Origin of the sequence: Verrucomicrobium sp. BvORR106, from assembly GCF_000739655.1 — a bacterium.
Taxonomy (GTDB): domain Bacteria; phylum Verrucomicrobiota; class Verrucomicrobiia; order Verrucomicrobiales; family Verrucomicrobiaceae; genus Verrucomicrobium.
In genome coordinates this window covers 1-57,250 of sequence record NZ_BATR01000066.1, presented here as the reverse complement: position 1 = coordinate 57,250, position 57,250 = coordinate 1, and the positions used below count along the sequence as shown (strand labels likewise).

Annotated in this window: 52 protein-coding genes and 1 pseudogene; 28 read left to right on the top strand and 25 right to left on the bottom strand. The window is 61.9% G+C overall.

All coding sequences use genetic code 11. The features are described 5' to 3' along the window. The first annotated feature begins 66 nt into the window (after positions 1–66). The 4 genes from BV106_RS10320 to BV106_RS10305 all read left to right on the top strand — a co-directional run bounded on the left by BV106_RS10320 (position 67) and on the right by BV106_RS10305 (position 4,793). Positions 67–2,121, top strand: a complete 2,055-nt coding sequence (locus tag BV106_RS10320; RefSeq protein WP_051945601.1) for an SUMF1/EgtB/PvdO family nonheme iron enzyme — start codon at positions 67–69, stop codon at positions 2,119–2,121. Positions 2,122–2,294: 173 nt separating this feature from the next. Continuing rightward, on the top strand, positions 2,295–2,756 hold the full coding sequence (locus tag BV106_RS10315) for an ester cyclase (protein WP_051945600.1): 462 nt from the start codon (positions 2,295–2,297) through the stop codon (positions 2,754–2,756). 122 nt (positions 2,757–2,878) lie between these two features. After that, positions 2,879–3,781 (top strand): methylenetetrahydrofolate reductase [NAD(P)H], encoded by a 903-nt coding sequence (gene metF / locus BV106_RS10310; RefSeq protein ID WP_038164144.1) that lies wholly within the window; start codon positions 2,879–2,881, stop codon positions 3,779–3,781. Between the two features lie 109 nt (positions 3,782–3,890). Beyond that, entirely contained in the window at positions 3,891–4,793 is a 903-nt protein-coding gene (locus BV106_RS10305) for an ROK family protein (protein WP_038164142.1), read from the top strand. A gap of 773 nt (positions 4,794–5,566) precedes the next feature. Here BV106_RS10305 and BV106_RS10300 read toward each other — a convergent pair. The 5 genes from BV106_RS10300 to recO form a co-directional block, all read right to left on the bottom strand. Beyond that, positions 5,567–6,412, bottom strand: a complete 846-nt coding sequence (locus BV106_RS10300) for a UDP-2,3-diacylglucosamine diphosphatase (RefSeq protein ID WP_038164140.1) — start codon at positions 6,410–6,412, stop codon at positions 5,567–5,569. A gap of 77 nt (positions 6,413–6,489) precedes the next feature. Continuing rightward, positions 6,490–7,644: a glycosyltransferase family 1 protein gene (locus tag BV106_RS10295; RefSeq protein WP_051945598.1), complete on the bottom strand. Its 1,155-nt coding sequence runs from the start codon at positions 7,642–7,644 to the stop codon at positions 6,490–6,492. Positions 7,645–7,769: 125 nt separating this feature from the next. Continuing rightward, the gene (locus BV106_RS10290) at positions 7,770–8,546 is read right to left on the bottom strand and encodes a phosphodiester glycosidase family protein (RefSeq protein ID WP_265595517.1); all 777 of its coding nucleotides are present in this window, start codon (positions 8,544–8,546) and stop codon (positions 7,770–7,772) included. A gap of 37 nt (positions 8,547–8,583) precedes the next feature. Then, complete coding sequence (locus BV106_RS35390) at positions 8,584–9,468, bottom strand: tetratricopeptide repeat protein (RefSeq protein WP_051945593.1); 885 nt, start codon at positions 9,466–9,468, stop codon at positions 8,584–8,586. Positions 9,469–9,530: 62 nt separating this feature from the next. Then, positions 9,531–10,109 (bottom strand): DNA repair protein RecO, encoded by a 579-nt coding sequence (gene recO / locus BV106_RS10280; protein WP_038164137.1) that lies wholly within the window; start codon positions 10,107–10,109, stop codon positions 9,531–9,533. A 159-nt stretch (positions 10,110–10,268) separates the two neighbouring features. On the opposite strand from recO, the gene BV106_RS35385 reads away from it, so the two are divergent. From BV106_RS35385 to BV106_RS10235, 8 genes are all read left to right on the top strand, one after another. Beyond that, positions 10,269–10,679, top strand: a complete 411-nt coding sequence (locus tag BV106_RS35385; RefSeq protein WP_051945591.1) for a cupin domain-containing protein — start codon at positions 10,269–10,271, stop codon at positions 10,677–10,679. A 70-nt stretch (positions 10,680–10,749) separates the two neighbouring features. After that, positions 10,750–11,875, top strand: a protein-coding gene (gene prfB / locus BV106_RS10270) for a peptide chain release factor 2 (RefSeq protein WP_265595522.1) whose coding sequence is annotated in 2 segments (ribosomal slippage) — positions 10,750–10,812 and positions 10,814–11,875 — 1,125 coding nt in all. Because the reading frame shifts where the segments join, the coding sequence is not laid out codon by codon here. Positions 11,876–12,032: 157 nt separating this feature from the next. Next, the gene (locus tag BV106_RS10265) at positions 12,033–12,662 is read left to right on the top strand and encodes a hypothetical protein (RefSeq protein WP_038164135.1); all 630 of its coding nucleotides are present in this window, start codon (positions 12,033–12,035) and stop codon (positions 12,660–12,662) included. 406 nt (positions 12,663–13,068) lie between these two features. Further along, positions 13,069–13,755 carry a tRNA (guanosine(37)-N1)-methyltransferase TrmD gene (gene trmD / locus BV106_RS10260; RefSeq protein WP_038164133.1) on the top strand — a complete coding sequence of 229 codons (687 nt, stop codon included), beginning with the start codon at positions 13,069–13,071 and terminating at the stop codon, positions 13,753–13,755. A 43-nt stretch (positions 13,756–13,798) separates the two neighbouring features. Beyond that, positions 13,799–14,053: a hypothetical protein gene (locus tag BV106_RS10255; RefSeq protein ID WP_038164131.1), complete on the top strand. Its 255-nt coding sequence runs from the start codon at positions 13,799–13,801 to the stop codon at positions 14,051–14,053. Positions 14,054–14,071: 18 nt separating this feature from the next. Beyond that, entirely contained in the window at positions 14,072–14,449 is a 378-nt protein-coding gene (locus BV106_RS10250) for a VOC family protein (RefSeq protein WP_038164129.1), read from the top strand. Positions 14,450–14,679: 230 nt separating this feature from the next. Beyond that, entirely contained in the window at positions 14,680–15,237 is a 558-nt protein-coding gene (locus tag BV106_RS35380) for a hypothetical protein (RefSeq protein ID WP_051945588.1), read from the top strand. A gap of 76 nt (positions 15,238–15,313) precedes the next feature. Then, complete coding sequence (locus BV106_RS10235) at positions 15,314–16,567, top strand: glycoside hydrolase family 71/99-like protein (RefSeq protein WP_038164184.1); 1,254 nt, start codon at positions 15,314–15,316, stop codon at positions 16,565–16,567. Positions 16,568–16,937: 370 nt separating this feature from the next. On the opposite strand, the gene BV106_RS10230 is transcribed toward BV106_RS10235, so the two are convergent. The 14 genes from BV106_RS10230 to BV106_RS10170 all read right to left on the bottom strand — a co-directional run bounded on the left by BV106_RS10230 (position 16,938) and on the right by BV106_RS10170 (position 30,714). Further along, positions 16,938–17,468: a hypothetical protein gene (locus tag BV106_RS10230; protein WP_038164125.1), complete on the bottom strand. Its 531-nt coding sequence runs from the start codon at positions 17,466–17,468 to the stop codon at positions 16,938–16,940. A gap of 15 nt (positions 17,469–17,483) precedes the next feature. Beyond that, on the bottom strand, positions 17,484–17,972 hold the full coding sequence (locus tag BV106_RS10225; protein ID WP_038164123.1) for a hypothetical protein: 489 nt from the start codon (positions 17,970–17,972) through the stop codon (positions 17,484–17,486). Next, the gene (locus BV106_RS38280; RefSeq protein ID WP_038164121.1) at positions 17,969–18,466 is read right to left on the bottom strand and encodes a DUF1877 family protein; all 498 of its coding nucleotides are present in this window, start codon (positions 18,464–18,466) and stop codon (positions 17,969–17,971) included. The genes BV106_RS10225 and BV106_RS38280 overlap by 4 nt, the downstream gene beginning before the upstream one ends. A gap of 410 nt (positions 18,467–18,876) precedes the next feature. After that, the gene (locus BV106_RS10215; RefSeq protein ID WP_265595516.1) at positions 18,877–19,398 is read right to left on the bottom strand and encodes a cupin domain-containing protein; all 522 of its coding nucleotides are present in this window, start codon (positions 19,396–19,398) and stop codon (positions 18,877–18,879) included. 447 nt (positions 19,399–19,845) lie between these two features. After that, complete coding sequence (locus BV106_RS10210; protein ID WP_265595515.1) at positions 19,846–20,493, bottom strand: hypothetical protein; 648 nt, start codon at positions 20,491–20,493, stop codon at positions 19,846–19,848. Positions 20,494–20,580: 87 nt separating this feature from the next. After that, a complete protein-coding gene (locus BV106_RS10205) occupies positions 20,581–21,273 on the bottom strand; it encodes a hypothetical protein (protein ID WP_038164117.1) in 693 nt (230 codons plus the stop codon). A 154-nt stretch (positions 21,274–21,427) separates the two neighbouring features. After that, entirely contained in the window at positions 21,428–21,787 is a 360-nt protein-coding gene (locus tag BV106_RS38275; RefSeq protein WP_265595514.1) for a hypothetical protein, read from the bottom strand. Positions 21,788–22,089: 302 nt separating this feature from the next. Further along, entirely contained in the window at positions 22,090–23,100 is a 1,011-nt protein-coding gene (locus BV106_RS10200; RefSeq protein WP_038164115.1) for a zinc-binding alcohol dehydrogenase family protein, read from the bottom strand. Positions 23,101–23,147: 47 nt separating this feature from the next. Beyond that, on the bottom strand, positions 23,148–23,903 hold the full coding sequence (locus tag BV106_RS10195) for an SDR family oxidoreductase (protein ID WP_038164113.1): 756 nt from the start codon (positions 23,901–23,903) through the stop codon (positions 23,148–23,150). Between the two features lie 478 nt (positions 23,904–24,381). After that, positions 24,382–26,898, bottom strand: a complete 2,517-nt coding sequence (locus tag BV106_RS10190; RefSeq protein ID WP_265595521.1) for an ATP-dependent Clp protease ATP-binding subunit — start codon at positions 26,896–26,898, stop codon at positions 24,382–24,384. Then, entirely contained in the window at positions 26,891–28,009 is a 1,119-nt protein-coding gene (locus tag BV106_RS10185) for a protein arginine kinase (protein ID WP_038164111.1), read from the bottom strand. Before BV106_RS10185 ends, BV106_RS10190 begins: the two co-directional genes overlap by 8 nt. Positions 28,010–28,215: 206 nt before the next feature. Then, positions 28,216–28,797 (bottom strand): UvrB/UvrC motif-containing protein, encoded by a 582-nt coding sequence (locus tag BV106_RS10180; protein ID WP_038164108.1) that lies wholly within the window; start codon positions 28,795–28,797, stop codon positions 28,216–28,218. A gap of 87 nt (positions 28,798–28,884) precedes the next feature. Beyond that, entirely contained in the window at positions 28,885–29,775 is an 891-nt protein-coding gene (gene ilvE / locus BV106_RS10175; RefSeq protein WP_038164106.1) for a branched-chain-amino-acid transaminase, read from the bottom strand. A gap of 267 nt (positions 29,776–30,042) precedes the next feature. After that, entirely contained in the window at positions 30,043–30,714 is a 672-nt protein-coding gene (locus tag BV106_RS10170; RefSeq protein ID WP_038164104.1) for an ABC transporter ATP-binding protein, read from the bottom strand. 273 nt (positions 30,715–30,987) lie between these two features. Between BV106_RS10170 and BV106_RS10165 the strand changes: the two genes are divergently transcribed. From BV106_RS10165 to BV106_RS10155, 3 genes are all read left to right on the top strand, one after another. Beyond that, the gene (locus BV106_RS10165; RefSeq protein ID WP_051945583.1) at positions 30,988–31,374 is read left to right on the top strand and encodes a cupin domain-containing protein; all 387 of its coding nucleotides are present in this window, start codon (positions 30,988–30,990) and stop codon (positions 31,372–31,374) included. Between the two features lie 144 nt (positions 31,375–31,518). Beyond that, the gene (locus BV106_RS10160) at positions 31,519–32,721 is read left to right on the top strand and encodes a redoxin family protein (protein ID WP_038164102.1); all 1,203 of its coding nucleotides are present in this window, start codon (positions 31,519–31,521) and stop codon (positions 32,719–32,721) included. Positions 32,722–32,735: 14 nt separating this feature from the next. Beyond that, on the top strand, positions 32,736–33,434 hold the full coding sequence (locus BV106_RS10155) for a hypothetical protein (RefSeq protein ID WP_051945581.1): 699 nt from the start codon (positions 32,736–32,738) through the stop codon (positions 33,432–33,434). A 292-nt stretch (positions 33,435–33,726) separates the two neighbouring features. Here the strand turns inward: BV106_RS10155 and BV106_RS37210 are convergent, their stop codons facing one another. The 3 genes from BV106_RS37210 to BV106_RS38270 all read right to left on the bottom strand — a co-directional run bounded on the left by BV106_RS37210 (position 33,727) and on the right by BV106_RS38270 (position 35,768). Next, the gene (locus BV106_RS37210; protein WP_265595513.1) at positions 33,727–34,011 is read right to left on the bottom strand and encodes a hypothetical protein; all 285 of its coding nucleotides are present in this window, start codon (positions 34,009–34,011) and stop codon (positions 33,727–33,729) included. Positions 34,012–34,201: 190 nt separating this feature from the next. Beyond that, a complete protein-coding gene (gene proC / locus BV106_RS10150; protein WP_038164100.1) occupies positions 34,202–35,005 on the bottom strand; it encodes a pyrroline-5-carboxylate reductase in 804 nt (267 codons plus the stop codon). 58 nt (positions 35,006–35,063) lie between these two features. After that, positions 35,064–35,768 carry a hypothetical protein gene (locus BV106_RS38270; protein ID WP_265595512.1) on the bottom strand — a complete coding sequence of 235 codons (705 nt, stop codon included), beginning with the start codon at positions 35,766–35,768 and terminating at the stop codon, positions 35,064–35,066. Positions 35,769–36,015: 247 nt separating this feature from the next. Between BV106_RS38270 and BV106_RS10140 the strand changes: the two genes are divergently transcribed. The 4 genes from BV106_RS10140 to sufD are packed head-to-tail and all read left to right on the top strand — an operon-like array spanning position 36,016 to position 40,104. Further along, positions 36,016–36,465 (top strand): transcriptional repressor, encoded by a 450-nt coding sequence (locus BV106_RS10140; protein WP_051945580.1) that lies wholly within the window; start codon positions 36,016–36,018, stop codon positions 36,463–36,465. A gap of 57 nt (positions 36,466–36,522) precedes the next feature. Beyond that, on the top strand, positions 36,523–37,263 hold the full coding sequence (gene sufC / locus BV106_RS10135; RefSeq protein ID WP_038164096.1) for a Fe-S cluster assembly ATPase SufC: 741 nt from the start codon (positions 36,523–36,525) through the stop codon (positions 37,261–37,263). A 23-nt stretch (positions 37,264–37,286) separates the two neighbouring features. Then, positions 37,287–38,702: a Fe-S cluster assembly protein SufB gene (sufB, locus tag BV106_RS10130; protein ID WP_038164094.1), complete on the top strand. Its 1,416-nt coding sequence runs from the start codon at positions 37,287–37,289 to the stop codon at positions 38,700–38,702. 49 nt (positions 38,703–38,751) lie between these two features. Continuing rightward, positions 38,752–40,104 carry a Fe-S cluster assembly protein SufD gene (sufD, locus tag BV106_RS10125; RefSeq protein WP_051945578.1) on the top strand — a complete coding sequence of 451 codons (1,353 nt, stop codon included), beginning with the start codon at positions 38,752–38,754 and terminating at the stop codon, positions 40,102–40,104. A gap of 112 nt (positions 40,105–40,216) precedes the next feature. Here the strand turns inward: sufD and BV106_RS10120 are convergent, their stop codons facing one another. Then, a complete protein-coding gene (locus BV106_RS10120) occupies positions 40,217–41,374 on the bottom strand; it encodes a GTP-binding protein (protein WP_063767926.1) in 1,158 nt (385 codons plus the stop codon). Positions 41,375–41,623: 249 nt separating this feature from the next. Between BV106_RS10120 and BV106_RS10115 the strand changes: the two genes are divergently transcribed. The 4 genes from BV106_RS10115 (at position 41,624) to malQ (ending at position 45,809) form a co-directional block, all read left to right on the top strand. Next, positions 41,624–42,862 carry an MFS transporter gene (locus BV106_RS10115; RefSeq protein WP_038164092.1) on the top strand — a complete coding sequence of 413 codons (1,239 nt, stop codon included), beginning with the start codon at positions 41,624–41,626 and terminating at the stop codon, positions 42,860–42,862. A 114-nt stretch (positions 42,863–42,976) separates the two neighbouring features. Then, positions 42,977–43,384: a hypothetical protein gene (locus BV106_RS10110; RefSeq protein WP_038164090.1), complete on the top strand. Its 408-nt coding sequence runs from the start codon at positions 42,977–42,979 to the stop codon at positions 43,382–43,384. Between the two features lie 81 nt (positions 43,385–43,465). After that, positions 43,466–44,185: a type 1 glutamine amidotransferase gene (locus BV106_RS10105; protein WP_038164088.1), complete on the top strand. Its 720-nt coding sequence runs from the start codon at positions 43,466–43,468 to the stop codon at positions 44,183–44,185. 88 nt (positions 44,186–44,273) lie between these two features. Continuing rightward, positions 44,274–45,809, top strand: coding sequence for a 4-alpha-glucanotransferase (gene malQ, locus BV106_RS10100; protein WP_038164086.1), 1,536 nt, complete (start codon positions 44,274–44,276; stop codon positions 45,807–45,809). A gap of 479 nt (positions 45,810–46,288) precedes the next feature. On the opposite strand, the gene tnpA is transcribed toward malQ, so the two are convergent. Then, positions 46,289–46,735 (bottom strand): IS200/IS605 family transposase, encoded by a 447-nt coding sequence (gene tnpA / locus BV106_RS10095; protein ID WP_038164168.1) that lies wholly within the window; start codon positions 46,733–46,735, stop codon positions 46,289–46,291. Between the two features lie 730 nt (positions 46,736–47,465). Here tnpA and BV106_RS10090 point away from each other — a divergent pair. Genes BV106_RS10090 through BV106_RS10070 form a run of 5 tightly spaced genes read left to right on the top strand, consistent with a single transcriptional unit; the run spans position 47,466 to position 55,669 of the window. After that, positions 47,466–48,101 (top strand): hypothetical protein, encoded by a 636-nt coding sequence (locus tag BV106_RS10090; protein WP_038164084.1) that lies wholly within the window; start codon positions 47,466–47,468, stop codon positions 48,099–48,101. Positions 48,102–48,136: 35 nt separating this feature from the next. Then, a complete protein-coding gene (locus BV106_RS10085) occupies positions 48,137–49,318 on the top strand; it encodes an AAA family ATPase (RefSeq protein ID WP_038164082.1) in 1,182 nt (393 codons plus the stop codon). A 47-nt stretch (positions 49,319–49,365) separates the two neighbouring features. Beyond that, positions 49,366–50,139, top strand: a complete 774-nt coding sequence (locus BV106_RS10080) for a hypothetical protein (RefSeq protein ID WP_038164080.1) — start codon at positions 49,366–49,368, stop codon at positions 50,137–50,139. Then, the gene (locus tag BV106_RS10075) at positions 50,136–52,829 is read left to right on the top strand and encodes a hypothetical protein (protein WP_038164078.1); all 2,694 of its coding nucleotides are present in this window, start codon (positions 50,136–50,138) and stop codon (positions 52,827–52,829) included. The genes BV106_RS10080 and BV106_RS10075 overlap by 4 nt, the downstream gene beginning before the upstream one ends. Beyond that, positions 52,826–55,669: a hypothetical protein gene (locus BV106_RS10070; protein ID WP_038164076.1), complete on the top strand. Its 2,844-nt coding sequence runs from the start codon at positions 52,826–52,828 to the stop codon at positions 55,667–55,669. The genes BV106_RS10075 and BV106_RS10070 overlap by 4 nt, the downstream gene beginning before the upstream one ends. A gap of 853 nt (positions 55,670–56,522) precedes the next feature. On the opposite strand, the pseudogene BV106_RS10065 reads toward BV106_RS10070, so the two are convergent. Continuing rightward, a pseudogene (locus BV106_RS10065) lies at positions 56,523–57,250 on the bottom strand (translational GTPase TypA); the annotation flags it as partial.

Genomic DNA, 57,250 nt, shown 5'->3' with positions numbered 1-57,250 from the left:
AGCATCTTCGACGTATTGCGTAAGTCCCAACATACCCTCCCTCAAGCGCACCATCCCGCTCTCCCCATGCTCTCCCGCCAACTCTTGATTCAATTTCCGTTGGCCCTGCTTCTCGCCGCAGCCTCGAGCCCAGCTTTTTCGCAAGGTGACGCCCCCACCCTCACCAACGCCGTCGGCATGACGCTCGTGCGCATCCAGCCGGGCACCTTCACCATGGGCCAGGACGGACCGCCCTCCGACTACCGGCTCTCCAAGCACCCGGAGAAGTTTGACGATGCGGACTGGGACGAAAAGCCGGCCCATCAGGTCACGCTTTCCCAGCCTTTCTTCATGGGAGCCACGGAGGTCACGATCGGCCAGTACCGCCAGAGCAATCCGGACTTCCGCAGGGGCCAGCCGGACGATGACGCCGTGACCGCCATCACCTGGCACCAGGCGGTGAAGTACTGCGAGTGGCTGACCCAGAAGGAGGGGCGCACCTACCGCCTGCCCACCGAGGCGGAGTGGGAATACGCCTGCCGCGCAGGCACCACCACCTTGTTTTCCACGGGCGACGCCCTGCCGGACAACTTTCAGCCCTGGACCGGAACCACCGGGCACGTTCCCCTGGCACGACCCGACGGTACCCTGCCTCCCCCTTACCGTCAGGAGGCCAAGGTCAGCCTCCGTGTGGCGCAGTCTCCCGCCAATGCCTGGGGCCTGTATGACATGCACAGCAATGTGGCCGAGTGGTGCAGCGACTGGTACGGCCCCTATGAAGCCGGTGCCCAGACCGATCCCGTCGGCCGGTCCGACGGCGACTTCCGCGTCATTCGGGGTGGATATCACTCCAACTTCGCCCGCTATCTCCGCAGTGCCAACCGTGCCGCCTGGCTCCCGGAGTCACGCCACAGCCGCACCGGGTTCCGTGTCGTGCTCGCCGACGCGCCCAAGAGTCAACCGCTGCCACCTGCCCCCGCCCCGCAGCACGCCCGGGAGGTGAAGCACGGGTCCATGAAAATCGAAAAGGGCCCCCAGCACCTCCCCCATTTCTCCGGTCCCAAGCCCTACGTGAAGATCGAGCCCGGCTCCTTCGGCCCCCTTTTCTTCACGCACAATCACAGCCCCTCCATCACCGAGTGTCCCAACGGCGATCTGCTCGCCGTATGGTACTCCTGCGCAGAGGAACCCGGCGCGGAACTCAACAACCTGGCCAGCCGTCTGCGCCACGGTGCCACGGAGTGGGAACCCGCCTCGCCCTTCTGGGATGGCCCGGACATCAACGACCACGCGCCCAAGGTCTGGCGGGACGGCCAGTCCACGCTCTACCATTTTGTAAAAGGTCGCGATGAAAACCTGTTCCGCACCTCCACCGACAACGGCGCGACCTGGACCAAGGCCCGCCTCATCCAGCCTGCGGGAGAGTACGGCAATCAGGTGCTGCGCCTTGCCGATGGCACCCTGGTTCTTGGAAATGACACGCGCCAGTGCAGCCTCGTGTACAGCCGCGACCACGGGGCCACCTGGACCTACAACGACGTGAAGCAGCAGGCCAGCGACTTCCGGCCCGGAGGCCAGGGCTTCCGCTACCCCGGCATCCACGCCCCCATGGTGCAGCTCAAGGACGGCCGCATCATGGCTGTGAGCCGCAACGACCAGGAGGCGGACCAGGCAAAGTTTGACCACAAGACCCCGGCCAGCTTCACCAGTGACCTGGGCAAGACATGGACCTATGAAACTACCGAATTCCCCGCCATCAGCACCGTGCAGCGCGCGGCCATGATCCGGCTTCAGGAGGGCGGCATTCTGCTGTGCAGCTTTACCGACCAGTGGCGCGACTGGAAGAACCGCAAGGGCATGAAGTTCCATACCGCCGACGGCAGGGAATTCACCGGCTACGGGATGTTTGCCGCCGTGTCTTACGACGAGGGTAAAACCTGGCCGGTGAAGCGATTGGTCACGCCCGGCGGCGCGACACGGTCCATCAACGCCATTGATCGCGTCATGGTGGAGGTCAGCGACACCCTGGCCGAGCCCTGCGGCTACCTGACGGTGACCCAGACACGGGACGGGAACATCCAGCTCCTCACCAGCAAGAATCACTACGCGTTCAACCTGGCTTGGCTGGAGGGGCGGAAGTGAGAGCCACCGGCCCAAGTTCAATGCCGGCTAGTCCCCCGCTCAGGAGGGTTAAAGACCCCGCCTCATCCCCCTGCCCATGAGGTCCCTCCCTGAACAACGGCAGGCCACGTTTGGCAGATCCCATCAGACAAAAAGGCTTGGTTTATTCCAAGGAACGCCCTAGCATGCCCCCCATGTCACCGCGAGACCTTGCCCTTCGCTGGTTCCACGAAGTGTGGAATGAACGCAACCCCGACGCGATTCGGGAGATGCTGGCCCCGGATGCCATCGGCCATACCGAAGGGGGCGAGATGGTGGGGCCTGAGGCCTTCATTGAACTCTTCCACCGCCCCTTCCTCACGGCGTTCCCGGACGTCGAGGTGAAGGTGAATGCCGTGATCGAGTCTGGCGCCGAAGTGGCCGTACGCTGGACAGCCCGCTGCACCCATACGGGCGACGCCTTCGGGATCGGCGCCACCGGGCGCAAACTGACCTTCAACGGCGTCAGCTGGTTCACGGTCCAGGATGATCTCTTTGTCGAGGGCTGGGATCACTGGAACTTTAGCGGGTTCATGCAGGCCCTCTCCAGCGGCACTGGCACGGCCAGCATTTTGGTGGAGAATGCCCCTGACTCCGAGCCCAGCAACGTGGCCTGAGTTCCGATTGCCCCGATCCAGGCTTCTGAGGTCAATTTGTGTTCACACCCTGAGGCGTGATTCTCCTGAAGCCAGGGTTGCAACTTCCTCTGGGGCGGAGTTGAGTGCCCTTCTCAAGCATCATGCATATTCGCGACATCTTCGCCCAACGCCGCCCGACGTTCTCGTTTGAGTTCTTCCCGCCCAAGACCGCCGAGACCTCTCAGGCGCTCTACGAAACCATCAGTGAGTTGGAAGCTTTCAAGCCGGACTTCGTGAGCGTGACCTACGGCGCAGGCGGAACCACGCGCGAGTTGACCCATGATCTGGTGGTGCGCATCAAGCAGACCACCTCCCTCGACCCCATCCCTCACCTCACCTGTGTGTGCCACAGTGAGGAGGACATCGGCAGCATCCTGCAGCGCTATGCCGAAGCCGGCGTGAGCAACATCCTCGCCCTCGGCGGGGATCCTCCGCGCGGTCTGGCCAACTACGAAAAATCCAAGGACGCCTTCCAGCAGGCCTCCGATCTGGTGCGCTTCATCCGCAACTTCTCCGGCCATCCTGACAATCGCGGCTTTGGCATCGGTGTGGCCGGCTTCCCTGAGGGCCACCCCACCACCCCCAACCGCCTTCTCGAGATGGATTACCTCAAGGCCAAGGTGGATGCCGGCGCAGACTACATCTGCACCCAGCTCTTTTTCGACAATCGCGATTTCCTCGATTTCCGCGATCGCTGCCACCTCGCTGGCATCAATGTCCCCATCATCGCAGGCATCATGCCCATCAGCAGCGCCTCCGGCATGAAGCGCATGGCCGAGCTGGCCGCGGGGGCCCGGTTCCCCGCCAAGCTGCTGAAGGCCATCTCCCGCTGCAATGGCGATGAAGCCGCCGTGGAACGCGTGGGCATTCACTACGCCACCGAGCAGTGCGCTGATCTTCTGGACCATCAGGTTGACGGCTTCCACTTCTACACGCTCAACAAGAGCCGTGCGACGCGGGAGATCTACGCCAGCCTGGGCCTGAAAGACTCCCGGTCGCTCTGAATCGGTCTGAATCGAAAGATTCAAACCGACCCGGACCGGCGTTCCGATCTCCTGCAAGTCACCGGCTTGCCTAGAACCCCACTGCAACTCCCCTGCCCCCAAGTCCCGCATGAAGTCTGATCTGATCGCCGCCATCGAAGCCGGAGGAACCAAGTTCAATTGTGCCGTAGGAACGGGGCCCGACGACATCCGCATGCGCACGCGCATCGAGACGACGGACCCGACGGAAACGCTGCGTGAGGTCTTCGCGTTCCTGGACCAGGCCTCCAAGCAGGTGGGGAAGTTCAGCGCCATTGGCGTGGGGTCGTTTGGCCCCGTGGACCTCAATCGCAGCAGTGACACCTACGGCTACATCACCACCACGCCCAAGCCCGGCTGGAAGTACACCGATCTCCTGGGCTCCCTGGGAGAGATCTTCCACGTCCCCGTCGGCTTCGACACCGATGTGAACGCCGCTGCGCTGGGCGAGTACACTTGGGGCCATGGCCGCGCCTGCGAGCCCCTCATCTACATCACCGTTGGCACCGGGATCGGCGGCGGCGTGCTCATCAACGGCAAGCCGCTGCACGGCGCGTTGCACCCGGAGATCGGTCACCTCCTCATTCCCGCCATCATGTCGGATGCGCCCGAGCCCGACGGCATCTGCCCCTATCATGGGAGCTGCCTCGAAGGCCTCATCAGCGGCCCCGCCATCGCTGCCCGCTGGGGATTCCCGGCCGAGACTTATGCCCCCGATCATGCCTGCTGGGGCGAGTTCTCCACCCTCATGGCCCTGGGCCTTTCCAATCTCATCCTCACCCTCTCACCGCAACGCATCATCCTCGGCGGCGGCGTCATGCACCAGTACCACCTCTTCCCCATGATCCGGGAGGAAGTGCAGCGCCTGCTGAATGGCTACATCCAGACCCGCGAGTTGATCGAGGATATCGAAAGCTACATCACCTCCCCTGGTTTGGGCGATGATTCAGGATTGCTCGGTGCCATGGCACTGGGCATCGGGGCGCTGAAGTAGGGACTGGACGCAAGCGGTTTATTTCCGCCAACCCGGCCTTCGGTTTCCGAGGCCGGGCAAGATCCGCAGCGACCGAAGATTCTCCAACACCTGGCGACGAAGTCGCTGTGGAGTGCGTGCGTGAAGCGCCGCTTTCGGGACACCTTGTGAGGTTCGAGCCCCTCACAAGTGACAGCGGAGCCCATTCCTCCGCCCGCGCCACATCGTAACCAGCCCGACACAGGACTCCCCAAAAGCGGCAATCCTTGCCGCACTCCCAAAATCCTGCTGCGCAGGATCAGGCGGAGAAAGCCGATGGGAATGACACGAGCATCGGCCTGAGAAACCGCCAAAACATGCGACTGAAGTTCCCGGCAAGATGCCGGGAACAGCACGCAGGATGCGTGCGCTCCCCAAGCATCCAAGCCACAACGCTTCACAGTCATTGAGAACCGCACGCTTCCAGCGTACCCCCGATGCCGAAGGCATCACAGAAGGTAGCCGGGGGTCGAAGGAGCGTAGCGACTGACACCCCCGGTTACCTCAAAAAATCCCCCCGACCCTGAAGGGGTCGCAGAATCGTCCGCTCCACCTCACACTCCCACGCCACCTCATCAGACGCTCGACTGAGCGGGGCTAGGAACCCCGCCTCCTTTACCGGCTCAGACTCTTCCCCACCAAACCTTCGTGCCTTTGTGCCTTCGTGTGAGAAAAATTCCCCCACCCCAGACCTCAGGTCTTGTGTCTTGTGTCTTGTGTCTTCCAGTCTTCTGTCTCCCCCCGAAGGCGGGCTCTCACACCGCCGTCCCGGACAACGACAACTCCGCATCCTCCTCCAGCTCCGGCGCGGTCGGGGTGTTCAGCAACAGGCCCTTCGGCTCGCGGTTGGCCCTGCGGCACCAGTCTTCATAGGTGATCACCTCGAACGTCCTGTCCAGGTGCTCCACCACGGCGGTCATGGATTCCACCCAGTCCCCGGAGTTCAAATAGTGCACGTCCCCCACCTGCTTGTCCGCCGGGGTGTGGATGTGGCCGCAGATGATGCCCTTGCAACCCTTGCTGTGGGCCAGCTGCTGGAGTTGTTCCTCGTACTTGCCCACGAAGCTCACCGCACCCTTCACCTTGGCCTTCACCCATTTGGCGAACGAGAACGGCTCCTTGCCACGCCAGTGGCGGTAGGCGTTGTAGGCACGATTCAGCTTAAGCAACGTGTTATAACCCACCGCACCCACCTCGGCCATCCACTTGTGGTTCGTGGTCACGTGGTCAAAGCCATCCCCATGCACCACCAGGTACTTCCCGTGCGGCGACTCGTGCACGTGATCAAACACGATGCTGAAGTTGTCCAGCGCGATGGGCAGGAAGCGCTCCAGCACATCATCATGGTTGCCGCGCGTGTAGATGACTTCCACGTTCTCCTTCTCCATCTTCCGCAGCACAGTGCGGACGAAGTGCGTGTGCGCCTTGGTCCACTTACCATCGCGTTGCAGCGCCCAGGCGTCGATGATGTCGCCGTTGAGCACCAGTTTCTCGCAGATCGAGTTCCTCAGAAAATGACTCACCTGGGCTGCCTTGCACTCCTGAACCCCCAAGTGGACATCTGAGATGAAGATGGTCTTGAAGCGTAGTTTTCGTTTCATGATGGGTCGGCCGAAGCCTGTTGCGTAATGTGTCGGGTGTTGTGTGGTGGGGGCTTGGGGGAAAGAGGAAACAAATGTCAAACACGCACCTCAGCGCCGCTCAAGGCCGCCGCCGGTATCGTGCCGAGTAGTTCCTGCTCGAACTGTTCGATGATGGAGTTCCAGGAAAGTCTCAAGGCGGTGGCATGGGCCGCATCGCGGATGCCGACGTCGCTCCAGTGCTGCAGGGCCAGCTCGGTCGCCGCCAGAAAAGCCGCCTCATCCTTCTCCGGTGCCACATAGCCATTCACGCCATGCCGCACAAACTGACGCGCAGCCGCATAGTCGTAGCTCACCGTCACCAGGCGGCTCGCCAGAGCCTCCGTCAGCACGTTGCCAAAGGTCTCTGAAAGGCTGGGAAAGACAAACAGATCCGCACTGGCGTAGTGGCGGGCCAGGTCCTCACCCGTGCGTGCCCCGGCGTGGATGAACTCCGGGTGCTGCTGCTTCAGCCACGCGGCCTTGGGCCCATCCCCCACGAACACCGCCCGCGCCTTGGGCTGGATTTGCTGAATCCTTTGAAACGCTCTCACCGCCAGCGGCAGATTCTTCTCCGCCGCGATGCGACCGACGAACAAGGCCACCGGCGTATCCTCCTCCGCCCCCCAGGAGCGCCGCAGCTCGGCGTCCCGGCGTTCAGGGTTGAAGAGATCCGTGTCCACCCCACGACCCAGCACGCCCACGTTCTTGATGCCCAGGCCGCGCAACTGCTCAGCAGTGCTCTCAGAAGGGGTCAGCGTCCGCGCGGTGCGATTGTGGATCCACTGGAGGTACCACATGGCCGCCCGCTTGATGAAGGGCAGGCGATAGTCGTCCGAGTAGCTGTGGAAATTCGTGTGAAAGCCGGAGACCACCCGCTTGGCACACTGGTGGGCGGCGCGGATGGCATTGCACCCCATGAGGGTCTCCACCGCCACATAGATGCCGTCCGGCTTGAAGTCGCCGATCCTCCGGCTGAAGAACCGTCGCGTGGCCAGCCCCATGCGGATGCCAGCATACCCGGGCACCGGCAGGGAGTTGATCGCCTTCACCTCTACCCCGTGGCTCAGGTTCTCACCGCCCGCCCCTTCCGTGGTCGTCAGCACAGAGACCTGATGACCGCGTCGGGCAAGACCGCGGGCCAAGGTTTGGAGCGTCCGTGCCACACCGTTGATGTCCGGTGGGAACGTGTCTGAGATGATCATGAATTTCATCAGGCAGGGCCTTTCTCAGAGTATTCCTGAATTCCCGCGGCAAAATCCGCAGGTGGTGACTTTTCCGTCACCCACACCTTCCTTCATTCTTTTGACATCACATGGGGAAACTTTGCCCCTCTGCGTCATTTCCAGAGCACAAACATGCCCGCGAAAGTATTGGGTGTCACCTTGGCTCCGGCAGGCGGATGGGACAGCACATCGGAGATGTCGCCATCCAGAAAGAGGGCATCCTTGCACCCCAAGTGCAGGTAAAAGCTGGCCAACTGGTGGAAGGTGACCCGCCCCTTCTCCCGATCTTCGCGGTCCGACATAGCAAAGATGATCTGCCCGTCTGAAGCCCGCACGCCCACCGCATTGCGCAGTCGCCGATTGGGAGAATTGACGTTGAAGGCCGGATGGATCTTCCCCTGACGCAGGAGGATGGGGCCGCTCTGCGTGGCCAGACGCGGCTGCAGCCCGCTCCGTCCATATTCCTCTCCGGTCATCACCCCCGCACCCCGCTTGTCATCCAGAAAGAACACACCGTTCGGGTGCAGGTAGAAGTTCCCCTCCCCCTTGGCCAGATTCAGCGGCACCAGCTCCTTGCCGCCGGTAATCGTCAGCCCACAGGGCTTGGGCCCCCGCTCGTAGATCCCCGCATTGGTCGCAAACTCGATCTGACGCCCACCCTTGGCCGCCTCCTGCAACAGAGGGCCGAAGCCCCCCAGCGGCTTCCCATCCTGTCCCAGCCACCGCAGATCCAGCCGCGCGAAATCGGCCCGATCCACCCGCAGCACATGATAGATGGCCCCGCCAAACTCCACCTTCTCCAGATTCGCGGCATGCCCCAGATGAGTGAAGGACACGCCCAAGACGGAGGCGAACCACCCGAGCACGCGACCTTTGGAGAGACGGAACATCCCCTTCATACGGTGGACAGATGGGAAAACTAACCTGTCAGTTGCGGCCCAGCACCTTGTCCATGCGCTTGCGCAGGGACGCCGCCTTCTTGGGCTCACCCAGGTTCTCCAGCACGGCGATGTAATCCTCCCCGGTTTGCTCGTAGGAGTCGCTGTGAGTGTCCAGATGCTGCTCCAGGATGCGCAGACTCTTCTCGTAGTTCTCCTGCACCCCGGCATCGTCCTCCAGGTCGTAGCAGGCCGTGGCCAGGTTGGTGTAGCTCTGGGCCACCTCCGCATGCTCAGCACCCAGCACCTGCTGCCGGATGTCCAGCGCCTCCACATGCATCTCCTTGGCCTGCTCCGGGAAGCCCGCAGTGTAGTAGAGGCTGCCCAGGTTGTTGAAGACAGCGGCAACCCGCTCACTGTCGCGACCATAGAGGCGCTCCAGGGACTCCAGCGACATCAGGTAGTGCTGCTCCGCCAGGGCATAGCGGCCCAGGCTCTTGTAAATCATCGCCAAGTTGTTCCGCAGCTCGGCGGATTCCTTGGACTTGGGCGGCGTCACGGACTCATAGTCCAGGATCGCCTGGTCATACAGAGGGATGGCCGCCTCTTCCCGCTGGCTGAAGTCATAGAGCATGGCCAGGCCGCTGCGCAGCCGCGCCAGTTGCTCCTGCGGCACCCGACACTTGGCTGCGGATTCCAGCCCTTCCTGATAGAGGGACTCAGACTTGGCAAAATCCCCTGCCTGACGGTTGAGATTGGCCAGGATCTCCAGCGCATTCACCAGCACCGGGTAGTTGGCCTCATCATCCTCCACGGCCTGCCTTGCGTTCCGCAGCGCCGTACCCGCCACTCGCAGCGCGTCGTCCAGCTTGCCTGCCTCGTACAGGCTGGCTACGTGCCCTTCCAGCAGGGTGTTGAGATTCTCTGAAGACATACGTTAAAAGCAACCAGCAGTGCCCCGGGGGCTGGACATAACAAGGCAGGACCTCGCCCGCATCAAGTAAAATCGTGGCGAGGAACAGCAGCATCTGCACCATCCGCCACCTCCAGCACCTCCAGAAGTTGTGCTCGCTGTAGTGGCAGCGGGCGGTGAAAGGTCTCGTGCAAAAGCCCCGCAGCCCCGGCCGACACTTGACCCAGGCCGAGCTCCTCGCACAGCTTGTTCTCAAACCGATGGACCAACCGGGTGCTGGGCTCATGCCCCTCCAGGTAGTCCAGACTTTTTTGTAACAGCTCGTACACACTTCCCAACGGCGTCTCCCGCTCCACCACGAGCTCGACGAGTTTTGAGAAATAAGTCCCCGCCAGCACCCTGGCGTAGCTGTTGCGCATCTGCAGTCGTGGCTGCACCAGATGCACCTCCTTGAGGGAGTGCAGATCACTCTTGGTGCTCGGCAGGAAGACGACCTCACAAGTGACGAACAAGTCCAGCCGTCCCGCAAAGGCGGACTGCGGACGCAACGCCCCCTTGGCCACCGTCTTGAACAATCCCAGGTCAGGAGCGCACCAGTGCACAATGAGGCTGCTCTCCGTCAATCGATGACGGTTGATCAGGATCGCAGTCGCGCTTTCCACCGGGGTTGCTGAGTTCTGTGTTACGACCGGGCGGACTGTTCAATACCCGCCCCCTCCACCAGTGCCACGTTATCCTCCATGTGCCATGGATGATGCGGCGGAAATCGGAGGCAGGATGCTTTTTTCTCAGCACATTGTCAGGCCATCTTTCTCCCCACCATGTCCCAGCCGCTCCAAATCCTCCACCATCACGCGGGCACCCCCTCCACCCGCGCCAAGTTGGGGCCTTATGAGATCGAGTCCCTCATTCCTCTGGCAGATGAAGGGGCGGGCACGGCGTATCGCGTGCGCATCGAGCCACACCAGACCACCAGCGTGAGCTACCACAAGATCGCGGAAGAGTACTATTACGTCCTGTTTGGTCGCGGCACCGCCATTCTCAATGGTACCCCTTATCCGCTGGAGACAGGTGATTTCCTGCGACTGCCTCCCGGCACGACCCACGGCTTCATCACCGGGGAGGAACCTCTCGTCATGCTGGACATCCACGCTCCTGGCTCCCGCCCGGACCGGGACGTGTACTTCGTGGGCGACACCCCTGCCGGATTCACCGTTCCCCCCGCCTCATGATCGCTTGAGTTTCGCTTGCCTCCCCGGCCCGCGGGTTTATTAAACCTTCATGGACAAGGCCAAAACCGTCATCACCGATCTGCAAGCGTTCGACACGGAGAGCCTCAAGGGCCGCCTTGGCGGGCTCCGGAGGTATCTTTGACGTCGGGAAACTAAAATCCGACCTCGAGACGCTGGAAGACGAGCTGGCCCGCCCTGAGTTCTGGGACAACCAGGAACGCGCGCGCAAGACGATCGACACCGTCAACAACCTCAAGAGCAGAGTCCTCCCCCTAGAAGAACTCGAGCGGCGTCTGGATGACTTCTTCGTTCTGGGGGAAATTGCCCAGCATGAGAACGACCTCGCCTCCTGGGCGGAGGTCGAGAAGGAGTACATTGCCATGGAGCAGGCGCTCAGCGACTTCGAGCTGGCCATGCTCCTGACCGGTGAGCTGGACAAGAAAGGTGCCTTCGTCACCATTCACTGCGGAGCCGGCGGCACGGAATCCTGCGACTGGGCAGACATGCTCCTGCGCATGTACCAGCGCTGGTGTGAGCGCAGCGGCTACAAGACGGAGATGGTGGACTTCGCCCCTGGTGAAGAAGTGGGCGTGCGCAGCGCCGTCTTCCGCGTCACGGGTGACTACGCCTTCGGCAAGCTCAACTGCGAACGCGGCGTGCACCGCCTGGTGCGCATCTCCCCGTTCGACTCCGCCAAGCGTCGCCACACCAGCTTCGCCAGCGTGGACGTCACGCCAGAAGTGGACGAGGACATCGGCATCGTGCTCAACGAGGCCGACATCAAGTTCGAGACCTATCGTTCCGGTGGCAAAGGCGGCCAGAACGTGAACAAGGTGGAGACCGCCGTCCGACTCATCCACGAACCCACCGGCATCATCGTGAACTGCCAGGTGCAGCGCTCCCAGGGCAAAAACCGGGAGATGGCCATGAACATGCTCAAGGCCAAGCTGTACCAGCTGGAACAGGACAAGAAGAAGTCCGAGATGGAACGCCAGTACGGTGAGAAAGGGGATGTCGCCTGGGGCAGCCAGATCCGCTCCTACGTCTTCCAGCCCTACCAGATGGTCAAAGACCACCGCACCGGGGAAAAGACCGGGAACGTGGGCAGCGTCATGGACGGCGAGCTGGATCCCTTCATCGAAGCCAAGCTCCGCGGCCGCAAGGCAGGCGATGGCGATGACGACGAGGATGTGTAGGCCATCCGGATGTTGGAATGCTGATTTGTGATTTTTGATTGAAGGCCCGCAGCGATGCGGGCCTTTTTTTGCGTCGGCATATCGAATAGAGGTTGGCCGTTTACGTCTTTGGTGTTGTCATCCTCATCATCACGCCATCGCTCCACCTCCTCACCCTATGAAAATCCTGCTCGCTCTTCTGGGCGGTGCCGTCCTCGGTGCCGCAGCTGTGTACCTCGGGTTCACCCAGCAACTGGTGAAGCAGGGAAGCGGCAGCGGCAGCGAACGGCTCGTGCAGATCAACCGCTTCACCGGTGAGGCGAAAGAGGTCTTCGTCTCCTCGTTCGATGCGAATCGCCTGTCCGAAGCAGAGGATGCCAAAGATAGCGCCGCCTCTGAAGCGTTCGAAGCCGCCCAACTGGCCAAGCAACCGCCCGCTCCATCGACAGAGACAACCTCAGAGTCCACTTCATGGAAAGAGCTTCCCAAGGAGGAGATCGACAAGCTGGGCATCCGTTTTCAGTTCTCGCAAGGCCGCTACTACGCGCGCTGGCACAACCATCTCGACAAACCGATCCGCATTGAGACGATCCGTGCGGAAGTCCCCGCCGCCGAGGGAAAAGAAGCTGTGGACCGTACCTATCGGGTGGACTGGGAAACCCGCGGTCTGACCGACGATGGCCGCAATCTGGAAGCGAGCTTGAGCGACTATCCAGATGGCACCGTGAAGCTCACGCCCGTGAAGGTGTCGGTGCTGGAGAAGAATGCCAAGTCGCCTGACTCACTCAGTCCCTTTGCCCCTAGGTGATTTGAAGCCAGCCTCCAACAACGGAAGCCAAAAGAAGACCCAAACGACTTGAGGCCTCCTCCACCTGATCCCGCTTGCGGGATTTTGGGTTGGGGGAACGTCAAGGAGGTTGTGGTGCCAGAGGGACACTCGACAGAGGCTTCTGCAAGATGCAGAAGCCAGCACGCCGGAAGCGCGCACTCCCCACTGACTCTGGAGCGCTATGGCCTGGGACCGCACGCATCCTTGGGAGTCTCACTCACGCTCCGCCCCTCAGCGCCCGACCTCGCGCCATCCTTCGTGCCTTTGTGCCTTCGTGAGAGAATCACTCATTCCGCCAGCCACACCACTCCACCACTCCACCACTCCACCACTCCCCGCCCCGCGCCCCTTGCACCGCGCCCCTGTCTCCCTACGTTGCGCCGCAATGCAAGTCGATGTCATCACGCTGTTCCCCGAAGTCGTCACGGTGCCGCTGGGCGCGAGCATCATGGGGCGTGCCCGGGAAAAAGGCGTGCTGGACCTCCGGGTGCACGACCTGCGCAAGCACGGCATGGGCAAGTACCGCCAGGTGGATGACGCCCCCTTTGGCGGCGGCCCGGGCATGGTGATGCGGCCGGAGCCCATCGCCGCCATGCTGGAGGAGGTCCGCACCCCGCAGAGCAAGGTCATCTTCATGACCCCGCAGGGCAAACCCTTCGATCAAGCCACCGCGCGCCGACTCAGCACCGAGCCCCATCTCATCTTCCTCTGCGGCCACTACGAAGGCGTGGACCAGCGCATCGTCGACACCTGTGTGGACGAGGAAATCAGCCTCGGCGACTACGTCCTCACCAACGGAGCCATCGCCGCCGCGGTGATCGTGGATGCCATCGTCCGCCTTGTGCCCGGCGTGCTGGGCGATGACGAATCCGCCGTGCAGGAAAGCTTCACGGAATCTGGCCTGCTGGACCACCCTCACTACACCCGCCCCGCCGAGTGGCAGGGCCAGCGCGTGCCGGACATCCTCCTCTCCGGCGACCACGGGAAGATCGCCAAATGGCGGAAGGAACAGGCCCGTGAGCGCACCCGCAAGAACCGCCCGGACCTGCTGCCGCCGGAGCAGCCAGCCTGACCTCCTGGATCGTCAATGCCCCCTCACCCAGCCCGCCTCCGCCATGGACATCACTTCACCCAAGATCCTGAAGCTCAAAGGCGCGCTGTTCCTCCTGCTGGGCGTCTTGTCTGGAGCGCTCCTCCTCTTCCCCGACTACGACCCACGGCGACTCGTCCTCTTTGCCATCACCCTCTGGGCGTTCTGCCGGGCCTACTACTTCTGCTTCTATGTGTTGCATCACTATGCCGACCCCAGCTTCCGCTACGCGGGTCTCTGGTCGATCGTGCAATACCTCTTCAAGAAGCGGCAACCCTGAACGCCCCATCTGCCCGCCATGCTTCACCACCTCTCCTTCGCGGTGGCGGATCTCGACCGATCTGCCCGCTTCTATGACGCCGCGCTGGCCCCTCTCGGCTATCGCCGCGTATGGAGCGATGACACCGCCGTGGGCTATGGCACCATCGATGGGCAGGACAAGTTTGCCATCCGCCTCCGCCCGGATCATCACACGGTAGCGGGTGATGGCTTTCACGCAGCATTCTCCGCGCCTTCGCAGGAGGCCGTCGCCGCCTTCTATGAGGCCGCCATGCAACACGGCGGCACGGACAACGGACCGCCCGAACTGTGCCCAGAATACGGGCCCGGCTACTACGCCGCGTTTGTCATCGATCCCGATGGCTACCGCATCGAGGCGGTGATCATCAGAGCCTAGGGGCAGCAGCCCTTTTGTTGGAAGCTGAGGGCCAAAGGCCCGGCTTCATCCCAGCCTGGGGCAACGCCCCAGGGTTTGGGAGCGAAGAGGTACTTGAGGGCTGAAAGCCCGGCCTCATTCAGTTGGAAGAATGGTACCTCCTGGGAACCCTGCTCTTCACACCTGTCGATATCGCACACGATCACTTGCACGGCAGTTGCTCCACGCGCATTCATTCAGCTCCCGCCCCCATGATCAGCCTTTCGCATCCGCCCTACACCGTCCAGCTGCGCGAGGGGTTTCCCGTCGTAGCAACCTCCACATCGGCGGAGCCCGGACTTCTTCTGCTGGATGAAGCGGGTGCAGCCCCCGTCTCATGCCACCGCATTGAGGTATTGGAGGCAGACCGCAAGCTGGCCCAGCTTCAGTTGCAGGCTGGCAAAGGTGAGACCGGCGTGCACGAGCACTCGGCCCTCATTGCGGACGAGATCCTCTTCATCGCCTGCGGCGCCTACGTCACCGCCCTGCAGCTTCCCGGACTGGACCAGCTCTGGAGTTCGCAGGTGGACGATCAGACCTGCTTCGGCGTCTATCACCACCCCATCCACCACTGCCTCATCACTCACGGCGAGCAGGCCATCACCCGCATCAATTTCGACGGGTCCATGGTCTGGCAGGCGGAGGGCGACGGCGTCTGGACTGGGCCGCTGGAGCTGGAGGCTCAGACCATTGCCGTGACGGATGACTCCGGAAGGCGTTACGAACTGGACATCACCACAGGAGTCGCCAGCCAGCGCGTTCCTGCCTGAACCAGACCATTCGGAGGGGTTTTGCAAGATTGACGCCGTCTCAGTGATTTGTGATGAAGACGTCGCCACTGCTTCCATGAAACTCACCCTGCCTCTCCTCTGCCTGACCCTCGGGTTCTCCCTATTGTCCCACGTGTTTGCCGAAGGCCTGGACGGCAAAATCATGTGCGGTTACCAGGGGTGGTTTCGCACGCCCGATGACGGCACCAACACCGGCTGGCACCACTACGGCGGTCGGAACTTCGGCCCCGGAGCTTGCAGCATCGACCTCTGGCCGGATATCCGCGAGATCCCCGCGGCCGACCGCACCCCCACCCCGTTCAAATTCGCCGACGGCAGCCCGGCAGAAGTGTACAGCTCGGTCAAGCCCTCCGTGATCAACCTCCATCATCAGTGGATGAAGGAGTACGGCATCGACGGCGTGTTCCTCCAGCGCTTCGTCGTCTCCACCAAGGACCCGCGCCATGCGAAGGCCCAGGACCTGGTTCTGGAAACTACCCGCACCGCCGCCCGCGACCACGGACGGGAGTGGGTGCTCATGTATGACCTCTCCGGTATCAAGCCCGGCGAGACCCAGCTTCTGATCAACGACTGGAAGCGCCTCGTGGACACCTACCACTTTGCCGATGCCAAAGAGAACCCCGCCTACCTCCGGCACCGCGGCAAGCCCCTCGTCGCCCTCTGGGGCCTGGGCTTCTCCGACCGTGCCCCCATGCTGGATGAATGGAAACAACTCATCGAGTTCTTCAAGAGCGATCCGCAATACGGCAACGTCTCCCTCATGCTCGGAGTGCCTGCCTACTGGCGCACGCTGACCCGCGACAGCATCGCCGATCCGGAACTGCACAACCTCATCGCCAAGGCCGACGTCGTCAGCCCCTGGACCATCGGCCGCTTCAACACCCCAAAAAACGCGACCTCGCACTTTGAAAAGACCGCCACAGGTGACGTGGCCTGGTGCAAGGAAAGAAACCTCGACTACCTGCCCGTGGCCTTCCCGGGCTTCAGCTGGCACAACCTGCAAAAAGGCCGCGGCAAAGAAGCCCCGGTCAACGCCATCCCACGACTGGGCGGCGAGTTCATCTGGTCCCAGTTTGCCCAGACGAAGAAACTCGGCCTGCGCATGCAGTACGTGGCCATGTTTGATGAGCTCGACGAAGGCACCGCCATCTTCAAAACGCGCCAGGACCCGCCCGTCGGTGAAAGCCCCTTCGCCACCGAGCCCGGCGTGCCCGAGGATCACTACCTCTGGCTCACCGGCCAGGCCGGCAAGATGCTGCGCGGCGAGCTGCCCGGAGATGGCGCAGCCATGCCCGTGCGCGCTAAGTGAAGCAAGACCACGCTACGCCAGGCGCTGCCACAGCAGCCCAAGCGTAGCGTCGATTGGCAATCGGCATCATTCGCCCTCGCTGAAAACGAGCCCTCTCCCTTAAACGAAAAGGAGGCCGGGGTTTCCAACCCCGCTCAGTCGCACGTCTCAAATCCAGCTTCACCGCTCAAACGGAACTCCAACCCGGCTTGCGATGCCTTGGATTGGTGTAGATACACCTTTGTGCCTTTGTGTGAGATTTAACTCGGTCCCTGCAAGCCGAATCCTGGAGCCCCTACCACTACGGGCCCACACCTTGACCACTGACGCACTGAATACCGGCCTCACTCGTGAAGGTACGCCCAGTCTCGAATCTTCTGGAGGCCGCGGATCATGCATCTGACTTTGTGGAGCCGAAGATGTCTTGGAAGAGAAACTTGCCATCCGCCGTGCGAGTTGTGACTGACCCACGAATGATACCTCTCCTTTGAGCTTCAGCATGAAGGATCTGCACGGCAACGCGAGATGCATGGTCTGAGGAGGACAGCAAACTGGGCAGCCAATAGAGGGCCATGTCCACTGCCACCGGGTTGGTATCGAGCAGGGCAGCAACCTCTGCAATGACTTTGCGGGCGCCCAGCTTGGCAATGGCGAACGCGAGCCAGAACTTAACGCTGCTGGCATCCGGGCAAACCAGACCCGTGCGAAGTATGGCCATCGCGTGGGCAGGCCGGCGGATGCAGGAGGTGGCGAGACTGAGGGCCCGTTTTTCATAGCCGTAGCCTCGAAAGCGAAGACAGACGCCAATTAAGGCGAAACACTCGTCATCGGAGAGGCTGCGTAGCCAGCGCTTTACATCGGTGTCGCCACGTGGACCCCGGCGAGTCTGCATCAGGTCTTCGGGATCGTAGGCCGCTGGCATCACCTCGCGCGTTTGTCATTTGCCCGCCTTGAGGATCTTCGAGAGAAGACCGTCGAGTTCGGGAGTGTAGCGCCAGCCATCACCGGTTCCCAGAAGGAACTTGTCCAACTGGTAGTCATCGAGCATGAGAAAAGTCAAACCACCTACCTCAAGCGCTGCTGGAGGGATGCGGTCCTCGCATAGGGTGTAATAGCTAAGGCGATCACCGACGACTCCCTGCCCTTTGACAAGGCGGACTACGGTCGCGGAGACGTGAACCTCGTGGTAGGTGCCAGGACGTTCGGCAGGCTTGGCAGTCTTCTGCACCTCGCAAACCAGAACGACATGCTTGGAATTTTTGATGTAGTCGCCGAAGGTCTCTGCCTTCCCCGCGGGGATTTCTCCGAAACAAATGCTTGGAGGCATCAGCAAGGAGATCGAGAGAGCAAGGATGAGGCGGGCGATCTGAACAGGCGGGAAGCACTGCCATCCATACACATTCGATTGCTTGCGTTTGGAGTTCATTGGTCAACCGTGAAGATCACATGGCGACAGGCCTTCTCTGCCCGGTCAAAAAATGTCGGAAGCTCAGAGAACCAACCCCAGGTGTATTGGCAGTCCTCCAGGCTCTTCTCCATGTCATAGTCGTCAGGCAATTGCGAGTAGCGCAAGGCCATAAATTCGGGCGTCACTTGTGCTAACGCGTCTACCAGGGCACGCAGCTTCTCGTGCGTGACGAGCGACACGATGTAGTCATCTCCCGAGTAGAGCTGTTCCCCGCCCAAAATGCAGAGACGAAGCGGCTCAGCCCCGTTGTCGAACGTCAGATTTCCGTCCGTCAAACACCGATGAATCGCGTCCCAGGCTTTGTCAGTTTCGCAGACAAACCCCGCCTCCTTTTCCCAACGGCTCTCGATGTCTTCCTGCACGATTTCGATGAGCGCCTCGTCCGAGCCGGCCCCTCGCAAGGCGTCTAGGTCGATGTCGGTGATCGCGAAATGGACGCCTCTACATGCCATGGCGGTAGTTTTTATAGAACATACTGGCCATCCGCAAAAGTACAGAGAAAATCCAGCCTGGCGGCTTGCTTCCGCTTCTGAGGCAAGAGGCTGAAGTGTTGGCACCGATTCAAAGTCCAGGTACCAAAGGAGCCAAGGAGCGGCGGTTTGTGCTTGCACAACCGCCGAGGGAAAGCGGAGTGATCTATTGCCAAACACCCATCGCTCAATGCGGTCTTGTCGCTGCATTCTTGCCTGGAAGAGCTCCTCCTCTGGCAACCCTCGGCGGTTGTGCAAGCACAAACCGCCGCTCCTTGGGGGGATGCAAGGGCTCGCGCAAAAGACTGCAAAATGCCCGCCATCACCACTGGACGTTGGCTCTATGAATCAACTCACAACCGATTCTGCTCTATCATCCGGCTCTTCGTCGCTTATTGCTTCCGAGGATCGTCTGCGGGATTCACGTAGTTGATACCCCACGGGCCTTCCGCGTTCACCTGGATGATGCACTCCTCTTTGGCAAACCCGAACATCGGGCACCCTGACGGAAAGACCGACACACTGCCAGCAGGGAGCTCCGTGAGCTTCGCCTTGTCAAAGGTCTCGCCGTGACCCATCGCGAACGTACCGGAGATCACTGTCACTCGTTCGATCACTGGATGGGTGTGGGGGGTCATCATCCTGCCGGCAGGGATTTTGATCCGGAAGCCGATCGGCTCAGCCTTCTTCATGTCGCCATAGAGCATCGCTACCTGCAAACCTTTGGCCAAAGCCGGCGTGTCGATCCATTTCAATTCTGCGGCCTGCATCATGACCGGCTGGCAATTTTTGGCCTCATCCGCAGCGATGGATGGAGGCGGCAGGACTGCCAGCCCGATGGCCAGGGCCACAAGCAACGCCGCGATACGGCACCACGGGCGGCACCTCGTATTCTCGTTTGGAATCGTGTTCATGAGTTCAGTCTGGTTTGAGTTTGAGTTGGAACTTTGTTCCGCATGCTGATTGCGGACCGTTCGAAGATTCGGCCGCACACTGCGGCTAATTGGGCGGTCTCCGCGTTACGCGACGTTGCGTATCAGTTTGGTTCTCTGCCACATCGAACCCTTCGCATCCTATATTTCCCTGGCTGGGCCCGATGCCACTCGCTAGCATCATACCCGGTTATTGGATGACAGGTCAACCATTCCCGTTCGAGGAGGTGGAGACACAGGAATACTAAGCCAAGGAAAGCGCAAAGGTGCCCCAGATGGCCGAGATGAAGTTTGTTTGTCCGGGGCGAAGAGTTCCACCGCCCAGCATGCGGAACGGAAATCCAATCCGGTTGCGGCGGCCGAGAGTGAATAGCCGCTACCTATGTGCCTTCGTGCCTTTGTGTGAAGAAATCTTCGAGAACGGCTGGCTTACTCATGAAGGTACGCCCAGTCTCGAATCTTCTGGAGGCTGCCGCCGTAGCCTTCCTCCGGGTAGTTCTGAAGAGGGAAGTACATGAACTCGTCGAAATTGAGGCCACCACTGGGAGTGTTGATAATGATGACCCAAGGATTGCCCTCTTTTTCGCTGAGGTCTTGGGGGACAAAGTATCCGTACTCCGGATAGGCAGCCATGCCGGTGCCGGGGATCGAGGGAAGAAAGCCTGGCACGAGCGCCGCGAGATCGCGCGGTGGCGACCCGTGCTGGGTTTCATAAGCACGAATGGCCTGAATCAGAGGAGCGCTACGCTCTGCAAGACGGTGAAAGGCGGTCATCCGGATATGCCAGCCCCATTGGATACCCAGCAAGACCGCCACCAAGAGAATGACCGCCGCAATCAAGCTTCGAATTGCGACAGGCCGAAACCGACGATTCCATAACACCACCAGTGAGACAACCACACCTCCCAACGCCAGGGAGAATGCCAAAAAAAGAGGCAACTCCAGCCAAAGAAAGACGGTGGAGCCATAAGGCGCGACGACAAGAAGGTGCACCAGCGGTGCCACAAAAACAGGCAGAGCACAGAGAGCAACAAGCCCGGTAAAAGTGCGACGATGAAGAAGTCTTTTCTGTGTCATGAGGGGCTGTCTTGTCTATTGATTGGTGCAGCTGACGTCAGCGGATAAAGAAATTACCAAGAGAATTGTCGCTTCCCGATCCAACGTCTACTCACTGAGCAACGCCTTCACCACGCGTGAATAATCATCGGCCCCAGCGGCGAGATTGCCGACGCTGATGCTGGCAGCCTGGACGTTCCGCACGCGAATGGCTTGATTGACGTCGAGAGCCTTTTTGAGGCTCGGGACAAGCTCACACCAGAACCTCTCCGCGCGGCCAACAACAAGGGGACGGCCAGACTCGATCCAGGATGACAAGAGATAGGCGGTGTACGCATGGCTGGGAAGGAGGCAATTGGGACGTGTCTTGGCGGGATAGGGAAAGGCCTCCAGAACGAACAGGCGCATGGACAGCGCCAACCATGCTTCCGATTCACCCAACTGCGGCGACATTGTCGTGAACAGCGCTCCAGTCGCCCTGCGCCACCAGCGGACATCTCTGGTTGCCTTAAAGGTGGGATCGTTCCCCTCAGCATCGATCCAGAGATTCGGGACCGACGGTGATTCGCAGCCGAGATTCCGCTGAGCCCAGTTCAACACCGTTCCTCGGTGGGCCTCATGCTCAATGGCCATGTCTGTTCCCGTGCCAAAACCACCGAGGAGCCACATGACCTTGCCGCCATGAAAACTGCCTAGGTATGGCTGCGGAGGCAGGACGCTTCGTCGTGGCCAGGCCGCACGATCCATGGGATGAACATAGTCATCACCCGGCACTTCGAGGGCGTTCCAAGGATTCTCCATAGTTTCGTGGACGCAACCTTAAGGCAGTGAGACGGTCCGCACAAGCTGAGGGGAAACGCAGTAGGTGTGGCGAGTCCGGTCGTTCAGATTTAGACCGATAGGATCCACTTGCGAATCGAGATAAAGAGGCAACCTCATTTAGAGGTTCGTGACTTCAATGTTGGCCCATCTCTCGGTGAACTCCAGAGTCTCTCCGTCTGACGCGTTTCAGTATGCAGGCGGAAATGAATGATTCATAGGACCGATAAAGTTCATCGGATATGAGACCTAAAGCGAGAATTTCCACCTCAGACCTGAGATCAGAAGGAACATTAATCTCAGCTTTTGGGTGGAAATAGTGAGCGACCTGCTTCACCGCCGTTGTAACCAACGCATCAGGAGCCGTCGCGATCACATAACCCCACATGGCGCAAAGATCGCGGCGATCAACACTCCAATCATCAGAATACCTGGAAAATTCGAACTGTGCTTCGGTCAAAGCAATGACAAGATGGCTTTTCAGTTCAGATTTCATATCGATAGCAGTTATGCATGTGGGCGAACATAGTGGCCATTTGAAATTTTCCAATGCTCCTGAAGCAAACTGAAGCTTGGGCTTTGCAGGACGATGTGAGGCTTGCGTCCGGAGCCGACTGAAGTCGGTACTCCAACCCGGCTGGCGATGGCTTCATTGGGATTGCCAGATCTTTGTGCCTTCGTGCCTTTGTGTGAGGAATATCAGATCTCCGCAAGCTGAGGCCCGGACTCCGTCCAACGACAGCTCCAACACCTTGACCACTGACGCACTGCCTACTGACGCACCGGCTCACCAGCTCACTAGACCTGCACGACGGCTTTCACCACCCCGCTGCCGGGCTTGCTCCAGGAGGCGAATTTCTTCGCGGCCTCGTCGAAACTTGCGCGATGAGTGACCCAAGGAGTGGTGTCGAGGTGGCCCTCCTTCATGAGCCGCAGGATGCGGTTGAAGTCGCTGGGGATGGCGTTGCGGGAGGCGAGGAGGGTGAGTTCGCGGCGATGGAACAGGGCGTCATCGAACGGCACCGTCTTCGCGGTGATACCGACCCAGACCAGGGCACCGGCGAAGGCGGCGTACTCGAAGCTGCGGGCCATGCTGTCGGCGTTGCCGGTGGCATCGAAGACGATGTCGGCACCGCGGCCGTCGTTCTGTTTGAAAAAGTCTTCCGGCTCCAGCGGAGCATGCACCTTGGCCTTGGGATGGTTCTTGGAAACAAAGGCCCGGCGGGTTTCATCGGGCTCGATGACGTGCATCTTGGCCCCGGTCAAACGGACAAACTCCATGACACTGAGGCCGATGGGGCCGGCACCGAGGACGAGGACCGTTTCATCCGCGTGAGGGCACACGCGATTCACCGCGTGGCAGCCAATGCCAAGGGTTTCCACCAGGGCAAGTTGCTCGTAGCTGAGGCCTTCCGCGGGATGCAGCTTGTCAGCCGGTAGCACGAGCAGCGGCCGCAGGCCGCCGTCGGTGTGCACACCGAGGACCTTGAGGTTCTCGCAGCAGTTGGTGTGACCGCGGGCGCAGGCGTGACACTCGCCGCAGTTGAGATAGGGCTCCACGGCGCAGCGGTCGCCCGGTTTTACGTCGGTGACCTCATCCCCCACAGCCACCACCTCCACACCCAGCTCATGCCCAAGGATCCGGGGATGCTCGATGAAGGGCATCTTCCCCAGATAACCGCTGATGTCTGTGCCACACACGCCGACAGCGTGAATCCTCACCAGCGCTTCATACGGGCCCGGCTCGGCGGGCTCCGGGAGATCGATCACGTCAAACTTGCGGGGGGCGGAAAGGGAAAGGGCCTTCATGAAGACGAAAAAGCGATGCGAAAAGGAAGGGGTGGTACAACCTTCGCCTAAAAACTGGCATGTCCACCCCCATCAATGGGGAGAATAACGCCGGTAACATATCGCGCGGCCTCGGAGCACAGGTAAACCACGGCCCAACCAACGTCTTCCGGAGCACCGAAGCCCTCGATCTGGATGCGGCCGCGGATCTTGCGCTCGCGCTCGGCATCGGCGCTGATGGCCTTGCGCAGCATGGGGGTATCGATCCAGCCCGGGGCGACGGCGTTCACCCGCACGCCCTTGGGGGCGAACTCAGCGGACAAGGTGCGGACCATGCCGATGACGCCGGTCTTGGCGGTGGCGTAGCCAGTGACCAGGGGCATGCCCATATAAGCGGTCATGGAACTGACAAACACGAGACTGCCCCGCTGCTGCGCGAGCATGCCAGGGGAGACGGCGCGGGTGAGGGCAAAGGCCCCAGTCAAATGCGTGCGCAAAACGGAGTCAAAATCTTCATCCGTCATCTCCAGCGCGGGTTTCTTCACGTGCACGCCGGCGTTGTTTACCAGAATGGAGGGAGCGCCGACCTTGGCCTCCACTTCACGGACAAAATCCGGCAGCACCTTGGTGTCGGTCACGTCCACCACCATCGGCACCACGGCATCGCCAAGTTGGGCTGCACCGTCCTGCAGGACATCTGGACGCCGCCCGGTGATGACCACCCGCGCTCCGGCCTGGACCAGACAGCGGGTGATGCCGAGGCCAAGCCCGGTGCCACCGCCGGTGACGATGGCGGTCTGACCTGTGAGGGAGAACGGAAGCATGCGCTAACGTGGGCAGAAGACAGAAGACTTCAAGACACAAGACTCGTGACGTGAGTCAGGGGTGTGAGCGGGGCCAATTGAGACAGGATTAACAGGATTTATAAAAGATTAACAAGATGGGGATTGGGGTGAGGCGATGCGGGAAGGTTTGGGTTTGGACAGAATTAACAGAATTTACGGAATTGGTTTTGAGCGGTGGGTGGCTTGGGGGCGCTGGGTGAAGAAGGGTCACGAGAAACTTGGATGAGGAGTTTCACCGTCCCGCATGCGGGACGCCCCCCTTCGTTCCCGCCAACGGGGTTGGAGTTCCGCGTTTACGCGGTCAGGGCAGCACGCCCCATCGCACCGCCCCGTCCTTCGACATCCAAACCACGAAAACCAAGAACCAAGCACTAGGCACCACGAACTAAAAAAAGGGCACCGGAGTGACCGGTGCCCTTTTCGTCAAATCGCTATCGCTAGCTCAGAGTCTGTCTTCTTACGCATTCCCCTCTGGGTTCGAGGAGGCGGCGGCGTGTTCTTCGGGGCCGGACTCGCCGAGGCTGATGAACTTGAGGAGCTTGGCTCCGGGTTCATTGATGACCTTGACGGTGTCGCCTTCCTTCACCTCACCGCGCAGCAGGGCTTCGGCGAGGGGGTCTTCGATGTTCTTCTCCACGGCGCGGCGCATGGGGCGGGCACCGTACTGGGGATCGTAGCCCTCCTTCATGAGGAACTCGCGGGCGCTGTCCTCGAGGGTCAGCGTGATGCGCTTGTTCTTCAGACGGGCGAGCACCTTCGAGATCTCCAGATCCACGATCTGGCTGAGCTCGGTCCTCTCCAGCATGCGGAACACGACGATGTCATCCAGACGGTTGATGAACTCCGGCTTGAAGAACTTCTTCGTGGCTTCCATCACCTTGTCCTTCATCCCGCCGTGGTCGGCCACATCCTGCTGGATGGCACCGAAGCCGAGGCTGGTCTGGCGCTTGATGGTCTCAGCACCGATGTTGGAGGTGAGGATGATGACCGTGTTCCGGAAGTCGATCTTGCGACCGAAGTTGTCCGTGATCTGGCCTTCTTCCAGGATCTGAAGCAGCAGGTGCATCACATCCGGGTGGGCTTTCTCCACTTCGTCAAAGAGCACCACGCTGTAGGGACGGCGACGAACCGCCTCGGAGAGCTGACCGCCCTCTTCATACCCCACATACCCGGGAGGTGCGCCGATGAGGCGGCTCGCGGTGTGTTTCTCCATGTACTCGGACATGTCGAGCTGGATGAGCGACTCGGCGGAGCCGAACATGAACTCGGCGAGGTTCTTCGCCAGGAAGGTCTTGCCCACGCCCGTGGGGCCCAGGAAGATAAACGACCCGATGGGGCGCTTGGGATCCTTGAGATCCGCACGGCTGCGGCGCAGCGCCTTGCTGATGGCCACGACGGCTTCGTCCTGACCGATGATGCGCTTCTTGAGCTCTTCTTCCATGCGGAGAAGCTTCTCGGCCTCGGCCTGCTCCATGCGCTGGAGGGGCACACCGGTCCACTTACTCACCACGGCCATGATGTCCTCTTCGGTCACGTCCACGATGCGCTCCGTGTTGTTCGTGCGCCATTTGTCCAAGACGTCGTCGTGACGCTTCTTGGCGGCCTTCTCCTTGTCGCGCAGGTGCGCGGCTTTCTCGAAGTCCTGTTCCTTGATGGCCACTTCCTTCTCACCGCGGATCTCTTCGATCTCGGCTTCGATGACCTTGAGCTCGGGCGGGCGGGTCATCGCAGAGATGCGGGCCTTGGCGCCGGCTTCATCCATGATGTCAATAGCCTTGTCCGGCAGGAAGCGCGCGGGCAGATACCGGCTGCTGAGATGCACCGCAGTCGAGAGGGCCTTGGGACCGTACTTAGCCTTGTGGTGGCTTTCGTACTTGCCCTTGAGGCCTTCGAGGATGCGGATGGCATCTTCCACACTGGGCTCATCCACCTTCACTTGCTGGAAGCGGCGCTCGAGGGCGGCGTCCTTCTCAATGTACTTGCGGTACTCATTGAGGGTGGTCGCGCCCACGCACTGCAGCTCACCACGGCTGAGGGAGGGTTTCAAAATATTGCTGGCGTCCATCGCGCCTTCCGCGCTGCCCGCACCCACGATGGTATGCAGCTCGTCCAGGAAGAGGATGACGTTCTTCGTGCGGCGGATCTCGTCCATCACGGCCTTGATGCGCTCCTCGAACTGACCGCGGTACTTGGTGCCCGCCACCATGAGGGCGAGGTCAAGGACGATCACTTTCTTGTCGCGCAGGATTTCCGGCACGTTGCCCTGGGCGATTTCCTGGGCCAGGCCTTCTACAATGGCGGTCTTGCCCACACCGGCTTCACCGATCAACACGGGGTTGTTCTTCGTGCGGCGGCACAGGATCTGGATGACGCGCTCGATCTCTCCGGCGCGGCCAATGACGGGGTCCAGCTCACCCTTCTGGGCAAGCTCGGTCAGGTCACGACCAAAGGCGCGGAGGGCCGGGGTCTTGCTGTCCTTCTTCGAGCCGCTCACGGAGGGGGCGTTTTCGCTCTCCTCTTCCTCTTCTTCGTTGCCGAAGTTGGGGTCGAGCTCCTTGAGGATTTCGTTGCGGGCCTTTTCGAGATTCACGTCGAGGCTGCGCAGCACCTGGGCGGCCACGCCCTCACCTTCACGCAGAAGGCCGAGGAGGAGGTGCTCTGTGCCCACGTAGGAGTGGTTCAGCGCCTTGGCCTCTTTCGAAGCAAGGGCGAGCACTTTCTTGACGCGAGGGGTGTAGGGGATGTTGCCCACCATCTTGGTGTCGGGGCCACTTCCCACTTGTTGCTCCACCTGCATGCGGACCGTGTCCAGGTCCACACCCAGCTTGGTGAGCACGTTGACAGCGACACCCTGCCCTAGCTTGATCAGGCCGAGCAGGAGATGCTCCGTCCCCACATAATTGTGGTTGAAGCGGTCCGCTTCTTTGCGGGCCAGCGCCAGCACTTGCTGGGCGCGAGGGGTAAAGTTATTCATCATCGGATTCAGGGGGTGGCGCATTTTCAGCGCTGTCAGTGGATACGTTAAGAGGCTCGGGAACGGATTTCAATAGCTGTCGGGTAATTTCAGCCCGTCGCGTGTCCCGCTCTTCCGGGGAGAGCTCACGCTGGGCGGCGAGCTGCAGGTGCGCGGGCTGGATCTCCAGCAGCAGAGCATCGAGCAGGCCGCGGTCACAGGCGGTGACGAGGTCCAGATCCGCCCCCAGACGCAGCAGGGAGAGCTGGGTGAGCGCCTCCTTGGAGTTCAGGATATGGGCGAAGCGCAGGGTGGCGTAGGCACGGCCCACCTGATCCCGCAGCATGGTGGGGCTCTCATGGAGGAGCTTCTCGCGGGCGTTGTTCTCCGCCTGCACGATATGTTCCGCCACCCCTTCGATGCGGCTGATAAGCTCAGACTCGGTCTCGCCCAGGGTGTGCTGGTTGGAAACCTGGAAAAGATTGCCCAGTGCCTCAGTGCCCTCGCCATAGAGGCCGCGCACCGCGAGGCCAATCTTGCTGACGGCATTCATGACCTGCTTGATCTGCTCCGTGAGGACCAGGGCGGGCAGGTGCAGCATGGCGGACGCGCGCATGCCGGTGCCCACGTTGGTGGGGCAGGCAGTCAGGTAGCCCAGGCGGGAATCGTAAGCGTAGGGCAGGAAGTTCTCCAGTTCCGAGTCCACGCGGTTCACCACCTCATAGGCGGTGCGGAGGTCCAGGCCGGCGCGGATCCCTTGCATGCGGAAATGGTCTTCCTCATTGACCATGATGGCCAGACTCTGGCGGCGGTCGATGAGGATGGCGCAACCTGTGGACCGGGCAGCATGCTCCCGGCTCACCAGGTGGCGCTCCACGAGAACCTGCTTCTTGGTCTTGGTGAGGTTCGGGTACTCCTCATTGAAGCCATCCTTCATCTCCGGCAGACCGGCCACGACGGGGCGCACCTCATTCATGAGATCCACCCGCTGGCGCTCGGAAGACCAGCCGGGGAAGGACCAGCCGCGCAGATTGCGCGCCAGACGGATCCGCGACGTCATGACGATGTCGGAATGCGGTCCGCGGCCCTGCATCCAGTCTGCCGGGTTCTTCAGGAGGGTGGTAAATCGCATGTTCAGGTGAAGGAAACGTTGCTCTGCAAATATAGACTACGCACCATGGCAAAACGATGAGAAGAAATCTACTGCGGTGAGCACAAAGATGCCTTTAAAATTCAGGAGAGCAGCCATAGCGCCAAGACGCCAGAACGAAATGCCTGCGGACGCAACTTTGCGCCATTTCAGTCCAAGTCGGGGCAAGCCGGTTTAGAGGGCAGGAATCAGGCCTTGGTCTCGATGGCCTTCACCTCATCGCGGAGGCGGGCGGCATCTTCATAACGCTCTTCCATCACGGCCAGCTCGATCGCGGCCTTGAGGTCAGCGAGTTTTTTCTTGGGGCTCACAGGAGCTGGGGGCGGTGGCGGCTTGGGCGCAGCAGGTGCTGCTGCGGGGGTGGCCGGCTCAGGGCGCTCTGCCTTGGAGGTGGGGACAGGCACACTGACCTGGCGGCCGGGCACCTTACCCACATGGCGGGTGCCCTTGTGCATGGCGCGCAGCATGTTGTCCATGTCATCGCCGAAGGTCTGGTAACACTCCGGGCAGCCCATGCGGCCGATCTTCTTGAGATGGGCACGGGTGAAGCCGCACTCTGGGCAGGCCAGGGTGTCGTCCTCAGCTGAGCTCTGGCGCGTCTTTTTCTGCGCGGCATTCCCCAGGAGGAAATCCGCCAGTTGGAATCCGGTCGGGTCGGTGACCCCCTTCTCCTTGGAGCACTTGTCGCACAAATTCACCTGCGTCATTTTCCCGTCCACGATCTGGGTCAGGAAAACGGTCGCTTCGTTGTCGCACATGTCGCACTTCATGGCCGGAGGAGGGGAACAGGAGAGGTTGGAGCGCCCGGGTCTGATTTCTGATTTTTGACCGAAATCGAACGCTCCCTCAACTATTCATTACGCAGGATAGACGACCGGTGTGCCGGTCGAGTTGGCCAGTTCCTTGAATTTGGCAACCAGCTTCTGCGTAAGAGGGCCAGGCTTGCCATCACCGATGAGGCGGCGGTCCAGCACCACGGCGGCGATCACCTCAGCGGCGGTGCCGGTGAGGAAGCACTCCTCAGCCACGAAGATGTCGTGGCGGGTGAGGTTGGATTCGATGACGGGCACGCCCAGCTCGGTGAGCAGCTCGATGGCCACGCCGCGCGTGATGCCATCCAGACCACCTGCGGAGATCGGAGGGGTATAGACCTTGCCCTTTTTCACGATGAAAAGGTTGTCGCCGGTGCACTCGGCCACGTAGCCCTGCTCGTTGAGCATCACGCCTTCCTCACCGCCACCTTGGATGGCCTCGATCTTGGCCATGACGTTGTTGAGGTAGTTCAAGGACTTCACCTGCGGGCTGAGCGCCGCGGGAGCTGGGCGACGGGTCGCACAGGTCACCATGGTGAGGCCTTTTTCGTATTTCTCAGCGGGATAGAGGCTGATGGAACCAGCGATGATAAACACGCTGGCCTTCGGGCACTGGTAGGGATTCAGGCCCAGGGAGCCCACGCCGCGGGTCACCACGAGGCGGATGTAGCCATCGCGCAGATTGTTGGCGGCTACGGTGTCCAGAGTGGCTTTTTCCAGCTCTTCAAAGGTCAGCGGGATGGTCAGACAGATGGAGCGGGCGGACTCATAAAGGCGCACCAAGTGCTCCGTGAGGCGGAAAACACGGCCATTGTAGAAGCGAATCCCCTCAAAGACGCCGTCCCCGTAGAGAAGACCGTGGTCGAACACGCTGATCTTCGCTTCCGACTCGGGAAGGAGTTTGCCGTCAAGATAGATGAGGGGAGCCTGGGACATGGAGAGCCCGCAGCATGCCTGATATGCGTGGAAGTGCAAGCACTTCGAGGAGACACACATGCCAGTGCGTCAGTGGACGGTGCGTCAGTGCGTCAAGACGTTGGGAACTGTATCAGGCAAGACGTCATCGGACGTCGTTGCCTGACCCTGTGCGTCAAGGTGTTGAGGGTGATCCTCTCGATATGTCGAATCCGAACCCTCACTCCTTTGGATCAGGCGAAGCCGCCTCAACCAGCGCAGCGTCTCAACAGGCCGCTTGCGGCCACCTCAACTCACCAACTCTCCCTTATTGAGCACCAGCTTGCGATCGCCGCGCTCGGCGAGATTCGCGTCGTGGGTCACCACGACCAAGGTTTTTTTGGACTCGGCCACCACTTCGAAAAGGAGGTCCATGATCTGCTTGCCGGTGGCGGCGTCCAAGTTGCCGGTGGGCTCATCAGCGAGGATGATCGGTGGATCATTGATGAGAGCGCGGGCCAGGGCCACGCGCTGCTGCTCGCCGCCAGAGAGCTCTGTGGGCAGGTGATAAAGACGCTCGCCAAGGCCCACGCGGGTAAGGAGCTCTTTGGCGCGGGATTCCGCTGGGGTGCCGCTGATCAAGGACGGCAGCACCACATTCTCCATCGCGGTGAGCTCTGGCAGCAGGTGGTAGTTCTGAAAGACGAAGCCGAGGCCCTTGTTCCTCACCATGGCCCGCGTGTTGGTGGATCCTTTGTACAAGGAAGTGCCACCGACGGACACATCTCCCTCTGAGGGCTTCTCCAGCCCACCCAGAATGTAGAGCAGCGTCGTCTTTCCTGAACCCGAAGCTCCACACAAAAAAGGCCTTTCCCCATGGGCCACGGTCAGGGAAACGCCCTTGAGCGCATGCACCTCATGCCCGGCAAGGCGGTAGCGGCGATGAACATTGTGAACCTCAAGAGCGGGGGCGTCAGGCATGGCGCGCCAACAGTCGGCGGGAGACTCAAGACTTCAAGACACAAGACGCAAGACTTGCCCCCCGCCCGCCTTCGGCGGGAGACACAAGACCTGAGACAGGGGTGGCAGGGGCACCAGTGAGCGGCGAACCCTATCAGTCCTATCCCGGCCCCACGAAAGCCCCCAGACCTCATCATCCCCCTCCCATCCCCAACACCTTGACCACTGACGCACTGCCCACTGACGCACTGGATTTCCTTGTCCAAACCGCCAAACTCGCTTCGTTCCTTCATCATGTCCGTCGCCGAGTCTGTCACTGCCCCTGCCCCCGCCGCCTCCGAGCCTCGTTTCGCCGTCGCCCAGTTGGATGAGATCCCGCCGACCCCCTGCCCCTGTGGTCAGGCACGTCGGGCGTTCAAGGAGCCGTGGAACACCCTGGCCAGCGTGCACCTCACGGACATCCATGTGGACAGCAAGCTGCACTATCACAAGAAGATGACGGAGATCTACATCGTGCTGGAGGGCGAAGGGCACCTGGAGATCGATGGCCAGATCGTCCCCCTCAAGCCCATGACCTCCGTGATGATCCGCCCCGGCTGTGTGCACCGCGCGGTGGGGAAATTGCGCATCATCAACGTGCCAATGCCGCCGTTTGACCCTGCAGACGAGTTTGAAGTCTGACGATCAAAAAATTAGGAATGAGGAATTCTGAATTAGGAATGGAAGCATCAAATACTTCGCCCTCCCGACTTCCATCCTGCGCCGCCCCCCATTTGCATTCCCCATTCCTAATTCTTCATTCATCATTCCTAATTTCACCCCGCCATGAAGCTCCTCCTCACCTTCCTCATCCTAGCCGCCGGGCTCGCCTCCGCCGCTCCCGATCCTGCCAAGCCCAAGAAGTCGAGTGGCCTGCCGGAAGACGCGCAGGAACTGGCCATCGGGAGTGCCGCGCCGGATTTCAAGCTCCCGGGCATTGATGGCAAAACGCACACGCTGGCGGACTACAAGGACGCCAAGCTGTTGATGGTCGCTTTCATCTCGAACCACTGCCCGGATTCGCAGGCTTCGGAAGAGCGCATCAAGAAACTCGTGGCGGATCTGAAGGAGAAGGGCGCGAGCTTTGCGCTGGTGGCGATCAACCCCAACAACCCCGCCTCTCTGCGTCCGGATGAGCTGGGATATTCCAAGTACAACGACAGCTTCGATGAGATGAAGCTCCACGCCAAGGAGCAGAACTTCAACTTCCCCTATCTCTACGATGGCGAGGCTCAGACCGCGGCGAAGGCCTATGGCTGCCTGGCCACGCCACATGTGTTCCTCTTCGATGCGGATCGCAAACTGCGCTACAAAGGCGCGTTTGATGACTCCCGTTTCGCCGATCCCGCCACGGTGAAGACCCACGATGCCCGCAATGCCGTGGAAGCACTGTTGGCAGGCAAGCCGGTGGCCGTGGAGACCTCCAAGGTGCACGGCTGCTCCACCAAGTGGCTGGGCAAGAAGGCTAATGTGGCTGAGGACGACAAGAAGTGGGCCCATGCCCCGGTGGATGTGGAGAACATCGATGCCGCCGGCGTGGCCGCAATCCGGAAGAACGGCACCAAGAAGGTGCGCCTGATCAACGTGTGGGCCACCTGGTGCATCTCGTGTGTGGAGGAGTTTCCTGAACTCGCCAAGACGGCCCGCAAGTTCGGCCTGCGTGACTTTGAGTTCATCACCCTGAGCCTGGACCAGCCAGAATCCAAGGCCAAGGTGAAGGAGTTCCTCGAATCCCAGGGCGCAGCCATCCCGGACAAGATCAAACCCAGCGTGAAGGCGGAGGGCCGCACCACCAACAGCTACATCTACACCGGCAGCCACGAAGACCTCATCAAGGCGCTGGATCCTGAGTGGCAGGGCCCCACGCCGCACACCGTGCTGGTGGCACCGAATGGCGACATCATCTGGCGGCACAACGGCGAGGTGGACGGTGAAGAAATGCGCGATGCCATCCTCAAATTCATGGGCCGCTACTACAAGCCTGAGTAACCCCTTCCCCTCCCATGACTCTGCCTCAGTTCATCCGCCCTCTGGTACTCCGCGCTTTGCTGGGAGGCCTGCTGGCAATCCCTCTGGCCCTGCCCTGCGCCCTCCATGCGCAGGATAGCGCCGCCAGCAGTCCGGAGGCGATGGCTGACTCGTGGTTCGGAGACGGTGTCGCGCTCTTCTTTGCCGGGAAGGCGAAGGAGAGTGTGGAGGCCTTTGACCAGGCCATCAAGCTCCAGCCCCGCATCGCCCCGCAGCTCTGGCAGCGGGGGCTGGCGCAGTATTATGCAGAGGACTACACGGGTGGCAGGAAACAATTCGAGCTTCACCAGACCGTGAACCCCAATGACGTGGAGAACGCCGCCTGGCACTTCATCTGCGTGGCGAAGAAGGACGGCGCCGAGGCCGCCCGCAAGGTGCTGATCCCGATCGAGGGCGACACCCGCGTGCCGATGAAACAAGTGCACGATCTCTTTGCCGGGAAAGGCAGCGAAGAAGAGGTGCTCAAAGCCGCCGCCAAAGGTGAGAAAGGCAGCGAGGCACTGCGCAACCAGCTGTGCTACGCCCACCTCTACCTGGGGCTCTACGAGGAAGCCCTCGGCAACGTGGACAAGGCCAAAGCCCACATGGTAAAAGCCGCCACAGAGTACAAGATGGACCACTACATGGGAAAAGTGGCCCAGGTGCACGTGAAGCTACGCGGATGGAGCCAGTAGTTCGGTGCGTCAGTGGTCAAGGTGTTGGGAGCGGCGGGGTCCGAGAACACAACACACGGCTTGCAGAGACGGTTCTACACAGGCGGTGTCGCGCAATGATCCCCCGCAGCTTGAACGGAGAGGAGTTGGAGTTCCGCTTTTAAGCGGTCCGGTTCCAGTTGACCCAATACGCCAACAATAAAAAAGCGGTGAGCCAGACGCCTCTGCGTCCGACTCACCGCCAAACTTTACTTACCTCTAACCGCTCACCACTTTTTACTTTTCACTCTCAACTTCTCACTTCCTCCCGGAACTACCTGATCACAATCCCAATACCGGGCAGATACACGCGGGCACGGGGTGGGTAGCAGTTGTCACGGTAGTACGGGCGGGAGTAGGACCCGTAGTAGCGGGGCCGGGAATAATACCCTGAACTGTAGTACCGGTAGGTGGGCGGGCAGTAATGCCGGTGGTGGTGGTGATGATGATAGGACCGATGATGGTGGTGACGGTGTCGGCGGTCACGCGCATCCGCAGACTGCGGTGCGGCAAAGCCCAGGGTCACGGCAACGGCGAGGAATGCTAGAAGGGTTTTCATAGATCTTCAGGGTTTGGGTTGCTTCCCGTTGGACGGGCCGGATGAAGGTTTATTCATCCAGATGTTCCGTCTCTCTTGTTTCCCCTGATTCGCCCCTCACCTGCCCCGGGTCGCTTTAAGCCCGGCTAAACAGAATTCACCATCCCCCTCTGGAGACGGCGAAGCCCGTATCAGGATCTCCCCCAGCCGGTTAGCGGGCGGCGAGCTCCTTGCTGCGCTCAGTCGCCTTGCGCACAGCCTGGATCAACGCATTGCGAAGTCCCTGGGCCTCAAGCTGTTCCAGACCGGCGATGGTGGTGCCGCCAGGGCTGGTCACCTCATCACGCAGCACGCCGGGATGCTTGCCGGTTTCAAGCACCATCTGGGCGGCTCCGGCGACCGTCTGGGCAGCCAGTTGCAGGGCGGTAGCCCGGGGCAGTCCCATTAAAACGCCGCCATCCGCGAGAGCTTCAATCACTGTGTACACATAGGCCGGGCCGCTGCCGCTCAGGCCAGTCACAGCGTCCAGCAGGTTTTCCGGCACTTCTTGGGCCAAGCCCACAGCTCCGAGCACAGCCTTGGCCAGATCCAGATCGGCATCGGTGGCCTGCGCACCGCGGGAGTAGGCGGAGGCACCTGCCAGGAGCAGGGCGGGGGTGTTCGGCATGGAGCGTACCACCCGGGCCTTCCCACCCAGCCAGCCCTCCAGTTGCGCCAGCGTCAGTCCGGCGGCGATGGAGAGGTACAGCGGGGCAGAATCACTCTTGGAGAGCCCTTCCAGCAGCGGCTTCATGTCCTGCGGCTTCACCGCGAGGATCACCACATCCGCATTTTCCGCGACTTCAGCGGGACTTTTGGCCACCTGCACCTCGGCGGAGGCTTCCTGGAGCGCCGCCACGGCAGCAGGCACCTTGTCGTAGAGGATCACGCCCCTGGCCTCAGCCAGACCAGCCTTGAGCGCCCCGCGCAGCAAGGCTCCACCCATTTTCCCGCAACCAATCAGTCCAATTTTCATTTGTGACAGGCATCTTGGAAGAGAACTGCCGAATGCCAAGCGAGAAAGCCACACGGCCTCATCCCTGGGCCGCCGCCAGTAGGACACAAAGCTTTTCCGTCCAACTGGAGCCCAGAACCTCAACATGCACATCAATTGGCACGATTTGGTTCTCGGCAGTCCGGATAAAATTACGGCCGTGCGTGTCCGCTACCCGGGTTCCGTCGGGATACTTCCAGATGTGTTTCCCAAGCCGCTCACAACCCTGCCTCAGAAACCAGCTTTCGACCTGGAGATCCGAGGGGGATCTCCCGGGCACAAACTCCTGGGAAGTGACCAGTGCAGCCCCATCATCCGTCTTCAGCACTCCCACAATGCTGATATCATCACCAAACACCAGGTTACACCGGACCAGATTGCGCACGTAGATGGGAAGATCCTCATACAGGCCAAAGTTCGGAGGCTTGGTCGTCTTGATCACCCGCCCAAGTTCTTTGTACCCAAAGACCCGGTGCTCCAACCCGCCTTCAAGATCTTTCAGATTGGCGACCTTCGCCTCAAACGCCCTCAGGTCGAGGACAAGGCCCCTTGCTTCCGCCCAGTGTACCAAGGATTCGGACTGGGCACGCTTCCATTCTTCCGCATCATAGCGTGCATCGCCCGTTGGCTCAAGGAGCTCCGTGTGTAGGCAGAGCCCTGCAAGCGAACTTGACGCATCTCTACTGGCGTCAGGATCACAATCTCCTGATTCTCTTGGCTGGAAGGCGAAGGCTCCATGACTCAAAGCAATGGGGAAAAGTAGCGCTCCCCACCCTGATTGCAAAAAGAAACCGCCCTCTCCTCATCGAGGATCACCCCCTGAAAAACTTAACCATCAACCCCTGCTAATCAAAACAGGGCAAATCCCGATACAGATCAGATCATCCCGGCACAGCGGGCACACGTAGCTTTCTTAGAATGATTATTGATCTCATTCCAAAACTGAATAACGTGTGGTCCCAGCATCGCATCCTTTGCAGCTGGGCTTGCCCATGAAAGCCAACCTGACAGGACATGATGAACCCGTGCTGCCGGCCGATTTCCGGATGACGCCGCAGCGGACCGTGGTGCATGAGGTGGTGAAAGCGTCTTACGACCATCCCACTGCGACGGAAGTCTTTATGCGTGCCAAGGAGCACGTGCCAGCCATCTCACTGGCCACGGTGTACAACTGCCTGGACACGCTCGTGGCACACGGGCTGCTCAAGCAGGTCAATCTGGACCGCGCCTCCTCCCGCTTCTGCGCCAACATGAATGATCACGTGCACTTCCACTGCGACCAATGCGGTGCCGTGGCCGATGCCCACCCGATCAGCAACATGCCCATTTCCACCCTCTGGAAACTGCCGGAAGGCAGCCGTGTCACGCGCCTCGACATCGCCATCCGTGGCATTTGCCCTGAGTGCGTGAAGAAAAATGCCACCGCCAAACCCCAAGTTTGACCTGCCCGCCAACTGCTTCCTGACCTCCTTGTTCCTGTTCCCCTTTTTCATCCATCCATGAGCCTCCTGATCCAAGACCTGCACGCCTGCATCCCTGACCGTGAAATTCTCAAAGGGTTCTCCCTCGAAGTGAAACCCGGTGAAGTCCATGCCATCATGGGCCCGAACGGTTCCGGCAAAAGCACCTTGAGCAAGGTGCTGTGCGGTCACGAAGACTACGAAGTCACCTCCGGCAGTGTCACTCTGGATGGTGAAGACCTCCTGGCGATGGATGTGGATGCCCGCTCCCGTGCCGGGCTCTTCCTGGCCTTCCAGTACCCCTTTGAGATTCCCGGCGTGAGCAACGCCAACTTCATCCGCGCCGCCCTCCAGGCCCGTCTGCCCAAAGGCGAAGAACTCGACGCCGTGGGCTACTACAAGCAGCTCTACCGCCGCATGGATGAGCTGGAAATGAGCCGCAGCTTCACCGCCCGCTCCGTGAACGAGGGCTTCTCCGGCGGGGAGAAGAAGCGCAACGAGATCCTCCAGCTCATGATGCTGGAGCCCAAGTACTCCATTCTCGACGAGACCGACAGCGGTCTGGACATCGACGCCCTGAAGGTCGTCTCCCAGGGCGTGAACGCCATGCGCTCACCAGAGCGTGGCTTCCTCGTCATCACCCACTACCAGCGCCTGCTGGACTACATCAAGCCAGACATCGTTCACGTCATGGTGGAAGGCCGCCTCATCCGCAGCGGCGGCCCCGAGCTGGCCCTGGAGCTGGAAGCCAAGGGCTACGAGCTCACCCACGCGGCCTGATAAACCCCAAAATCCTGTACGACATGAGTGTTGAAACACCAGACATCGCCGACATCAGGGCGGATTCCGTGGGAGACTTCTACTTCCCCGAGAACCACGTCTATGATGCGGGCTACGGTCTTTCGGAAAAGACCATCGACTACATTTGCGACGTCAAGAACGACCCCGACTGGGTGCGCGAGTTCCGCAAAAAAGCCCTGAAGGTCTTTGAGGAAAAGCCCATGCCCACCCACTGGGCCACCACGGACCTCAACAACATCAAGTTCGAGGAATTTCGCTACTACCTCGCCGGCGACCGCAAGGCCAAACGCTCCTGGGACGATGTGCCCGAGGAAGTGAAGAAGACCTTCGAACGCCTGGGCATCCCCGAGCAGGAGCGCAAGTTCCTGGCCGGTGTGGAGGCCCAGTACGACAGCGAAGCCGCCTACTCCAACGTGAAGAAGGTGGTGGAGGAGCAGGGTGTGATCTTCATGAACAGCACCGAGGCCCTCCAGCAGCACCCGGACATCTTCCGCAAGTGGTTTGGCAAGGTCATCCCCACCGGGGACAACAAGTTCAGCGCGCTCAACAGCGCGGTGTTCAGCGGCGGCTCGTTCATCTACATCCCGCCGGGCGTGAAGGTGAAGCACCCGCTCCAGGCCTACTTCCGCATCAACAGCGAGCAGTTCGGCCAGTTCGAGCGCACGCTCATCATCGCCGATGAAGGCGCTGAGGTGATGTACATGGAAGGCTGCACCGCTCCCAAGTTCGAGACCGCAACGCTGCACAGCGCCGTGGTGGAACTGGTAGCCATGAAGGGCGCCAAGATCCAGTACGTGACCGTGCAGAACTGGAGCAGCAACGTCTTCAACCTCGTGACCAAGCGCGGCATCGCGCATGAGGACGCCGAGGTGCGCTGGATCGACTGCAACATCGGCAGCCGTCTCACGATGAAGTACCCCGGTGTGGTGATGAAAGGCCGCCGCGCCCGCGGTGAGGTCATCAGCATCGCCCTGGCCAACACCGGCCAGCACCAGGACACGGGTGCCAAGATGATTCATGCTGCGGACGAGACGACAAGCAACGTCATCTCCAAGAGCATCAGCATCGGCAAGGGCCGCGCCACCTACCGTGGCCTGGTCCACATCCCGAAGCACCTCAAGGGTTGCAAAAACAACACCGAGTGCGACGCCCTGCTCATCAACTCCAGCAGCCGCACCGACACCTACCCGGCGATCAACGTGCGCGGCAACGAGCACGCCACGCAGCATGAGGCCAGCGTGAGCCAGGTGAGCGCGGAGCAGATCTTCTACATGCAACAGCGCGGTCTGAGCGAGGCGGAGGCCATGAGCCTCTCCGTGAACGGCTTCATCAACGACCTCGTGCGCGAGTTCCCCATGGAATACAGCGTCGAGCTCAAGCGCCTGATCGACCTCGAAATGGAAGGCTCCGTAGGCTGACCCACCCACTTCCTATTTCCTCCAACCTTTTTCCCATCAACCACAATCCATGAGCGTTGCTGCGCCCATCGCCGAACCAGAAATGGAGAAGCCTTTATCCCCTCCCCTGTCATCCGCACCGACTGATCTGACGCCCGACTTCAGCAAGCTGGAGGACGCGCCGGAATGGTTCCAGTCGCGGGCCCGGGCCGCCTGGGAGGAGTTCCAATCTCTGCCCATGCCCGGTCTCAGAGACGAGCACTGGAGGTATTCCCAGTCCAAGAACCTCAGTCTGGACGGCCTGCACCTGGCCGGTGAGACGACCGAGGCCGAGAAGCAGGCCGCCATTGAGGGCTCCAAGGGCCTCACCCATGTGGCTGCCCGCCTCATCTTCCTCAATGACCGCCTCATCCACAGCCAGACCGATGGCCTGGAGCAGGGCGTGGTGGTGCTACCCTTTGCCGAGGCCCTGCGCTCGCACGGAGACGTGCTTCAGCAGTACCTCATGAAGCGCAAGGCGGATCTGGGTTCTGAGAAGTTCGCCGCCCTCCACCTGGCCCACGTCCAGGCCGGGGCCGTGGTCCTCGCGCCGAAGAACGCGGTGCTCAAAGCCCCCATCGAGATCTTCCATTGGGTTTCAGGCGTCAACAGTCTCGTCTTCCCCCACACGCTCATCGTCGCTGGCGATCACGCCCAGGTGACGGTGCTGGACCACCACGCCTCCCTGCGTGATGAGGTGGCCCAGAGCGTGGCTGTGGCCGACTTCGTGGCGGGCAATGGCAGCCATATCACGTATGTGAACTCGCAAGAGCTTGCCGACTCCGCCCGCGCCCTGCACATCTCCTCCACCACGGTGGCACGGGATGCCCAGGTGAAGGCCCTCCAGCTTCAGCTCGGTGCGTCGTTCGCCCGCAGTGAAAGCGTGAGCGATCTCGCTGGCGAAGGTTCCCGCAGTGACATGCTCGGCGTGAGCCTGCCCTTCAGCAGCCAGGTCGTGGACATGCGCACCTTGCAGAACCACCTGGCCCCCCACACCTACAGCGACCTGCTCTACAAGAACGCGCTGTACGACAAGACTCGCACCATCTTCTCCGGCCTCATCAACGTGGCCGACGGTGCCCACTACACGGACGCCTACCAGAAGTGCCGCAACCTGCTCAACAGCGCGGACAGCGAAGCCGTCTCCATGCCCGGCCTGGAGATCAACGCCGACCAGGTGAAGTGCAGCCACGGTGCCACCAGTGCCCCCATCAGCGCTGACGAACTCTTCTACCTCAAGGCCCGCGGCATTCCCGACCAGGAGTCCCGTCAGCTCATCGCCATCGGCTTTGTGGAAGACGTCATCAGCCGCCTCGGACACGAGGAGCTGATCGAGTCCCTGGACCGCCGGATCGAGGAGAAATTCGCCCGTCAGGCAGCCTAGAAATTAGGAATTAGCAATTCTGAATTAGGAATGGAGCAGCCCGGATCTGCCTGCGTCTTCTCGCAGCGGTCCGGGCTTTTTCATCCATTCCTAATTCCTAATTCATCATTCCTCATTTTGCATTTGGGGCCTCGCCATCACGATAGGTGGGCTCGGGTTTGCCGGGGCGGAAGTGCTCTTCGTGGTCCAGCGTGCTCTTCACGCCGGGGTACACCTCGCCTGCGATCACCAGGCTTTCCTTCACGGCAGTGAGCAAGGCCTCGGGGTCGGTCTCGGCCCGCAGGTTCAGGATCAACTGACCGCCGGTGCTGGGCTCATCCAGCGTCATACCCGTCTCGGCCACGTTGTCATTGCGCACCAGGTTCACGGAGGCGATCTCGCCGCCGATGCCGTCGTCGGGGCTGTAGGTCATCTTGAGATGAGCCACCTCGGCCTGCTGGGCCGCCAGTTTTTCCTGGATGCTCCCGGCCAAGCAGCGGAGGTACCCGTTGGCATCGAACTCGTCTTCCGCCACCAGGGTGACGGTGGCGTTCAGCCAGCCCAGCAGCGCCTCGCCATCGGCATACACCTCGTAGTCCAGCTCCATGGCAGCGCGGTTGCCCGGCTGGGCCTCGCTGGAGAGCGAGCTGAACCAGCCCGTGAGGCCGTCTTCCTCACGCGCCGAGGCGTCCACAATCTTTGCCTGGGGGAATGCCTTCTGCAGAGCCTCGGTGAGCTCCGCGAGCTGCTCCGGGGTCAGGAGATCCCGCTTGTTCACCACGATGATGTCCGCCTCCTCGAGCTGCTTCTTGTAGATGTAGGTCACCTTGGAGGAGAAATTGCCCCCCGCATCCAGCCCCAGCACACGACGGGCCCGCACCGGGTCCACCAGCACGCTCAAAGGAGCGATGGAATACGAATCGCCGTACATGCGGCGCAGGGGATAGGTCACGGTCGCCACCAGATCCGTGCAGCTCCCCACCGGCTCCGCAATGAAGACGTCCGGCTTGGTCGCATCATTCAGCTTTGCCGCGGCATCCACCAGCGTGTTGAACCGGCAGCAGAAGCACCCGCCCGCGATCTCCTCCGTGGCGAAGCCCTGGGTGCGCAGCAGCTTGGTATCCACCAGTCCGCCCGCCTGGTCATTGGTGATCAGCCCCACCTTCAGCCCCTGGTCCGTCAGCGTCCGCGCCAGCTTGCCGATCGCCGTGGTCTTCCCCGCGCCGAGGAAGCCCCCGATCATGATGTAGCGGGCCTTGGTCGGGGAGGAGATGGAGGAAGAAACGCTCATGGATGTCGGGGAAAGTAGGAAGTGCGGAGACACAAGACGAGAAGGCACAAGACGCAAGACCTGAAACTGAGCTGACACCTGGGAAGAACGGCCTTGACGGGAACACCAGTAAGGGAAGAGGAGCCTCATTCTTGCCTCGATTCACGTCTAGCGTCACGCTGGCACCCCGCCACCGAACTCTCCCCTTTTCCCTTATCCCTTCCCCCTCTTCCCTTTCCCTGTTCATACCGCCTAGGGCCCCCAGTGCACATGCCACCTTCCTCCTCCATCTCCCCTCCACGAAAACTTCCTCTCCCATGGTCCCTGGCCTGGAGGCTGGCAGTGGGCCAGTTCTTTGCCTGGGGCATCTTGTACTACGCCTTCGCCATGGTGGCAGGCCCGCTGCACGATGACACTGGGTGGAGCCAGGAGTTTGTGAATGGGGGGCTCTCCCTGGGGCTGCTGGTGTGGGGCATCTGCGCCCTGCCTGCGGGGGCCTGGATCCAGCGACGAGGGGCCAGGCTGCTCATGCCAGCGGGGGCGTTTCTGGGGGGTGTTTCCTTGATCCTCATGGCCACCTGCACCGCTTCATGGGGATACTTGCTTTCCTGGATTTTGCTAGGCTGCGCCATGGCGGGGATGCTTTACGAGCCTGCCTTTGCCGTGGTGACCACGGCCTTCGGTCAGGAGTATCGACGTGGCATCATCCTGATCACCCTCTTGGGAGGACTGGCCAGCACCGCCTTCCTGCCCCTTACTCACGCCTTGGTGGACACCTATGGCTGGAGACGCGCCCTGATCTCCCTCGGTCTCCTGCAGGTATTGGTGGCAGTGCCTTTGCATCTGGGTCTTCCGGGCAGCATCAGTAATCCATCAAGCCTTGAAGCACTTCCTCCTTGGTATCGTCGGTTCATCCACTGGGCGGGGGAACTGCGTCACTACGCCACTGACCGCCGCTTTATTGGCCTCTCACTGTGGTTCACCGCCCACACGGCAGCATTCTCCGCTCTGACCTTCCTTTTTGCCCCCATTCATCAGCGTCTGGGCGCGGACACGGAACACGTCCTCTGGGCGATGGCGACCTTCGGGCCCATGCAGGTCCTGGGCAGACTGGCTCTGGCCTTTTGGGGTCGAGACTTCCGTGCAGTCAGCGTCGGTGGCTGGGCCCTGGGAGCCCTCATCCTCTCCATGGTGCTCCTTTTGATCTGGCCCGCCCACATGATCAGCATGCTCGGCTTTGCCGTCCTGTATGGCGCCGCCAATGGCATCACCACCATCCTCAAAGGAACCTCCGTGGCGGAACTCTTCGGCACCGAGCGCTATGCGGAGTTGAATGGACTGCTTTCCGGCCCCTTGATTCTCGGCAAAGCAGCCTCCCCTCTCGTGCTGGCCAGCATGTGGAGCCGCACCGGAATGCCCGAAGCTGTACTCGTGGCCATCTTGGGCCTGTTTGTGATCGCCGCTCTGGGATGGTTGCTCGTGGTGAAAGCGAGTCGGGGAGTTCGGTAAGAGGTAAATGGGTGGTGTCAGCTCCGTTTCAAGTCTTGCGTCTTGGGTCTTTAAGTCTTCTGTCTCCCGCGCAGCGGGCCTTGATATACTCACAAGAGTATATAAGCTGCCGCCATGAAACTTCGCCTTCGGGGAGATTCGCTCCGACTTCGCCTCACCCAGACGGAAGTGCTCACCCTGCGCGATCAGGGAGCCTTCGAAGAAGCCACGACGCTGGGCGCTGCCGCCGGACCGCGACTTGCCTATCGGGTGGAAACCACAACGGCCCAAAATTCCGCAGTCGCCTACGCTGTCGGAGCCTCGGGCACGGTGGTTTCGGTCATTCTCCCTGCCGCCGAGGTCACCACCTGGGCGGACTCCTCCAGCCAGGTGGGAATCTATTTCAATGAACCCTGGGGCCTCAAGGTGGCGGTGGAAAAAGACTTCCGCTGCCTGGATCCGAACCGCGACGAGGACGAGACAGACAACTTCACCAACCCCAACGAAGGCCACCCGCACCTCGACACATGTGATGCGGACTAGGAGTGCTTCGTGCTTGGTTTCCGAGGCGCGGGGCGCTCCCGGCTTGAAGTTTGAGTTTTGATATTTGAAGTTTGGAATTCCATGCTCCGCGTCCACGTCCTCCAGCACGTCCCCTTCGAAGGTCTCGGCAGCATCGAGCCCTGGCTCTTGGCTCGCCGAGCTGAGATCAACTACACGCGCTTTTTCGAGGAGAGCTGGACACTTCCGAACCCGACGGATTTCGATCTCATCATCGCCATGGGCGGCCCCATGAGCGTGAATGATGAGGCCACCTTGAGCTGGCTTGCGCCGGAGAAGGCCTTTCTGGCCAGTGCCATCCGCCAGGGGGTGCGCGTGCTCGGCATCTGCCTGGGAGCTCAGCTGATCGCCAGCGCCCTCGGTGCCGTGGTTCGCCCGAACCCGGTGCGGGAGATCGGTTGGTTCGAACTGACGGCCGAGCCCACGCCCGCCAACACTTTTGCGTTCCCACCCGTCGCCACCGTGTTTCACTGGCATGGGGAAACCTTTGACCTCCCACCTGACGCGATACGACTGGCCCGCAGTGCCGTGTGTGAAAACCAGGCCTTTCAACTGGGTGAGAACGTCATCGGTTTGCAGTTCCATCTGGAGACCACCCCGACGTCCGCCGCCGCCTTGGTCGAGCATTGTGCGGACGAGTTGGATGCCACCCAGCCGTACGTGCAGTCTGCCGCGTCGCTACGTGCCATGCCAGAGGCGGCGTACGCCAGCATCAACGGGCTGATGGGGGCTGTCTTGAGCCACCTCCTTTCCCACTCGACCCGTCCACAGGTTTCGCCATAAGCGAATCCTCCCGAATGAGTTAAAAAAAGCAACGTCGCTGCCCCTTTTAGCAGCTTGCACGGCACGGCTGTTGCGCTCTTGTGACTTTATGCTTTCCCTCTCCCGCTCTGCCGGCATCCTGTTGCATCCGACATCGCTGCCTGGCCGGTTTGGGGTGGGTGAGATTGGGCCGGGGGCCGAGCTCTGGCTGGAGTCACTCCACCGCATGGGGCAGAAAGTCTGGCAGATCCTGCCACTGGGCCCCACAGGCTACGGCAATTCCCCCTACCAGTCGCTCTCGAGCTTCGCGGGCAATCCCCTCCTCATCAGTCTGGATGCCCTGGTGAAGGACGGCATGGTCACGCCTTCAGACCTCCATTTGCTCCCAGAGTTCCCGGATGATCACGTGGACTTCGGCTCCGTCATTGAGGTGCGCATGGCCTTCCTGCGCAAGGCCGCCCGCCGCTTCATCGATCAATGCAATGCCAGCCCGCTGCTGGCCCGTGCTTTTGAGGTTTTCTGCCAGCGGGAGTCCGACTGGCTGGACGACTGGGCCATGTTCATCGCCCTGAAGGAGGAGCACGACAGCAAGCCCTGGACGGAGTGGCCTCGCGAAGTGGCCCTGCGTGAAGACGTAGCCATGGCGCAGGTCATGTCCTCCCTGGAGGCCGAGATCGAGGAGGCCAAGGCCCTGCAATTTCTCTTCCACCGCCAGTGGAACAAGCTCCGCATTCGCGCCCGGGAGCTGGGCATCGCCATTGTGGGAGACATCCCTATCTTCACCGCGCATGACAGCGCCGACGTCTGGGCGAACCGCGAGCTCTTTTATCTGGATGAGAACGGCAATCCCACGGTGATCGCCGGCGTACCGCCCGACTATTTCAGCGAAACCGGCCAGCGCTGGGGCAACCCGCTCTACGACTGGCCCAAGCACCTGAAGACCAACTTCAACTGGTGGAAGAGCCGCATGCGCAAGACACTCGCCCTCGTGGACGTGGTGCGCATCGACCACTTCCGGGGCTTTGCCGCCTACTGGGAGATCCCTGCCACCGAGGCCACCGCCATCAACGGCAAGTGGGTGGAAGCCCCAGGCGACGCCCTCTTTAACTCCCTCAAGGAAGAAATGGGCGAGCTCCCCATCATCGCAGAAGACCTCGGGCTCATCACGCCCGACGTGGTGGAGTTGCGGGACAAGCACAGCCTGCCCGGCATGCGCGTCATGCAGTTCGCCTTCGGTCCAGACACCGTAACGCCGCTCTACGACCCCACCACCTATCCGGAAAACAGCGTGGGCTACACCGGCACGCACGACAACGACACCGTGGTCGGCCTCTTCCGCAGCGAGGCAGGCGACGACAGCACCCGCACCGCCGAGGTGATCGAAGCCGAGCGCCGCACCATTCTCACCTACACCCAGACCGATGGCAGTGAGATCCACTGGGACTTCATCGAGCACGTCTGGAAAAGCCAGTCCCAGCTGGCCATCTGCCCCCTTCAGGATGTCCTCGGCCTGGGTAGCGAGGCCCGCATGAACATCCCCGGCAAAAGCGGCGAATTCTGGAACTGGCGCTTCACGTGGTTCCAACTGACTTCCGCATTGGAAACGCGGCTGCGGGAGGTCACGGTCAAATACGGACGGGCTTGAGTTGCCGGAGAGTCGGTGCGTCAGTGGGCGGTGCGTCAGTACGTCAAGGTGTTGGGGGCACCGTGGCGAAGAGAACGCATCATCGGCTTCAGCCGCATCTGGATGCCGGAGGCATCGATGGAGTTTGGCCTTCTAGGGAAGGATGCCGGAGGCATCCCAGCCATTAGCCGGATGGTTGAGGGAGCGTAGCGACTGATACCTCCGGAAAAGGGTCGTAAAATGTATTCCACCCCGGCAGGGGTGGCAGCAGAGCCGCAGTTCCAGGACGTCAAGGCGATGGGGCCACCGTGGCGAAGAGAATACATCGGCTTCAGACGCATCGGATGCCGGAGGCTATCGCTGGAGTTTGGCCTTAGAGGAAAGGATGCCGGAGGCATCCCAGCCATTAGCCGGATGGTTGAAGGAGCGGAGCGACTGATACCTCCGGTAATCAGGGGATATTTCCGACCCCGGAGCGGGTCGCAGCAACGTCCGCCCTGTCAATCAAGGTATTCCGGCTTGAAGGCAACCCCCGCTTTGACCAGCATTTGCACGAGCTCTTCCCGGAACGATTTCACCCGATGATGCTCCTGCTGGTGTGCAATGTACTGTTTGACCGCTTCCCGTGAAGTGGCGCTGACAGAGAATGCTGAATACCCTTCCTGCCAGGCGAAATGGCTCAGCCCGACCTCTTGGTGCACCCATATGGATGATGCCTTTTTCAACTCCCGCATGAAGTCGGAGAGACAGTGCGTGGGTTTCAGGCCGATCAACAGATGCACATGATCATTGATGCCTCCGACCCCCTGGCAAAATCCTCCGAGTCCGTGCACCGTACCGCCTAAATACTCGTGCAATCGGGGAAGCCACTCGGCACCGATCAGGGGCTCCCGGTTCTTGGTACTGAAGACAACATGGTAGTGCAGCGAGACATAGGTGCCGGACATGTTTGATGATGCGTGGAGAAAGAGGATCTTGCTGGCATCACCTTCGGGATGCAAATTTCTTTCTGCTTACCGGAGGTATCGGTCGCTCCGCTCCCTCAACCGTCCGGCTAATGGCTGCGATGCCTCCGGCATCCGAAGGCGTCTGAAGCCGATGGGCGCGCTCCTCACCACCGCGCCACCCCCAACATCTTCACTACTAACGCACTACTAACGCACTACTAACGCACTGCCACGCCTCCACGCCTCCACGCCTCCACGCCTCCACGCCTCCACGCCTCCACGCCTCCACGCCTCCACGCCTCCACGCCTCCACGCCTCCACGCCTCCACGCCTCCACGCACCGACGCCTCCACGCACCGACGCACCGACGCACCGACGCACCGACGCACCGACGCACCGACGCACCGACGCACCGGAGCTGCGACTTTGCTGCCACCCCTGCCGGGGTGGAATACATTTTACGACCCCTTTCCGGAGGTATCAGTCGCTCCGCTCCTTCAACCATCCGGCTAATGGCTGGGATGCCTCCGGCATCCTTTCCTCAAAGGCCAAACTCCATCGATAGCCTCCGGCATCCAGATTCGGCTGAAGCCGATGATGCGTTCTCTTCGTCACGGCGCCCCCAACGCCTTGACGTACTGACGCACCGACGCACCGACGCACTGGTTCTTTTTTACATATCCTCCACAGCAAAGTTGCCTCCCGCTCCGTGGGGCGGGATACTTTTCCTGTGATCGAATTTCTCCAATCCCTCCTCGATCAGGGCTTCGCTGTGGTGAAGCTCGCTCCGGCTGACCCGGCCACGCCCGACGAGCTGGCGGAAGTGCTGGAGGAGTTTGACCAGCGGCAGCGTTCCAGTCTGGCCTATGATGCTCCCGCGCTGGACCTTCCGACAGCCACTTGGGCGGCGGGGATCCTCTACCAGCTCATCCATCTGCTGGCCGCGCGGGATGTGGATGTCGCAGGCATGGAGGCCTCTCTCGCAGAGCCCTGCCCAGCCCCCCGCAGCGCCTCGGTGGATTACTCCGTGGACCTCCTCTTCCAGCATCTGCCAGAGGTGGCCCGCTTCGCCGCCCGCATGGCCCCGGATGACCCGCTCGTGTCCCGCATCAAGACGTTGGGGGCCGCTTGGCCGCTCAGCTCGGTGGGCATGATGCTGGAGTCTTGCAACGGGGTGAAACCCATCGTCACCCACCCCTGCTTGCTGGCCCTCTACACCGACCGAATCCTCCGCACCGCCGATCTGGCCCGCCTGGAAGAGCCAGCTGTCCGGCAGGCGGCAGAGGACACCGTGGGAGCCTATCCTGATCTCTGCCCCAAGGTGGCCCAGCATCTGCACTTGCCTCTGATGGATGTTCCGCTTTGAATTAAAAAGAAAGTAGAAAACCCGCCATTAACTTCATGACATCGCCTGATTTTTCAGACGCGTCGCACATCGCCGCCCGCCTCCAGACGGAAGTCTTGCAAGGTCTCCGCCAGTCATTTGTCGCCAAAGATGAGGTCGTGGACCTGCTGGGCGTCTGCCTCGCCGCGGGGGAGAATCTCTTTATCCTGGGCCCTCCCGGCACGGCCAAGAGCGCGCTCGTACACGCCTTGGGCCAACGGCTGCGGGGAGACACCTTCTCCTACCTGCTCACCCGGTTCACGGAGCCAAACGAGCTCTTCGGCCCCTTTGACATCCGCCGTCTGCGGGAGGGCGATCTGGTCACCAATACCGAGGGCATGCTCAGCGAGGCCTCCCTCGTCTTCATGGATGAGCTCCTCAATGCCAACAGCGCCATCCTCAACAGCCTGCTTACCGTGCTGAATGAGCGCGTGCTGCATCGCGGGCGCGAGCGGCTCAAGGTCCAGGCCCTCATGTTCGTGGGTGCCAGCAACCACCTGCCGGAAGAAGACGCCCTGCGCGCCCTGTTTGACCGATTCCTGCTACGCGTGCGCTGTGATGCCGCGCCCGAAGACCGCCTCATGGAGGTGCTGGATGCCGGCTGGCGGCTGGAGTCCACCCCACCGGAAACGTCTTCCTTGGGCCCGGAGCACATCCGCCTCATCCAGCAGGCCACCTCCCGCGTCTCCCTGCAGCCCGTGCTGAAGGACTACGTGGACCTCGTGCACCGTATCCGGCATGCAGGCATCGCCTTCTCAGATCGCCGCGCCGTCAAGGTGCAACGCCTCGTCGCCGCCAGTGCCCTCCTCAGTGGCCGCATGGAGGCCCGCCATTCTGACCTCTGGGTCCTGCGTTATCTATGGGATCGGGATGAGCAGATCGAGGTGCTGCGCTCGCTCGTCCAGGAATCCATCAGCCGGGGAGACGCCGCCCCGGATGGCTCCGATCACCCCCGCGCCTCCGCCAGCGGCCAGCCGGATGCAGAATCCCTGGCCCGCAGTCTGGCGTGGCTGGAAGGGCGTCTGGACCCAGGGGCCTCTGCGCCAAGCCAGGCCTACCTGCGGGATCGCCTGGCCATTCTGGAAGGCAGCGTCCAGTGGGTGCAACGGACTGATCAGCGGGAGTTCCTCCAGTCCCGCATCCACCAACTCTGGGGCGCGTTGAAAACCAAGGAACCCGAAGCCCTGGCCAGTGTCTGACCCCAGAGACTGATTTCCTCACCGCCTCCGCCTTCTCCCCCCGTCAAATGACTGCGTCGCCCTCAGCGCCTGTCGCCGCCGCCACCTCAGCCCCCGCCTGGGTGGCCCGGCTGGCTGTGCCACTGGCCACCGCGCTGGACCCGCTGCGACGACTCTCCAGCTTGGAGGGAAGGCTCACCGGCACCTGGATCTGGGTGAAGGGCGGCCCCCTCACGGAATCCCAACAGGCGCTCTGTGCCGCCGTGCCCTGGCACAACCGCTTCACATCCGCCGCAGACGGCTGGCTCTTCGAGGCCGATCAATCCCTCCCTTGGGGCAAACTCCCGGACGGCCCCTGGCGTCCCCTCGCCGAGCTGCTCGTGCCACTGGCACCGCCTGCCTCCTTCCCCGGAGAGCTGCGGAATCGCGCCTTGCTGGAGATCCAGCGTAGCGCCGCTCCCGCTGCGCACGCCACCCCCGCCACGCTGCTCATGCTGCCTGCCGCAGACTGGTACGCATACGCCCACACCGCCCCCGCCCTGCGGCTGGAGCGGCTCAGCTTCGTCCTCAATGAAGCCCAGGGGCAGGTGCTCCTCCTCGGTGAACCGCTGCCCCCGCTACCCGGACGGCGCTACTACTTCCACGGACCCGCCGCCATCCCCTGCGGGCACGCCCCTTTCCCCGCCCTGCAACCCGCCACCTTGGCTACCTGGCTGCGACTGGCCGAGGGAGAGACCGCCCTCTTCGATGAAGACGGCACCTACGCCCGCATCAGCGCGGACCATTGGCGCCCCGCCAGCCGCAGCACCGTCCGCGTCAACTGCGCCCCTCTGAACCGATGAACACCGCGGCATCCAAAACCGGATTCAGCGGGGAGATGGCCAACGCCGCCGCCTGGCTGACCCCACCCATGGAGGCGGACTGGCACTGGGACCTGGACGGCAGCGCCATCCTCTGGGAGGACGACACCACCGTCGTGATGGCGGAGGAGCTGGCCATCATCTGCGAGCGGTATCAGCACGACTCTCCTCCGCCACTCTCTGCCATCGTTTCAGCATTGGCGATGCTCAAGGATTGCCATGGCCCCTCCATCCCCTTCTACCCAGAGATAGCCGCCCCCAACCTTTGGCCTCGCGATCTGCTCAAGACCCCGGGGGCCAAGCAAGTCATGCTGGACCTCGTCTTTCACCAAATGGAAGACCCGCTCCCCGCCGCCGGAGACGCGATCGCCCAGGTGATCCGTACGAACTGGCGGCCCGGTGTGGAGGACCGCCTGCAATGCCGGAACAATCTGTATGTCAGCCGCGAGCGGATCCGCGTGGCCCTCAGCCGGACCTCCGCAGAGGCGCTGCGGAGGCAGTTGGAGACGGGCGTGGACAGCCTTGTCGAGCCCGCGCCGGATCTCCCCAAGCCCGAAGGCTACTCCCCCCAGGCCCTCATGCGGGCGCTGGCGCTGGATCCTGAAACCTCCGGCCTCTCCGTGCTCACCCGGGACATCATGGCGGCACTGACTCTGCCCCAAGTGATGTCGCTGAAGGAGGAGCGCGCCACCTCCGGCGTCTCGGATCTGAGCAATCGTGGCCCCATCCACCGGCTGCTTCTCTCAGAGCTGGCGCATGATGATGACATGCTCGCCGCCCGGCTGGCCCTGGGTGAGGCCCTCTACCTCCAGCCCGAGCCCCCGGCCCATCGCCCCCCCGGCACCCAGCTCCTGGTGCTGGACAGCGGTCTGCGCCTCTGGGGTGCCGCCCGGGTCTTCGCGCTCTCCGCCGCCCTCGCCCTCCGGCTCAAAGCCCGGCCCGGCGCCAGCGCCGAGGCCTGGCGGGCCAAAGGTGTGTACTGGGAGAAGGTGGATCTGGACTCCGTCGAAGGCGTGAAAAGCCAGCTCAAGGCCCTGGAGACATCCTACGACCTCACCGCGGCCCTGACGAATCTCCCCGACTACCTGCCGGAGACTCCCGATCACGCCCAAGATATGGTGTTGGTGATCCACGAGGCCACCCTGCGTGATCCCGCCTTCCGGAAGGAGTTGGCAGCCCATCTGGATGCCAGCTGCCCCCTCCACATCGTCACCGTGGATGCCGAGGGACGGCTGGCGCTTCATCACTACTCCCGCCAGGGCATCAAGCTGCTGCACCAAGCCCGGCTGAAGCTGGAAAAGCTCCTGACCCCAGACGCGGGGAGCGCCCGCAGCGGCTCCCGGCTGCGCGCCGTGCGCTCCTGGCCAGCCCTCTTCGGCCCTGCGCAGCTCCCCTTCCTCCTTTCCCCGGTCTCGCCCATCGTGGCCGCGCTCACCCTGCGGCACGACAGCCGCCAGACGAGCTTTGGCCTCACCCAGAGCCACGAGATCTGGTACATGCGCAACTTCCTCACGGGAGCCCGGCCCGTACCCATGGAGCCCCTGCGCGGGAAGATGCTGGAGTTCCGCCTCCGCCAAAATCCCGAGAAAGACCTGGTGGCGGCCGCGTGGGATCAGGACCGCGCCCAGATCCAGGTCGCGGTGGTTCCTGCCCCCTCTGGCGATGAGCCGCCCATCCCCAAGATCTGGGTACTGGGCGGGGCTGACTCCCACCCACGCGCCTGCTGGGTGGATAGCGAGTGGCTGGTAGTCCTCACCTCACGCAGTCTCCGGGCCATGCACCTCAACAGCGGAGCTGAACTTCCCAGCCTGGATCTCCCACCCAACCTCCACCACTTGGGGGAACGCCACTTCTACTCTGGCAATAGTGAGCCCTACACCGTCCACCATTGCCTCGTTCAGGGCAATGGCATCAGCCTGCCCGCCTTCGGCACCACCAAGGTCACCCGCCCCGTCCTCACCTTCCACCGGAAGGGGCAGCTCGGCATGTGGAGCGTCGGCGCGAACGGGGTCATCATCTCCCCCTCCGGGAACCATCACATGGAAGGGCTCTCCTTCCCCCACCGGCTCAATGCGGCCAAGGCCAGTGCCGATGGCCAGAACGTGTGGATGAGGACCCAGCAGGGCTCCTGCTTCACCCGAGATCTGGAGACGGGTCAACTCAGCTCCAACGTCCCCGACCAGGGCCAGTGGCTCTTCTATGTGGAGAAGACGGCGTTCGCCCAGTTCGCCATGCGCACCCGGTTCGAGGCCGTCGGCCTCACCCCTGGCGGGGAGATTGCCCTCCGCACCTCCCGCGGCCGCACCACCATTGTCACGTTGTCGAACACCTGGTTCCGCCTGGAGCACAAGGCAGACGCAGTGGTCCAGGACTGGCGCACCTTTGGTGAGCCCGAGCCGACCGGGCACCACTGCGCCGTCCGCATCGCCGAATGGCCCGGCGGCAGTCGCGCCTTTCTGGATGAACGTGGCATCCTCCACCTACAGGCGTCCAATCCCGCCCTGGCAGAGGTCAGCATCGGTCTCCCAGCCAACATGATGCTGCCCGCCTGGAGCTCGGACGGATTGCTCGTAGGCCCCGCCGCCACGATGGAAAGCGGCCGGCCAGTGACCGGGCACGCCCAGGCCATCGAGCGCCACATCCGGCGCTTCGTCACGGAGACCCTCACATGATCCCCCGTACGCTCCACCTCGAACCCGCCCGCCCACCTGCTGGCGCGCCCGCCACCGCCTGGTGCCTGCCAGGAGCGGAGGCCGAGCATTGGATCGCGGAAATCACCCGCTGGCAGCTCCGGGATGAGTCCGCCATCCGGCTTTTCGTCCTGCCTGCCTCCATCCGGTCCCGAGAACCCGCCGGACTGCTGGTCATCCCCACCCCGGGAGATGTCCCGAAGGTACGGCCCGCTGCTCTGGGCTTCTGCTGCATCGGCCGCGCCCTCTATGTGCCGACGGAGGCACTGCTGCTGCCCGCCGTCACGCCCGCGGAGGCCGACGCCGTGAACGCCTACTCCGGTGCACTCGTGTTCCACCCGGGGCTGGGGCCCGTCGGCTTCGATGCTGGGGATGAGCACACCTTGGGTGAGCTATTGATCCCCCCGCCTGAAAGGATCGAGGAATGGACCACTCCCCTCCCCGGCGTCAGCCCGCTGCCGCGCCTCCAGTCCGTGCTGGTGAAGGCCCCGCCGCTGGAAGACCTGTTTGGCGAAGACTCACGCGAGATCGGCTCCGATCCCGCGCCGGAGTTTCAGAACCCACCCGACGGGGATACGCCCGGGAAATCCGCTGGGAAGTCCCCCTCCAAGGGGGCCGGTCTCTTCGCCAAACCGTTCCTCTGGCTGGCCCAGAAGTTCGTCCAGAGTCTTCCCCATACTGGCGGCAAGCGCACCATCTGGAACCGACTGGAGGACTGGGTAAACAACAAGCTGGCCGGGCCAGAGCGCAGCTTGGGGCAGGACCGGAACCGCGCCCTGCAACGCCTGCTGGATGAACTGAAGAACAATCCCGACGAGGGCCTGAAACACGCCCTCCCGCTCACCGGCAGCGGCATGCACCGTGGCACCGCCCCACCCTCCTCCAAGCTCGGCACCCGCACGCCCAACTTTGATCTGGGCCGCTTGGGCGGCGGACGTGCCATCGATGCCTGGGACGTCTCCCAGCATCAGCAGCAGGAGTTGCGCCGCCAGTACATGGAGCTGGCCAGTCGAGAGGTCCAGCTGGGCCGCCATCGCCGCGCCGCCTATATCTATGCCGAACTCCTGGGAGACCTCAGCACCGCCGCCATCGTGCTGAAAAACGGCGGTCACCATGCCGAGGCCGCCGTGATTTTCCGCGATCATCTGCACCGCCCTCTGGAGGCTGCAGAATGCTTTGCGCTGGGTGGGCAGATCGCCGAGGCCGTGAAGCTCTACGAAGAAGGACGCCGCTGGGACAAGCTGGCCGCCCTCTACGGCGAGCTCCAGCAACTGGACAAGATGCGCGAAGCCTACCGTACTTGGATCGCCGAGCTCGTCCGGGCAGATGACCTGCTCCAGGCCGCCAGCCTGACCCTGAATGAACTGCAAGACCGCGATGGCGCGCTCAAGCTGCTGGAAGGCGCCTGGCCCACCAGCCGCCTGGCCATGAACTGCATCGAGCGTGCGCTGGAACTCCGCGGAGCCGCCGGGGAGCACCACGAGGCCACCCGCCTTCTGGAATCCCTGCCGCACCATCCGGACGCCTCCAAGATGCAGCAGATGCTGAGCGTGTATGGCAATCTCCAACGCACTTACCCCGACCGCACGGTCAAGGCCCGCGCTGAAGACTTGGGACGTCGTGAGATCGCCCGCCTCCTGCCCACCGTGCCCGATGGCCAACGCAGCACCCTCATGCGCCTGCTCCAGTGCCTGAGCCCCGCCGACACCCTGCTGGCCCGCGATGGACGCCGCCACCTGGATGAGCACCAATCCTCCCGCCGCCCCGCCCTGCCGCAGCCCACTGCGAAAATCTCCCACGTCGGCCGGGTCGAGCTCACCACCATCTTCAGCGCCCGTCTGCCGTGGAAGACGCCTGGCCTCAAGGTAGTGCAGGCCGCCGCCGTGCAAGACAGCTTCTGCGTCCTGGCCTATGACACCAAGCTGCCCCGCCTCATTGGGCTGCACGCCAGCTTCCGGGAGGCCGCCACCGCCCGGCAACTGGAATGGGACCTGCCCGGGGATGACTGGCACGCCGCTCATGCGCCCCTGCTGGTGGCAGCACGTCACACGAGGAAATACCTAGTGCACCTGCCCCAGTCCCCCTCCACCGCGCAACTCCTCCACCTGCACGCCCTGCCCCCAGTCGTCGCAGGCGACCAGTTGGTGGAGATCGGCACCCCCGGCTGGCTCACCGATCCCATCTGGGCCGCCGCCTATGATGCCAATGGCTCCCTCTGGGCCCTGCGCCTCACCCGTGTGGGTTGGCGGCTCAGCCAGTTCTCCTCCCAAGGCACCATCTCCATCGACCGGCTCGTGGAAGGCCTCGACGACCTGCCCCTGCCCACCGTCCCGCTGCCCATGGTGGTGACCGCCACCCACGTCATCCTCGCCGCTGGCCCCCGGATCATCCTCATGCCGCTTCTGGGCACCGCCCAGCGCGCTTTCGAGGAAATCACCTTCGACGCCCCCGTCCGCTCCCTCGTGCCCGCCCCCGCCTGGAGCAGCCCCCGCGTCGCCGTCGCCACCGGCAGTGAAGCCCACGTCCTCTGGCTGGGCGGCTCCCAGCCCCACGCCATGCTTGTTGCGTCCGACCTCGAACCCACCGCCACCACCTCCTTCACCAACGACGGCGCCCTGCACGTCATCAGCGGCAACCAGGGCACCATTGTCCTCGCCAACCACACCGGCACCATCCAGCGCTGGCAGTTTGACCTCCCCAAACGCGTCACCGCCGTCATGCCCTGCGCCGACCTCTGGACCTTCGCCACCCTGGACGAGGAGTCAACGCTCACCCTCTGGCGGTATGAGGGAAGGAATCTGCAGCAGAAGAGGAATCAGTAGCCGGTGCGTCAGTGGGCAGTGCGTCGGTGGTCAAGGTGTTGAGGCCGAAGTTGTATAGAGCACGGGCTCCTGGCTTGCGGGAGGTTATGATGCCCTGCACATCAACCCTTCGGCACGAGTGGGGAGGAGTTGAATTCCGCTTTTGAGCGAATGCCATCAGGGAAAATGCGGCGAGGCCGATGATCTCCTTTTTGCGAACGAGCTGAGGGCTGAAAGCCCGGATTAATATCAGCCTTGGGCAACGCCCAAGGTTGGCGTTGGTTTTAGATGTTGAGGGCTGTAGGCCCGGGGTCATTCAGGGAGGCTCGTCGTGGGCAGGTTTGATGAGGCCGGGCCTTCAGCCCTCAAAGGTTGTTTGGTCATCTATTCCTTGGGCGTTGCCCAAGGCTGCTATTATGCCGGACCTTCGGCCCTTCTGAAATGTGATTCCTGCTGTCGGCACGGCGGATACGCTATCGCGACTCCGGGGCTCGCCAAGACATAACAGCAAGACTACCTTTTTCCCTGATTGCATTGGCTTTTGAGCGGTGAAGCTGATTCCGACCGCAACACAGCGGAGGGATCAAGGCAATAACACGCCCCTCGGCACCGCACCGGGGTTGGAGTACCGACTTCAGTCGGCTCAGGGCGCGCTGGAAAAACTTCGGCCGACTGAAGTCGGCACTCCAACACTGAGGTCTCAGAGCCGCGACGGTTCTTCTACCCTGTCCGACGCCAACATCCGCCTCTCATCCCTCCAACACTCCAACTCCTTTCCCAACCAAAGAAAAAGCCCCAACCAGCCGACACCGGCCAGTTGGAGCTTAAAACCAAAACCTTATCCCTTACCCCTCTTCCCTTTTCCCTCTCCCCACTACACCGCTTCCATCTCGGCCTCGAGCTTCTTCTTCTCGCGGGAGCGCAGGTTGGAGTCCAGCGTGCGCTTGCGCAGGCGGATGCTCTTGGGGGTGGCTTCCACCAGTTCATCCGGGGCGACATACTCGATGGCGCGCTCCAGGGAGAAGCGGATCGGAGGAGGCAGGGCAGCGCTCTTGTCGTTGCCAGCAGCGCGGAAGTTGGTGAGCTGCTTGGACCGGGTCGGGTTCACCGGCAGGTCGTCCATACGAGGGTTTTCCCCGATGATCATGCCGTCATAAATCTGGTCGCCAGGAGCCACGAAGAGCTTTCCACGAACCTGGATGGTGTCCAGCGCGTAGGTGGTGGCCTCACCGGACTCCGTGCTCACCAGCGTGCCGGTGCTGCGGGTCTGCATGGGGCCGGCGTGCGGTGCGTACTCTTTGAAGAGGTGGCTGTGAATGCCGTGACCGCTGGAAAGGTTCATGAGCTCGAACTCGAAGCCGATCAGGCCGCGGGTCGGCACCGTGGCCACCAAGGTGCTGCCGTGGGCGTGGGTCTTCATGTCCTCGATGCGGCCCTTACGCTCGGCCAGGGACTTCATCACACCGCCGACGTAATCTTCCGGCACTTCCACATAAAGGGTTTCAAACGGCTCGCAAAGCACGCCGTCCACGCGCTTCGTGATGACCATCGGGCGGGAAATAACCACCTCGAACCCTTCACGACGCATCTGCTCCACGAGCA

Bases quoted from the DNA above. Each gene is read 5' to 3' on its own strand.
- BV106_RS10320 (WP_051945601.1), top strand. From the start codon at position 67: ATGCTCTCCCGCCAACTCTTGATTCAATTTCCGTTGGCCCTGCTTCTC.
- BV106_RS10315 (WP_051945600.1), top strand. From the start codon at position 2,295: ATGTCACCGCGAGACCTTGCCCTTCGCTGGTTCCACGAAGTGTGGAAT.
- metF (WP_038164144.1), top strand. From the start codon at position 2,879: ATGCATATTCGCGACATCTTCGCCCAACGCCGCCCGACGTTCTCGTTT.
- BV106_RS10305 (WP_038164142.1), top strand. From the start codon at position 3,891: ATGAAGTCTGATCTGATCGCCGCCATCGAAGCCGGAGGAACCAAGTTC.
- BV106_RS10300 (WP_038164140.1), bottom strand. From the start codon at position 6,412: ATGAAACGAAAACTACGCTTCAAGACCATCTTCATCTCAGATGTCCAC.
- BV106_RS10295 (WP_051945598.1), bottom strand. From the start codon at position 7,644: ATGAAATTCATGATCATCTCAGACACGTTCCCACCGGACATCAACGGT.
- BV106_RS10290 (WP_265595517.1), bottom strand. From the start codon at position 8,546: ATGTTCCGTCTCTCCAAAGGTCGCGTGCTCGGGTGGTTCGCCTCCGTC.
- BV106_RS35390 (WP_051945593.1), bottom strand. From the start codon at position 9,468: ATGTCTTCAGAGAATCTCAACACCCTGCTGGAAGGGCACGTAGCCAGC.
- BV106_RS35385 (WP_051945591.1), top strand. From the start codon at position 10,269: ATGTCCCAGCCGCTCCAAATCCTCCACCATCACGCGGGCACCCCCTCC.
- BV106_RS10265 (WP_038164135.1), top strand. From the start codon at position 12,033: ATGAAAATCCTGCTCGCTCTTCTGGGCGGTGCCGTCCTCGGTGCCGCA.
- trmD (WP_038164133.1), top strand. From the start codon at position 13,069: ATGCAAGTCGATGTCATCACGCTGTTCCCCGAAGTCGTCACGGTGCCG.
- BV106_RS10255 (WP_038164131.1), top strand. From the start codon at position 13,799: ATGGACATCACTTCACCCAAGATCCTGAAGCTCAAAGGCGCGCTGTTC.
- BV106_RS10250 (WP_038164129.1), top strand. From the start codon at position 14,072: ATGCTTCACCACCTCTCCTTCGCGGTGGCGGATCTCGACCGATCTGCC.
- BV106_RS35380 (WP_051945588.1), top strand. From the start codon at position 14,680: ATGATCAGCCTTTCGCATCCGCCCTACACCGTCCAGCTGCGCGAGGGG.
- BV106_RS10235 (WP_038164184.1), top strand. From the start codon at position 15,314: ATGAAACTCACCCTGCCTCTCCTCTGCCTGACCCTCGGGTTCTCCCTA.
- BV106_RS10230 (WP_038164125.1), bottom strand. From the start codon at position 17,468: ATGCCAGCGGCCTACGATCCCGAAGACCTGATGCAGACTCGCCGGGGT.
- BV106_RS10225 (WP_038164123.1), bottom strand. From the start codon at position 17,972: ATGAACTCCAAACGCAAGCAATCGAATGTGTATGGATGGCAGTGCTTC.
- BV106_RS38280 (WP_038164121.1), bottom strand. From the start codon at position 18,466: ATGGCATGTAGAGGCGTCCATTTCGCGATCACCGACATCGACCTAGAC.
- BV106_RS10215 (WP_265595516.1), bottom strand. From the start codon at position 19,398: ATGAACACGATTCCAAACGAGAATACGAGGTGCCGCCCGTGGTGCCGT.
- BV106_RS10210 (WP_265595515.1), bottom strand. From the start codon at position 20,493: ATGACACAGAAAAGACTTCTTCATCGTCGCACTTTTACCGGGCTTGTT.
- BV106_RS10205 (WP_038164117.1), bottom strand. From the start codon at position 21,273: ATGGAGAATCCTTGGAACGCCCTCGAAGTGCCGGGTGATGACTATGTT.
- BV106_RS38275 (WP_265595514.1), bottom strand. From the start codon at position 21,787: ATGAAATCTGAACTGAAAAGCCATCTTGTCATTGCTTTGACCGAAGCA.
- BV106_RS10200 (WP_038164115.1), bottom strand. From the start codon at position 23,100: ATGAAGGCCCTTTCCCTTTCCGCCCCCCGCAAGTTTGACGTGATCGAT.
- BV106_RS10195 (WP_038164113.1), bottom strand. From the start codon at position 23,903: ATGCTTCCGTTCTCCCTCACAGGTCAGACCGCCATCGTCACCGGCGGT.
- BV106_RS10190 (WP_265595521.1), bottom strand. From the start codon at position 26,898: ATGAATAACTTTACCCCTCGCGCCCAGCAAGTGCTGGCGCTGGCCCGC.
- BV106_RS10185 (WP_038164111.1), bottom strand. From the start codon at position 28,009: ATGCGATTTACCACCCTCCTGAAGAACCCGGCAGACTGGATGCAGGGC.
- BV106_RS10180 (WP_038164108.1), bottom strand. From the start codon at position 28,797: ATGAAGTGCGACATGTGCGACAACGAAGCGACCGTTTTCCTGACCCAG.
- ilvE (WP_038164106.1), bottom strand. From the start codon at position 29,775: ATGTCCCAGGCTCCCCTCATCTATCTTGACGGCAAACTCCTTCCCGAG.
- BV106_RS10170 (WP_038164104.1), bottom strand. From the start codon at position 30,714: ATGCCTGACGCCCCCGCTCTTGAGGTTCACAATGTTCATCGCCGCTAC.
- BV106_RS10165 (WP_051945583.1), top strand. From the start codon at position 30,988: ATGTCCGTCGCCGAGTCTGTCACTGCCCCTGCCCCCGCCGCCTCCGAG.
- BV106_RS10160 (WP_038164102.1), top strand. From the start codon at position 31,519: ATGAAGCTCCTCCTCACCTTCCTCATCCTAGCCGCCGGGCTCGCCTCC.
- BV106_RS10155 (WP_051945581.1), top strand. From the start codon at position 32,736: ATGACTCTGCCTCAGTTCATCCGCCCTCTGGTACTCCGCGCTTTGCTG.
- BV106_RS37210 (WP_265595513.1), bottom strand. From the start codon at position 34,011: ATGAAAACCCTTCTAGCATTCCTCGCCGTTGCCGTGACCCTGGGCTTT.
- proC (WP_038164100.1), bottom strand. From the start codon at position 35,005: ATGAAAATTGGACTGATTGGTTGCGGGAAAATGGGTGGAGCCTTGCTG.
- BV106_RS10140 (WP_051945580.1), top strand. From the start codon at position 36,016: ATGAAAGCCAACCTGACAGGACATGATGAACCCGTGCTGCCGGCCGAT.
- sufC (WP_038164096.1), top strand. From the start codon at position 36,523: ATGAGCCTCCTGATCCAAGACCTGCACGCCTGCATCCCTGACCGTGAA.
- sufB (WP_038164094.1), top strand. From the start codon at position 37,287: ATGAGTGTTGAAACACCAGACATCGCCGACATCAGGGCGGATTCCGTG.
- sufD (WP_051945578.1), top strand. From the start codon at position 38,752: ATGAGCGTTGCTGCGCCCATCGCCGAACCAGAAATGGAGAAGCCTTTA.
- BV106_RS10120 (WP_063767926.1), bottom strand. From the start codon at position 41,374: ATGAGCGTTTCTTCCTCCATCTCCTCCCCGACCAAGGCCCGCTACATC.
- BV106_RS10115 (WP_038164092.1), top strand. From the start codon at position 41,624: ATGCCACCTTCCTCCTCCATCTCCCCTCCACGAAAACTTCCTCTCCCA.
- BV106_RS10110 (WP_038164090.1), top strand. From the start codon at position 42,977: ATGAAACTTCGCCTTCGGGGAGATTCGCTCCGACTTCGCCTCACCCAG.
- BV106_RS10105 (WP_038164088.1), top strand. From the start codon at position 43,466: ATGCTCCGCGTCCACGTCCTCCAGCACGTCCCCTTCGAAGGTCTCGGC.
- malQ (WP_038164086.1), top strand. From the start codon at position 44,274: ATGCTTTCCCTCTCCCGCTCTGCCGGCATCCTGTTGCATCCGACATCG.
- tnpA (WP_038164168.1), bottom strand. From the start codon at position 46,735: ATGTCCGGCACCTATGTCTCGCTGCACTACCATGTTGTCTTCAGTACC.
- BV106_RS10085 (WP_038164082.1), top strand. From the start codon at position 48,137: ATGACATCGCCTGATTTTTCAGACGCGTCGCACATCGCCGCCCGCCTC.
- BV106_RS10080 (WP_038164080.1), top strand. From the start codon at position 49,366: ATGACTGCGTCGCCCTCAGCGCCTGTCGCCGCCGCCACCTCAGCCCCC.
- BV106_RS10075 (WP_038164078.1), top strand. From the start codon at position 50,136: ATGAACACCGCGGCATCCAAAACCGGATTCAGCGGGGAGATGGCCAAC.
- BV106_RS10070 (WP_038164076.1), top strand. From the start codon at position 52,826: ATGATCCCCCGTACGCTCCACCTCGAACCCGCCCGCCCACCTGCTGGC.